Here is a 55478-nt window from a genome sequence, read left to right on the forward strand (position 1 = left end):
AGTCCCCACATCGTCATTGCGAGCGCAGCGAAGCAATCCAGACTGTCTCCGCGGAGGGACTCTGGATTGCTTCGCTGCGCTCGCAATGACGTGTTGAGAGAGCGTTGCTCCTGGGGGACATATGACTCGCGGAGAGTCCCCCTCACCCGGAATTTGCCGCCGCAAATTCCGGCCTCTCCCCGCAGGCGCGGAGAGGCGAAGACCTACACCCGCGGCATGCTCGCAGGCCTTACCTCGCGGGCCTGCGCCGCGAGCCTGATCCCGGCATTGGCTGCCCCAAATCCCTGATAATCCCGTCGCTCCACGATCTCGAAGAAGAAGCGCTCATCGAAGATGTGGGTGTAGACCTGGAAGAACTCGCCGTCGCCTTCGCGGTCGTAGAGGATGTGGTTGGCGCGCAGCTGCGCCATCAGGTCGGGCGCGAGGTCGTATTTGGCTTCGATGTCGTCGTAGTAGTTATCAGGGATATCCAGGAAATCCGCGCCACGCTTGCGCATCGCGGCGACCGTCGCAAAAATATCCCGGCAGGAGAACGCGACGTGCTGCACGCCCGAGCCGAAGAACTCCGAGATGAAGCGCGCCGGCAGGGTACGGTTGGCGGATGAGCCGTTGAGCACGAAGCGCAGGCTCTGGTCGGCGTTGATGACCGCCTGGCTCTGCACGAGGCCACGGGGGTCGGCGATCTCCATCTGCGGCAGCCGCTTCAGGTCGAGGATGCCGGTGTAGAACAGCAGCCAGGACAGCATCTCGTCGTAGGGCATCGACTGCGCGATGTGATCGACGGCGAGCAGGGCGTCGGCGTTCGCGTCACTTGCGACCGGCTCGAAATCGGTATCCCAGTTCTTGCCGGCCTGATCGAGGAAGTAGAGCAGGCTGCCGCCGACGCCATGGATCGCGGGAATCTCCAGCTCGCCCGGCCCGACCGGCTGGTAGAAGGTGCGCGTCTTCAGCGCTTCGGCGCGCTGCATGGCAAGGCCGGCATTGTCGACGTCGAGCGCAATCGCGCAGACGCCGGGGCCGTGCGTGACGTAATGCGAATGCGCAAAGCCGTCGGTCTCGCAATTGATCACGAGCTCGACCTTGCCTTGCGACCAGCGCTCCACGGCCTTGCTGCGATGCTTGCCGGTCTTGCGGAAGCCGAGCTGCGCGAGCAGGCGGGCGAGGTCGACCGCCTTGGTCTCGTTGACGGCAAACTCGATGAAGCCGGTGCCATGGCTCCTGGCCTTCGGCGCCAGTGGCTCGCTGACAAGCTTCGGCCAATCCGGTGCAAGCTGATCCTCCAGCAGGATCAGCGAACGCAGGCCGTCGACCGCGGTCTGCGCGGACGAGCCGGCGCGGAACTGGTCGTTGAAGATTTCGAGCGACAGCGGCCCGGCATAGCCCGTCGCCGCGATGGCCTGCATGAATTCACCGACCGGGAGGTCGCCCTGGCCGGGGAAGGAGCGGAAGTGCCGGCTCCACGAGAGGATGTCAAGCTCGAGCTTCGGCGCGTCGGCGAGCTGCACCAGAAAGATCTTGTCGCCGGGGATCGAGGCCATGGCGCGAACCGGAAAGCCGGGCGCGAGCGCGTGAAAACTGTCGAGAATGACGCCGATCGCGGGATGATCGGCGCGCCGCACGATCTCCCAGGCATCGCGGTAGTCGTTGACATGGCGGCCCCAGGCCAACGCCTCGTAACCGACTCGCAACCCACGCTTGGCCGCGCGTTCGCCCAGTTCGCGAAAATCGTCCGCGGCGCGATCGATGCCGCCGAGCGAGGCGGGCGAGACGTTGGAGCAGATCAGCAGCAGGTCGGTGCCGAGCTCCTGCATCAGGTCGAACTTGCGCTCGGCGCGGGCAAAGTTGCGTGTCCGCTGCGGCTCCGGCATGCCCTCGAAATCGCGGAACGGCTGGAATGCGCAAATCTCGAGATTGAGATCCTTGCACAGCTGCGCTACCTCGCGCGGACTTGCGCCGAACGACAGCAGATCGTTCTCGAAAATCTCGACCGAGTCGAACCCGGCTGATGCGATGGCGCGGAGCTTCTCGTCCAGGCTGCCAGAGAGCGAGACGGTCGCGATCGAACGCTTGTTCATGCTGCGTTGTCCTCCATGGCGCCGCCGAGAAAGAGCTGGCCGATGCGCGGATCGTTCAGAATGCGCTTCGCGCCGTCGACCATGCGGGTCTGGCCGAGCTCGAGCACGATTCCGATGTCGGAAATCTCCAGCGCCGAGCGCGCGTTCTGCTCGATCATCAGGATGGTGACGCCGCGGTCGCGCAACCCTTTCAGGATGTCGAAGGTCTGCTGCACCATCAGCGGCGACAGGCCGATCGAGGGCTCGTCGATCAGCACGAGCTTTGGCTCGAGCAGCAGCGAGCGCGCGATCTCGAGCTGCTTCTGCTCGCCGCCGGAGAGCGTGGAGGCCTGCTGCGCCGACTTGCGGCGCAGCGCGGGAAACAGGTCGAGCGCGGCTTCGATCCGTGTGGGCAGGTCGATGCCCTTGCCGGCGGAGACGCCGCCGAGCTCGATATTGTGGCGCACCGACAGTTCGGGAAAGATGTTGCGGCCCTGTGGCACATAGCAGATGCCGGCATTGAGCAGCGCGCGCTGGCTCAAATTGGTGACGTCGCGGCCGGCAAAGCTGATCTTGCCTTCGCGCAGCTTCAACAGGCCGAAGATCGCCTTGAACACGGTCGACTTGCCGGCACCGTTGGGGCCGATGATGGTGGTGATGGTCGCCTGCGGCACGGTAAACGTCGTGCCGTTCAAAATCGTCATCTTGCCGTAGCCGCCGACGAGATTGTGAACCGAGAGGATCGGGTCGCTCATGATGGCTTCCTAATGTCCGAGATAGGCTTCGATCACGGCGGGATTTTTCCGCACTTCGTCCGGCCGCCCCATCGCCAGCACCTTGCCTTCCGCCATCACCATCACGCGCGAGCACAGCGACATCACGAATTCCATGTTGTGCTCGATCACGACGAAGGTGGCGTTCTTCTCGCGGTTGATCGCGACCAGGCGATCCTTCAGGTCCGACAGCATCGACGGGTTGACGCCGCCGGCGGGCTCGTCGAGCAGGACGAGGCGCGGCCCGCCCATGAAGGCCATGGCGGCATCGAGCAGTTTTTGCTGGCCATAGGAGAGCCCGCCGGCCGGCTCGTCGGCGAGATGGTCGAGCTTGAAGAAGCCGATCATCTGGTTGGCGATCTCGGTCAGCCCGGCATCGGAGCGGCCGACCAGGCGCGAGGCCATATTGCCCTGGTGCTCCTGCCCCGCGAGGATCAGGTTCTCGCGCACCGAGAGCTTTGGGAAGACCTGCAGGAGCTGGAAAGTGCGGCTGACCCCGAGCTTGTTGAGCTCGGCGGGACGCAGGCCCGTGACCACCTTGCCGTCGAGCTTGACCTCGCCGCCTGATGGTGTGAGCTGGCCGAGGATGCAGTTGAACAGGGTCGACTTGCCGCAGCCGTTCGGGCCGATCAGGCCGAGGATCTCGCCCTCGCGGACGTCGAATGAGACGCCATCGACCGCGCTGATGCCGCCGAAATTCTTCTTGATGCCGGTGACTTCCAGGACCGCGCTCATTGCACCGTCTCCAGCCGGGACTTTGCAACGGCCCGCAGCGCAGAGGCCGCCTTGGTGCGGCGCTCGGCGAGATAGCGGTCGAGAATTCCCAGAATGCCGGTCGGCGACCAGATCAACAGCAGCATCACCGCGACCGCGTAGAGCATCAGATAATACCCTTCCGTGAAGCGCAGCCATTCCGGCAACAGCACCGCGATCATCGCGCCGAGGAAGGGGCCGAAATAGAAGCCGGCACCGCCGACGATCACCATCATCAAGAGGTCGAGCGAGAGCGACAGGTTGAACGGCACGGGATCGATATATTGCGTCAGCGGCGCATAGAGCGCGCCGGCGACGCCGCCGAGCGCCGAGCCGATCGCGAACGCCATCAGCGTATAGCGCCTTGTGTCGACGCCGAGCGACTGCGCGCGCAGCGGATTTTCGCGCAATGCCATGAAGGCGCGGCCCCAGGGCGAGCGGATCAGCCACCACACCGCCAGCGACACGATCGCAAGCGAGCCGAGGCAGACATAGTAGAACGGTAGCGGCTTGCTGGTCGCGATGCCGAAGATGTGCGGCCGCGGAATGTTGGAGATGCCGTAGATGCCGCCGGTGAGCCAACTTTCGTTGCGGAACACCAGGAAGGCGAGGGTGGAGAAGGCGAGGGTGACGAAAGCGAGGTAATGGTGCTGCACGCGCAGCGCCGGATAGCCGAGCACCCAGCCGACCGCGAAGCTCAAGGCAATCGCGACCACGATCGCCGCCGGCAGCGGCCAGCCATGGGTGGTCATGATCGCGGCCGCATAGGCGCCGATGCCGACGAAGGCGCCTTGCGCCAGCGAGACCTGGCCGGCATAGCCGAGCGTCAAATTGAGCCCCATCGCGGCGATGCTCATCACCGCCCACTGGCTCAGGATGAACAGGCCGTAGCGGTTGAAATTCATGGGGACGATGATCAGGCCGGCAATGACGATGAGGCCGAGCGCGATCTTCAACGGTTTGGCGAAGCCGCTCATACGGTGCGCTCCTCGGCGCGGCCGAGCAAGCCCTGCGGCCGGAACAGGATGACGGCGATCAGGAAGATCATCGGCACGGCGGCGCGGTACTGCGTCGAGACATAGGCGGCTGCGAGATTGTCGAGCACGCCGATCAGGAGGCCGCCGGCGATGGCGCCGCGCACCTGGTTGAAGCCGCCGACGATCGCCGCGATGAAGGCGGCCTGGCCGAGCACCTCTCCGGAGGAGAATTTTGCGAGGTAGATCGGCGTGATCAAAAGCGACGCCAGTGCGACCAGGAAGGCGTTGATCAGGAACGTCAGCAGGATCATGCGCTCGACCGGGACGCCGATGATGCGCGCCACCGTCGGGTTCTGCGCCGCCGCCTGCATCTGGTGACCGAGCGACGTGCGGTTGAGAAGGCTCGTCAGGCCGAAGACGGCAAGAATGGCGAGGACGAGGACGCCGATGCTTTGCAGCGAGACGGCATGTCCGAGAATGGAGATATCACCGGTCGGCACGATCGAGGGGAAGGGCGAGGCCTCCGCGCTGAAGAACTGCTTCACGGCCTCCTTGATGCCGATCGCGAGCGCCATCGTCGCGATCGCCAGCGGCAGCACGCCATGGCGCATCATCGGATCGACCAGCAGCATCTTGAAGGCGAGGCCCAGCAGGAGCATCGAGAGCAGGATGCCGAGGATGATCGCAAGCCAGAACGGCGCGCCGGCATGCATCGCCGCCAGCATCAGGAACGCCGGCAGCATCACGAACTCGCCTTGCGCGAAGTTGATGGTCTGCGAGGTCTGCCACAGCAGCGTGAAGCCGACCGCGACCAGCGCATAGATCGCGCCGGTAGCTAGTCCCGCGACCAGAAGATCGAACAGATTGGACATTTTCCCCTCTCGCCGCTCCGTCGTCCCCCCGCCTTCTTGCTTCTCCCTCTCCCCGTTCTTACGGGGAGAGGGCGGGGTGAGGGGCTCTATCCGCGAGCCCATCTCTCACCGTCCTTGCAGAATCACCCCTCACCCCAACCCTCTCCCCGCGAAGAGCGGGGCGAGGGAGAAGAGAGGCCCCCGCATCCGCCTTCGCTGAAGCTTCGGCGGGACGGGCGCAGGGAGAGGCGAAAAAGCCTCACTTCACCTTCGGCAGCACCTGCTTCACCACCTGCTTGCCTTCGACCACCTCGACCAGAAAGCTCTGCCGGTCGATGTCGCCGGTCTCGCTGAAGGTGACGTCCATCAGGATGCCCGGCTCGTCCGCGGCCTTGATGGTCAGGCCGTGCAGCGTGTCGGCGAACGCCTTGCTGTCGACCTTGCCCATCTTCTCGGTGGTGGCCTTGACCATGTAGACGGCGAGATAGCCCTTCAGGCCGTTATGGTCGGGCACGTAATTGTACTTCTTGGCGAACTTGTCGCGGAACGCCTTGATCAGGTCGACCGGTGCGTCCGTGGTGAGGCCGACATGGCCGCGCGCGCCGTTGGCGGCGTCGCCGGCGAGCTCGATTACCTTCTGGCCGATCAGCGTGGTCTCGCCCATCAGCGGCGCGGTGACGCCCTGGCGCTTCAGCTCTTTCAGGATGCGCGCGCTCTCTTCTTCGTTCAGGTAGACGAACACGGCGTCGGGATTGGCGGCCTTGATCTTGCCGACGTCGGCGGCGAAGTCGGCTTGTCCCGCTTCAGTCGAGAGATCGGCGACCACCTTGGAGCCAAGCCGGTCGAGTTCCTTCACGACGACGTCGCGGCCGCCGCGGCCAAAGTCGTTGTTGACCCAGACCACCGCGACCGTCTTCGCCTTCATGTCGTCATGGATGTATTTTGCGACCTTCGGCATCGACGATTGCTGGCCGAACGAGGTGCGGAACAGGAACTTGTTGCCGGCTTGCGTCAGCTCGGCGGCTTCGCCACCCATGATCTGCGCGATGCCGGCTTCGGCCGCGAGCGGCGCCGTCACCTTGACCGAGCCGGAATAGCCGGGCCCGAGCAGCACATAGGGCTCGGCGTCGAGCGCCTTCTGCACCTGGGCGCGGGCAACGCCGGGGTTGGACTGCGAATCGGCGTGAGTGACCTCCAACTTGCGGCCGAGCACGCCGCCCTTGGCGTTGATCTCCTCGATCGCAAGGTCGATGCCGTTCTTCCAGTTGGTGCCGACGGTGGCGCCGCCGCCCGAGAGCTCGGCGACGTCGGCGAGCTTGATCGCCTGCGCGTGGACGCTGGTTGCAGTCGCGAAGACAAGCAAGGCGCCTGCCACTAGGGTTGATTTCATGGTCACTCCTCCCATTTTTCGTTGATGTTGTCCGCGGCCTTGTGTCCGGCCGCTTCGGTTACGCTGCGTGGTAGGCCGCGCTTCGTGCCGCCATCACCTCGTCAAATGCCTCTCCCATGACCTCGGTCGATGGGGCAAGGCCGGTGAACAATTCGAAGGCGTCAGCGGCCTGGTAGATCGCGAGCTCCCGCCCGGTCATGATCCGCGCGCCCTTGGCCTGTGCCGCTGCCAGCAGCGGCGTGATCAGCGGCGAATAGACGGCGTCCGCGACCCACATTTTCTCGTGCAGCAAGGCCGCCGGGACCGGCATGCCCCGGTTCGGCAGCATGCCGACCGGCGTGCCGTTGACGAGGCCGGTTGCACCATCGAGCGCGTCCTCGACGCTTTTCGCCACCGTGGCGCCACCGTGCCTGGCAAGCAATGAAGCGAGCTTTTCGGCGCGCGCCGTCTCGCTGTCGAAAATGCGGAGGCCGGAGACCTTCAGGCTCGCCAGCGCAAAGGCGATCGCCTTGCCGACGCCGCCCGTTCCGATCACGGCGACTGCATTTCCGGACGGTGCCAGCAGCGGCGCGACCGCGCGTGCAAACCCGGTCGTGTCAGTGTTGTGGCCGATCAGCCGGCCGTCCTTGGCGACAACGGTGTTGACCGCGCCCATGGCGGCCGCGCCCGGCGCCAGCTCGTCGAGCAGCGGGACCACCGCTTCCTTGTAAGGGTAAGTCACGTTGACGCCGGCAAAGCCGAGCCGCCGCACGCCCTCGAGCATCATGCGGAGCCCGGCCGCATCGGCGCCGGCGACCTCGATCAGCTGGTAGTGACCGCGCAGGCCGAGCGCCTCGGCGGCCCGCTCGTGCATGGCAGGGGAGGCGGAATGCGCGATCGGCGCCCCGATCAGGCCGGTGAGAAGCTTCTTGCTGGCGGCGTATCCGCGCTTGGACATGGTTGGCTATCGTCTCGTTGGGAGCGTTGGGTCCTGGCCATTAGCGGGGAAATCCGCACAATTCCAAGAGGGCTTCCAGTTGCGACGATAGCCTTTCCCGTGCCTAACACAATTACCCATTTATTGGGCAAACCTAACATAATGTTATTTCTTCCGCGCGCGTGCCGGGGAGGCGTTGCCCTCGCTGCGGGACGGCTCCACCGCGCGCATCTCGGCGCGCAGGGACTCGATGAAATACTCGACATGGAGCGACAGCGGCGCGCCGCGCTTCACCGCGATATAGGTCTCGAACCGCGTCGGCTCGGTGATCTTCAGCAGCTCGATTCCCGGATAGCCGCCATGGGCCACCGTGAACTGGTCGATGATGGCGATGCCGAGCCCTGCCTTCACCAGCGCACACACCGTGGTGCCGAAGCGCGCGCGGATCGTGATGTTGTAGTCGAGCCGGTGGCGCGCAAAGATCCCGGCCATGATCCGGCCGTAGGGATCGTTGGGATCGATGCCGATCAGCGGATAGCGGGTGATCTCGGCCGCCGAGACCTGCTTGCGGCCGGCAAGCTCGTGACCCGGCGGCACGATGCAATAGAGCTCACCCGAGGCGAGCGGCATGAAGTCGAGCCCGGAATGCTCGAGCCGATAGCTCATCGCCACACATTCGCCGCGGCCGAGCAGGAGGTAGTCGATGGCCTCCTCGAGCTTGAGGATGTTGATGTCAATGCCGAGATCGGGGTAGCGGCGCCGGACGCGCTCGATCGCGCGCGGCACCATCACCTGGGAGATGCTCGGCACCGAGCCGATGCGCAATTCCGACAAACCGCCGCGGCCGATCTTGGAGATGAGCTCGGAGAGGTCGTCGACCTTCTTGTAGACGCCGTTGATCTGCTCAAAGATGTTCTCGGCTTCCGGCGTCGGGAAATAGCGCCCGTTCTGGCGCTGGAAGAAGCGGATGCCGAGCGTGCGCTCGGTGTATTTGACCAGCCGGCTGATCCCCGGCGCCGACACGTTGAGCAGCTTCGCCGCGCCGCCGATGGTACCCGTCACCATCACGGCACGGATCACTTCAACCTGGCGCAGCGTCATCATGTCGTGGGCATCCCAAAGAGGATCGTGGTGGCGATCATCTCACGAGAGCCGTGATGTCATCCAGCGGCAAGTGTGCGACGGAGCGGGCGGCGCTTCACCCTCCCCCTCCAGGGGAGGGTAAGAGCGCAGCTCGCTCACCGGCAACAATTGCTGATTAACTTCGCAGTCAGAATGTTTCGGCCAAAATCGGCACGTTCGAATGGAAGGGCGCCGCTCGCGCAGAACGTACGCCTCACCTGTAACCGCGTTCTAGCTCGCCGGGCTCTCGGGCGACGCGCTGCCGGGCCGCTCCGCGCGTTCGCGCTGCAGCACTTCGCGCGCGTACTCGATGATCTTCTGCTTGTTTGCCGTTTCGCGGACGGCGAAAAACACGCGGTTGAGTTCCAGGCCGAGCACGCTGTTGAGGGCGATGTCCTCGTCTTCCATCGTGATTTTCCCGCTTCAGACGCCATAGGTGTAACTTGACGTCACTTCCTCCACAAGTAGATTAAATCTCGGGTGCAGACGAGGGCCGGTAAACTACGGAAGCAGCGAATTGAGGCAGCTCCCAAATACGTGCTATACCTACGGCGAGGCTCAGGAAACGTACCGATGTCCGCCGTAGACGCCGTAGATTATGGCCGGGAAGCGCTCGACTTCATCGAAGGCCTGGGGACCTATCGCAAGGTACCGGACGCCATGAATGCGCTTGAGGCGGCGTTCGGTCGCTTCGGCTTCGAGACCATCATCGTGACGGGGTTGCCGAATCCCGATCAGCGGTTCGCGCAGATGGTGCTCGCCAAGCGCTGGCCGGCAGGATGGTTCAATCTCTACACCCAGAATAATTACGACCGCGTCGACCCCGTGGTGCGGCTGTGCCGGCAATCGGTCAATCCGTTCGAGTGGTCGGAAGCGCCCTATGATGCCGAGCTCGAGCCGAGCGCGGCCGAGGTGATGAACCGCGCCGGCGATTTTCGCATGTCGCGCGGCTTCATCGTGCCGATCCACGGGCTCACCGGCTACGAGGCGGCGGTGTCGCTCGGCGGCGTCCATCTCGACCTCAATCCCCGCAGCAAGCCGGCACTGCACCTGATGGCAATGTATGGCTTCGACCATATTCGCCGCCTGCTGGATCCGGCGCCGCATCTGTCGACGCGTCTCACCCCGCGCGAGCGCGAGGTGATCGCCTGGGCCTCGCAGGGCAAGTCGGCCTGGGAGATCGGCGAGATCCTGCACATCACGCAGCGCACCGCAGAAGAGCATCTTGCAACCGCCGCGCGCAAGCTCGGTGCCGTCAACCGTACGCATGCGGTTGCACTGGCGATTCGCCACAAGCTCATCAATCCCTAAGCGACGTACTGGGAAATTTCCCAATATCGAACCTGCCTCTTTTCGCAGAGGCTGCCCCTCATTCCGGCTGAATGGGGGTTTTCATGATTCACGCAATTTCTTCGGTCAATCGCCACCTTTACGAAGACGTACTCGAGCAGCACTTCCGACTACGCCACGACATCTTCGTCGAGGAGCGGCACTGGGAGACGCTGCGCCGGCCTGATTGCCGCGAGGTCGATTCCTACGACGACGAGGACACCGTCTATCTGCTCGCGCTGGAAGGCCGGCGCGTCGTCGGCGGTCACCGGCTCTACCCCACCACCAAACCCTCGATGATGAGCGAGGTCTTCCCGCATCTGGCATCGGTTCGCGGCTGCCCTGCGAATCCGCTGGTCTGGGAATGGTCGCGCTACTTTGTCGTGCGCGATCGCCGCGACGGCACTCTCAACCTGCAACTGATGGCAGCGGTGCAGGAGTTCTGCCTCGATCAGGGAATCGCGCAGGTCAGCGCGATCATGGAGACCTGGTGGCTGCCGCGCTTCCATGAGGCCGGCTTCGTCGTGACGCCGCTTGGTCTGCCCGAACTGGTGGAGAACGCCTGGACCATGGCGGCGACCATCGACATTCGCCGCGAGACCCTCGATGCCCTGCATGATCGCATCGGCATGGATTCGATCGTACAACAGGACGGCCCGCGTCTGGACGCCGTCGCCCGTGCCAACCTCTGCGGCCTTGCTGCCGCGCAACGAAAGAGCGCCTGAAATGTCGAACATGATGCGGGACAGCCAGATCATGGCGGAGACCAAGGACGAAAATCTCGGCTACATGTCCGACATGGCGCTCGAGCTGGCGCAGATGGCGGAAGACACCGGATTGGCAACGCTCGCCTATCTGTTCCGGATGGCGGCGCTGGAAGCCTCGACGGCCAACAGCGTGCTGGCCGAGCCGGATGATCTCCCCCGGCAGATGACGTCGCACTAGACGCCTTCTACTTCCGTCGACCTTCGCGCCCTCTCCCAGGCATGCCTGGGGGAGGGCAATCGTTTGGGTGCGGCAGGTTGACCCATCCTGCGCGGCAGCCTTCTTGCAAGGCCAATTTGCAAGGCCAATTTCGATCGCATGCACCGGCATGCAACAAAGTGCATGTCTGGTGTTGAATCGCTCTTGCCTCGGAACGATACTGCCATTACCCATTTTTCCGCCTTGAAGAGGCAGGGGGAGCTCTTTCACTGATGGCGACCGTGTTCGAACATCGGCGCGACACCGCGTGCGCCTGAAAGAGTTTTGATGCTGCTCGTCGTCGAACAGTTCTTGAACGGATTGCAGTTCGGCCTGCTCCTGTTCCTGCTCGCCGCCGGCCTGACGCTGGTGTTCGGGATCATGGATCTCGTCAACCTCGCGCACGGCTCGCTCTACATGATGGGCGCCTATTTCGCCGCGACCTTTGCGGCCTGGACCGGCAGCTTCCTGCTCGGTGCGCTGATGGCGCTAGGGGCGACTTTGGTGCTCGGCATCGTGCTGGAGATGTCGGCGCTGCGGCATCTCTACGGGCGCGACCATCTCGACCACGTGCTCGCGACCTTCGGCCTGATCCTGTTCTTCAATGAAGCCGTGCGGCTGATCTGGGGTCCGGCCGGGCTTGCGCTGCCGCTGCCGGCCTGGCTCACGGTGCCGGTGCCGATCCTGCCCGGCATCCACTATCCCGCCTATCGTCTCGCCATCATCGTGGTGGCGCTGCTGGTCGCGCTGCTGCTCTATCTCGGCGTGATGCGCACCCGCATCGGCATGCTGATCCGCGCCGGCGCCTCCAACCGCGAGATGATCGGCGCGCTCGGCATCAACATCAAGCTGCTCTATACGCTGGTGTTCGGCCTGGGCGCCGCGCTCGCCGGCCTCGCCGGCCTGATGCAGGCGCCGATCCTCACCGTGCAGATCGGCATGGGCGAGAACATCCTGATCCTCGCCTTCGTCATCATCGTGATCGGCGGCATCGGCTCGATCCGCGGCGCGTTCCTCGCCGCGATCTTCGTCGGCATGATCGACACGCTCGGCCGCGCCTTCCTGCCCAACCTGTTGCGGCAGGTGCTGAGCGGCGCCGCCGCCTCCACCGCCGCGCCCGCGCTGTCGTCCATGCTGATCTATCTGCTGATGGCGATCGTGCTGGTGGTGCGCCCGGAGGGGCTGTTTCCGGCCAACCGTCGATGAAGGCTTTCACTGTGAGCAAGGCCGTCACGGCCCTGATGCTGGCGGGCCTCGTGCTGCTGCCGCTCTATTCGCAGCTGTCCGGCAACATCTTCATCCTGACGCTGTTCACCCGCATCGTCATCCTGGCGCTGGCGGCCGCGAGCCTCAACCTCATCATGGGTTTTGGCGGCATGATGAGCTTCGGCCACGCCGCCTATCTCGGCATCGGCGGCTACGCGGTCGGCATGCTCGCGCAGGAAGGCGTCGGCTCCGGCTTCATCCAGTTCCCGGTCGCGCTCGCAGCTTCCGCGATCTATGCGCTGGTGATCGGCGCGCTCTCGCTGCGTACGCGTGGCGTCTACTTCATCATGATCACGCTGGCGTTTGCGCAGATGGCCTATTACGTCGCCTCCGGCCTCGCGCGTTACGGCGGCGATGACGGTCTCACCGTCTACAAGCGCAGCGACTTCTCCGGCCTGATCAACCTGTCGAACCGCACGCAGTTCTATTATCTCTGCCTCGCCTGCCTGTTCGCCGTGATCGTCCTGATCTGGCGCATCGTCAATTCGCGCTTCGGTCTCGTCTTGCAGGGCCTGCGCTCCAACGAGCAGCGGATGCAGGCGATCGGCTTTCCGGCAAAACGCTACAAGCTCGTCTGCTTCGTCATCTCAGGCACGATGTGCGGCCTTGCCGGCGCGCTGCTTGCCAACAACACCGATTTCGTCAGCCCGGCCGTGATGTACTGGACCCGTTCCGGCGACCTCATGGTGATGGTGATCCTGGGGGGCATGGGCACGCTGTTCGGCCCGGTGATGGGCGCGGTGGTGTTCTTGCTGCTGGAAGAATTCCTGTCGCAGATCACCGAATACTGGGCGCTGATCATGGGCCCGCTCTTGCTGCTGATCGTGCTGTTCGGCCGCGGCGGCATCATGGGCCTGCTCGGGAGGCTCAATCGTGGCTGAACCGCTGCTCCGCGTCGAAAAGCTGGTGCGCCGCTTCGGTGGCATCGTTGCGACGGACAACGTCTCGCTCGACGTAGCTAGCGGCGAGCTGCACGCCATCATCGGCCCGAACGGTGCCGGCAAGACCACGCTGATCAGCCAGCTCACCGGGCACCTCGAACCGCATTCCGGCAGCGTCTCGCTCGGCGGCCGCGACATCACCTATCTGCCGGCCTATCGCCGCTGCGCGCTGGGGCTCGCCCGTTCGTTCCAGATCACGTCGCTGCTGCTCGACTTCACCGCCGCCGACAATGTCGCGCTGGCGGCGCAGGCGCATGCCGGCCACTCGTTCCGCTTCTTCGCCAATGCGCGCAAGGAGAAGGGCCTGCGCGATGCCGCCCATGCCGCGCTCGACCGCGTCGGGCTCGGCCATCGCGCCGATGTCCTGGTGTCCAGGCTCAGCCATGGCGAGCGCCGCCAGATCGAGCTCGCGGTCGCGCTCGCGAGCAAGCCGAAGCTGCTGCTGCTGGACGAGCCGATGGCGGGTCTTGGCGTCACCGAATCCCAGCGCATGGTGCAACTGCTTCAGGAGCTGCGGAAGGAAGTCTCGATCGTGTTGGTCGAGCACGATATGCCGGCGGTGTTCGCGCTGGCCGACCGCATCTCGGTGCTGGTCTATGGCCGCGTCATCGCCTCGGGCGATCCGGCCGCGATCCGCGCCAACGAGGACGTCAAGCGCGCCTATCTCGGCGACCAGCACGTGGTGACGCACCATGTCTGAAAAGGTGATGGCTGACACGCTGCTCGACGTCGACGGCATCGAGACCTGCTACGGCCTCTCCCAGGTGCTGTTCGGCCTGTCGCTGTCGATCAAGCCGGGCGAGATGGTCTCGCTGATGGGCCGTAACGGCATGGGCAAGACCACCACCATCCGCTCCATCATGGGCCTGACACCGGCGCGCGCCGGAACGATCCGCTTCGCCGGCGCCGAGGTGCGACAGTTGCCGTCCTACCGCATCGCCAAGCTTGGCGTCGGCCTCGTTCCCGAGGGGCGCCAGATCTTCCCGAACCTCACCGTGCGCGAGAATCTCGTCGCGGCCGCGGCCGATCGCTTCGGCAGCAGCAATCCGTGGACGCTTGCCGCCATCTACGTGATGTTTCCGCGCCTCGCCGAGCGTGCCTCCAACATGGGCAACCAGCTCTCCGGCGGCGAGCAGCAGATGCTCGCGATCGGCCGCGCGCTGATGACCAACCCAAAGCTGCTGATCCTGGATGAAGCGACCGAAGGCCTTGCGCCGCTGATCCGCGAAGAAATCTGGAACTGCCTGTCGCTGCTGAAGAGCCGGGGACAGTCGATCCTGGTCGTCGACAAAAATGTCGACCACCTCGCCCGCATCTGCGACCGCCATTACATCATCGAGCGCGGCAAGACGGTGTGGAGCGGCACGTCCGTCGAGCTGATGGCGGAGCCGGATCTCCAGCACAAATATCTGGGCATCTGACGCGCTCCTGGATCTGATTGCCGTATCGTCCGTGCAGGATCGCCTCGCGCAGAACCTCGTCGAGGACGTCAGTTTCGAAGCTCTCCAAACTGCACGCAGAGGTCTTGAGTGCGCCGCCGCCAGCCGCCAATGTCGCGGCGTAGCGGATTCGATGCAGGACTTTTACAATCAAATTGCCGGGCGGCCTGACGACGACATCATCGGCTCCGCACAGCGAGGCGCTTCGACAGCGCCTCAATGGCTGGATTTCCCGGGCTGTGTGTTCATCAGAGGTGAGTTTCGCGCCGATCCCGATCGGCCCGCAATCGTAGCGCCGGGCTTGTTCATCTCTGTCGCACTCGATGAAGGCGCAGGCCGCGGCATTCTGACGCGCACAACGGGTGCAGGGCAGATGACGGCGATTGCCGTGCGCGAATCCCTCGCCGTGGGAGGCTCGGTTCGCTGCGGCGAACGTCCTGCGATCGGCCTGGCGCTTCCCCAAGCCTCCATCGACGGGCTTGGACTCGGCGACGAGGTTCGGGCGCTGTTCAAGACCGACGCGTTGGGCACGGCCATCGTCTCTCTCACGGCGTCTCCGCGTGTGCAGGCCCTCGCGGCAGAAATGTTCTCGCCACCGGTGGCCGGAAACGCGACGCAATTGCTGCTGTCGGCGCATGCCGCCGAGATCGTGGTCCACGCCTTGTTCGGCGAGCGCGGGATCGCGCTCGATCCTGCAGCCGACCTCCAGCGGGTGCGGTTGCAATCGGTCAAGGCGCGCATGGATGCCGATCTCGCTTATCCCTGGAGCATCGATGAACTGGCGCGGAATGCGGGGCTGAGCCGCCGGTCCTTCAACCAGAAATTCCAGATGGCGTATGGCGAGAGCGCGATCGATTATTTGCGGGCCCGCCGGCTCGATGCCGCACGTGACCTTCTGATTCATCAACGGTTGTCAGTCACCGAGGCGGCCTTTCGGGTCGGCTATGCCCATCCGGCCAATTTCGCGACGGCATTCCGCAGGCACTTCGGCTATTCGCCGAGCCACTGTCAGTAAACTTGAACGCCTCCACGTGCGATCAAAGGTGATTTGCGCGCGCGCAAAGGCGGTGTGCGCCTCGATCTGGTTACTCCCGGGTTGTTCGAACACGGAACTCGGGGAAGACAATGACGCGCAACGACGGGCGGACGCTCGGCTGGGAACGGATGGCGAGAACTGGTCTGGGAGCGGCCGGCCTAGGAATAGTCCTGCATGCAGCGCCGTCGGTCGCACAGACCTCCGGGACCAATTCGACGTCGACGGCGGCGACATTGCCTCCCGTCACGGTGGAGGCACCGATCCAGGCGCGTCCGCGCACCCAGCCCGCGCAGCGAGCCTCGCAGTCGTCGCGCGGCCGCATCGCGACGCAACGCAATGCCGGGCCCGCGCCGGCCGGAAATCCGGGCGTGCGCGAGGCCGGTGCCGGTCGCGCCAACGCGTCGAGCGAAAGCAGCTATGTTGCAGACAGCAGCTCGGCGGGTACCAAGACCAACACGCCGTTGCTCGAGACGCCGCAGTCGATCTCGGTCGTGACGCGCAAGGAACTCAACGACCGCGCCGTCCAGACGCTGACGGAGGCGGTTGGCTATGAACCTGGCGTCCGTATCGATGCCTCCGGCTACGATCCGCGTTTCGACGCCATCGCGATCCGCGGCTTCGACATCACTTATAACGGCGTTTATCTCGACGGCCTGCGCCTCGTCGGAGCAGGTCTCAGCGTGTTCAAGACCGAGCCTTATGGGGTCGACAGCATCACCGTGGTCCGTGGGCCGAGCTCGGCGCTCTATGGCCTCGGCTCGCCCGGCGGACTCATCGACCTCTCGAGCAAGCTGCCGACCAGCCAGCCGTTTCACGAGGTGCAAACGGTGTTTGGCGACCGCGATCGCGTCCAGGGCAATTTCGATCTTTCGGGTCCGGTCGATGCCAACGGTCAGTTTTCGTATCGGCTGACCGGCGTGATGCGTGACGCGAACGTGTTCGTGCCCGGCGGCAAGGATAACAGGACCTACATCGCGCCCGCCGTCACCTGGAAGCCGGATCAATCGAGGACCCTGACGATTCTCGGGTCCTATCAGAAGTCGAAGACGCCCGGATCCATGTTCACCTACTCCACGGGCACCGGCACCGCCACGGACATCTTCACGGGCAGCCCGTCCTACAATTCGCTCGACCAGGAGCAGGGACGCGTGGGCTATCTGTTCGAGCATGCGTTCAACAACGCCGTGACCGTCCGCCAGAAATTCCGCTACGTCGATGTCGATGCGGTCACCCGCTATGTCGGCTTTCTCGGCGCGCCGGTGGGCAATGTCGTCTCGCGCTACACCGGCTACGTCCACGACACGCTGCAATCGGCCATCATGACAACCAGGTCGAGGCCAGGCTATCGACCGGGCCCGTGCAGCACACACTCCTGGTCGGCACCGACTACACCTCGTCGAAGTTCAACGACAAGCAGGGATTCGGCTTCGGCGTCTCCGATCTCAACCTGGCCGCGCCGGTCTACGCGCCGGAATCCATTCCCGATCCCGCGATCTCGTCCTCGACGGCCCAGCGGCAAACCCAGTCCGGCGTGTATGTTCAGGACCAGGCCAGGCTCGATCACTGGATCCTGACATTGAGCGGCCGCAGCGACTGGGTCAGCACCACGGGTGAGGATCTGTTCGCGCTGATCCGGCAGACGCAGTCCGATCAGGCCTATAGCGGGCGAGCCGGGCTGACCTATGTGTTCGATTCCGGCGTTGCGCCTTACGTCGCCTATTCGACCTCGTTCTTTCCCAATCTCGGCGTCGATCCGTCGGGCGCCTTCTTCAAGCCGACCACCGGCAAGCAGACCGAAGTCGGTGTGAAGTACCAGCCGCAGGGCACGAGGAGCTTCATTACCGCGGCGGTGTTCGATTTGACCCAGGACGGCGGCCTGGTCACGACGGGGACGGGCGTGACGGTCCAGCGTGGCGAGATTCAAAGCCGCGGCTTCGAATTGCAGGCGCTTGCCAGCCTGGGCGGTGGTTTCGACATCACCTCGTCGTACACCTATCTCGACATGGTGACCAAGCAGGCCGCTGACGACTCGCTGATCGGCAAGTTTCCCTCGGGCAATCCTCCGCATACGGCGACGCTGTGGGCGAACTATGCCCTGCCGCTGGCCGGACCGTTTGCAGGATCGAGCGTCGGTGGCGGCGCGCGTTACATGTCCTGGAGCTACGGCGATGATGCGAACACGTTCAAGAACAGCTCGGTAACCCTGATCGACGCGGCGCTGAAATATGATTTTGGCCAGGCGATGAAGGAGCTGAAGGGCCTCCAGTTCCAGGTCAATGCCAAGAACCTGTTCAATCTGCACTACACCACGTGCCAAGTCGGTTATTGCCAAATCGCACACGCCGGCGACTAACGCGCAAGGTGGTGGGTGCCGATTTCAACCAAGGTGGTCCGGCAGGACAGGTGGTAGATCAGGCTGAACAATTGAACCCACATGATCGAACTCCACTGTTGATCACATGCAGGATGTTAGGCCCCCAGTTTTTCCGGCCGTTTTCGAGGGACAGGGAAAATGGCTTCGTCGGCGAGCGCCGTGATGTCGTCGGAACAGACCGGACGAAGTCGCCTCACGCGGGCGTGAGACGGATCTCCGTCAAAACACCTCGAAATATTCGCGGTGCTCCCAGTCGGTCACCTCTGACAGGAAGCGGTCGATCTCGGCATTCTTGATGTGGGTGTAGTAGTCGACGAACTCAGGCCCGAACTTCTCGCGGAAGAACGGATCGTCCTTCAGCGCGGCGACCGCATCGCGCAGCGACTTCGGCAACGGCGGCGCCTTGGTCTCGTAGGGCGTGTCGGCGGACGGGCCGGGGTCGAGCTTGCGATCGACGCCGTCGAGGCCCGACAAAATTTGCGAGGCCATGTAGAGATAGGGATTGGCGGCAGGCTCGCCGATGCGGTTCTCCAGGCGCGTTGCGGCATCATTGGCGCCGCCGAGCACGCGGATCATCACGCCGCGATTGTCGCGGCCCCAGATCGCGCGGTCCGGCGCCAGCGAATAGGAGCGGTAGCGCTTGTAGCCGTTGATGGTCGGGGTGGTGAAGACGGTCGAGGCGCGGGCGTGGTCGAGCAGGCCGGCAAGGTACGCCTTGCCGAACGCACTGAGCGGCTCGCCGCCGTCCTTCGTCATGAACTGGTTCTCGCCGGTCGTGCGCGAGACGATCGACTGATGCAAGTGCCAGCCGCTCGCGAACACATTCGGCAGTTTCGGCCGGCACATGAAGGTGGCGTGATAGCCGTGGCGGTGCGCGATCTGCTTCACGGCAGAGCGGAATAGCACCATGTTGTCGGCGGGCTCCAGCCCCTTCCTCGGCGCGAAGGTGAATTCGCACTGGCTCGGCCCGAACTCGACCTCGACCGAGCGCAAGGGCAGTCCGAGCGCGACGATATCGCGGCGCAAGATCTCCAGCACCGGCTCCATCTGATCGAAGCGCTGCTCGGTGAGGTATTGATAGCCGTGGCTGAGCAGGCTCACCGACGGCGGCGTGCCGGGCTGGCCGGCATCCTCGGGCCGCATATGCGCGTCGTCGAGCTTGAAGATGTGGAATTCAACCTCGAGGCCGGCGACGAAATCGTGGCCGCGGCCGCCGAGATCATCGAGCACCTTGCGGTAGAGACCGCGGGTCGCGAACGGCACGGGACGGCCGTCGCCAAAATAGAGATCGCAGAGCACCCAGCCCGTCGCGGGCGCCCATGGCAGCACGCGGAACGTGGTTGGGTCGGCGACCATCAACACGTCGGCCGCGCCCTCCATCTCCTTCATGCCGAACCCGCCGCCTGACGTGAACACCGGAAACACCGTGCGGTGCGAGGTATCCTTGGCGAGCATGGTCGTGGTGATGGAGCAGCCGCTCTCCAGCGAGGCGATCGCCTCGACGGCGATGATGGTCTTGCCGCGCAAAATGCCGTGCTGGTCCGGGAAGGCGAGGCGGATGACCTCGAGGTTCTTTTCCTCGACGATGCGGCGCAGGCGCGCTGCGGCGTCCCTCTGCTCATCCGACCACAGCGCATGACGCGCGACGAAAGTCACTCGGTTGCTCCTTCAGTCCGTGCTGTCATCGCCCGCGAAGGCGGGCGATCCAGTATTCCAGAGACGGCGACGTGTCCACGAGAGGCCGCGGCGTACTTCATGCCCCGCCTTCGCGGGGCATGACAGTGGAATGTGTGGCGCCCGCCGCTGATTGACGGCATTATCACTCCGCCGCCGTCAACCGGTGCACGTTGTCGGCGATCTCCTTCGGCACCGGCGCGGCCCAAGGTGCGCCGCGGCGGCGCTTGACGTCGACCTCCATCCAGTAGAGCTCCCAACCCTGGGTCGGCCCGATGCCGTCCATGGTGGCCGGTCCCTGGATGCTGCGCGCCCTGCTCTCGTCCAGGAACAGCATCGGCTTCTCGCCGCCGCCGACCTTCTCGATCTCCTGCCGCAGCAGGCGGCGGTACTGCACGATCGCCTTGTCGCTCGAGCCGAGATGCTCCTTGGTGCGGTCCTGGATCGCGCCCATGGATTCCACCGCCCACTGGTCGTGGACGTTGATGTCGGTGCCCATGCCGGTATAGGTCGCGGTCGCCTGCTCGTGCGGATCGAAGCCGTAATCGTTGCTGTGGTTCTTGCGCGATTTGTAGTCGGGCAGCTCATAGAGCTCGAGCCGCTGATCGCGCATCTTCTGCTTGTCGACCGGATTCGAATAGCTGGTGAAGATCGCGTACCAGTAGCAATTCTCATCGTCGACCGGCACGTGCCACTGCGTGATCGTCATTTCCGTGCTCATGGGGATGACGAAGCCGTGCGGGAAGAGCTGGTTGGTGACGCGCACATGGGTGCGCTCCTCGTCGATCTCGCGCAGCGCGATCAGCCGCAGGCCATATTCGGTGTGCTCGACATTGATGATCGGACGGTCGTATTCGCGCAGGATCTTTGTCATCGGCAGATCAGAGCCGGCGGAGGCGCCGCGGAACTGCTTGCCGTAAGCCGTCGACGTATCCTCGTCCTCGAAGAAGCGGTGCAGATAGGAGGCGTGCGCGGGATCGATGCCGACCTCGAGGGCCTGAAGCCAGTTGCAGGCCATGTGGCCCTTGAACGCAAAAGTGTGCGTGCCGGGCGCGACAAAGCAGTCGAGCTCCGGAAAGGCCGGCGGCTCATCCTCGCCGAGATAAGCCCACAGGATGCCGCTCTTCTCGACCACGGGATAGGAGCGCTGGCGAATGTTCTGGCAGAGTTTTGAGTCCTTCGGCTCCGCCGGCGTCTCGATGCACTGGCCGGTGGCGTCGAACAGCCAGCCATGGAAGGCGCAGCGCAGGCCGCCATGTTCGAGACGTCCGAAGGCGAGGTCGGCGCCGCGATGGGCGCAATGACGATCGATCAGGCCGTAGCGTCCGCTCTCGTCGCGGAACAGCACCAGGTTCTCGCCAAGCAGTTTGACGGGACGGATCGGGCGCGTGCCCTCCAGCTCGTCGACCAGCGCCGCCGGCTGCCAATAGCTCCGCATCAGCTTGCCGCAGGGGTCCTTCTGACCGGTACGGGTGATCAGGTCGTTCTGCTCCTGGCTCATCATGGCCGGTGCGTCCTTTGTCGGAGAGGCATTTGTTCGCCTATTGAACGAATGGGCGAATTATGCCATGCCTTGGTCCGGCGGCAAGCAATATTTTGCAGGATGTTCCCGGACCTATGCCCAAGCTGAAGCGCAGCGAAAACGGCGAGCGGGCGACGGATTTCGTCGAGAGCCTCGATCGCGGCCTGCGCCTGCTGCAATGTTTCGGCGCAACCACCGGTCCGATGACGCTGAGCGATCTCGCCCGGGCCGCAGAGCTGCCGCGCGCCACAGCGCGGCGCATGCTGTTCACGCTTCAGCGCGGCGGCTTCGTCGCCGGCGACGGAAAGCTGTTCTCGCTGACGCCGCACGTGCTGACGCTCGCTGCGTCCTACCTGCGCTCCAGCCAGCTCGTCGCCGTGCTTCAGCCGGTGCTCGATCGCGTCGCCACGGCAGCGCAGGAAATCTCCTCGCTCGCGGTGCTCGACGGCGACGACGTCGTGTTTGTCGCGCGCAGCAGCCCGGCGCGGATGTTTTCGGGTGGGCTCGAGATCGGCTACCGGCTGCCGGCGTTCTGCACCTCGGTCGGCCGCGCCATGCTCGGGCAGTTCGATGATGCAGCGCTTGCCGCACGCCTGAAGACAATGAAGCGCGAGATGTTGACGCCGCAGACAGTGACCGATCCCAAGGCGCTGCTGGCCAGCATCACCGCGGATCGCGAGCAAGGGTATTCGCTGGTCGATCGCGAGGCAGAGCCGCATTTCCGCTCGATCTCGGTTCCGGTGCGCCGATACGACGGCGTGATCGTCGCCGCCATCAACATGGGCGCCCATGTCGACCGCGTGCCGGCAGGGGAGCTGGTCGACCGGTTGCTCCCGCTGCTCCGCGAAGGCGCGGAGTCCGTGCGGTCGCAGCTGCTCTAGCAACGATCGTTGGCGCCGCGCGTCCGCGGGCCTATAATCTCGTCACGCAAGACAACAGGGAGGACGCCATGAAACACACCATGGTTCCCAGTGATCGCGTGGAGCACGTCGGCGTCTACGGGCGCGACGGCGCGAAGCTCGGCTCGATCGAGCGGCTGATGCTCGACAAGGTGACCGGCACGGTCGCCTACGCCGTGATCAGGACTGGCGGGCTGCTCGGCACGCACCACCATTATCCGGTGCAGTGGGGCGCGCTGAAATACGATCCCGCGCGGCAGGCTTTTCGTGTCGAGGTGACGCAGGACGAGCTCGCCAGCGGACCGTGCGAGTTCGACGGCGACGAATTCGACTGGGGCGATCGTTCGCAGCCCTACGCGCACCCAAATTATTGGTCGATCTGACGGCGCGATTGCCGCAGGCGTCGCGCGCTGAGCCGCCTCACTTGGTCGCGGTGCGCCGGCGCGCTCGCTGTGTCAAAAGGCAAAAATGCCGCATGACACACCTCTCATCGCCACCATCGTCGTCGGACTTGGACTCGCTTTCGTACTTGGAACTATAGCGCAGCGGTTCCGCATTCCGCCGCTTGTCGGCTACCTGCTTGCCGGCGTTGCCGTCGGCCCGTTCACGCCGGGCTTCGTCGCCGACCAGGCGCTTGCGACCGAGCTCGCCGAGCTCGGCATTATCTTGCTGATGTTCGGCGTCGGCCTGCATTTTTCGCTCCAGGATCTGCTGAGCGTCCGCAACATCGCCGTTCCGGGCGCCGTCGTGCAGATTGCGGTCGCCACACTGATGGGGCTCGGCCTTTCATGGCTGATGGGCTGGAGCGTCGGTGCGGGACTCGTGTTCGGACTGGCGTTGTCGGTCGCGAGCACGGTCGTTCTGCTCCGCGCGCTCCAGGAGCGGCGCCTGATGGAGACCGATCGCGGCCGCATCGCGGTCGGCTGGCTCATCGTCGAGGACCTCGCGATGGTGCTCGTGCTGGTGCTGTTCCCGGCGATCGCAAGCCTTCAGGGCGCCAGCGGCGACAAGCCAGCCTTCGAGCCGCTGGCCGCGCAGGCCGGCTTCGGGCTTGCCGGCATCGTGATGCTGACCTTGGCCAAGATCATCGTGTTCATCGGGCTGATGCTGGTGGTGGGGCGCCGGGTGATTCCCTGGATCCTGCACTACATCGCGCATACCGGCTCGCGCGAATTGTTCCGTCTTGGCGTGCTTGCGATCGCGCTGTGCATCGCGTTCGGGGCGACGAAGCTGTTCGACGTCTCGCTGGCGCTGGGCGCGTTCTTCGCCGGCATGATGCTGCGGGAATCGCCGCTCAGCGCACGCGCCGCGCAGGAATCGCTGCCGCTGCGCGATGCCTTCGCGGTGCTGTTCTTCGTCTCGGTCGGCATGATGTTCGATCCGATGAGCGTGGTCCGCGAACCCTGGCCGCTGCTGGCGACGCTGGCGATCATCATGCTCGGCAAATCACTCGCGGCGTTCCTGATCATAGTCCTGTTCCGGCATCCGGTCGCGACCGCGCTGACGATCTCGGCGAGCCTGTCGCAGATCGGCGAGTTCTCCTTCATCCTGGCCGAGCTCGGCGTCGCCTCGCAGATCCTGCCCAGTGACGGCCGCGACTTGATCATGGCCGGCGCGATCCTTTCCATCATGCTCAACCCGCTGATGTTCGCGGCCGCCACCTGGCTCGCGCCGCGTCTCGACCCGCGCCGGGATTCACCGCAGGCCGCGGCCGCCGTGCCCGAACCGATCCGCACCACGGACCTGACTGACCATACGATCGTGATCGGCTATGGCCGCGTCGGCGCGCTCGTCGGCGATGCCCTGAAACAGCGGCAATTGCCGTTCCTTGTCGCCGAGGTCGGCGAGAGTGCACTGGCGAAGCTGAAGCAGGGCGGCATCGAGACCGTCATGGGCAATGCCGCGCAGCCCGAAATTCTCGGCGCCACCAATCCGTCACGGGCGCGGCATCTCGTGATCGCGATCCCCGAGGCGTTCGAGGCGGGGCAGATCGTGCAGCAGGCGCGCGCGGCCAATCCGGACATCCGCATCATCGCGCGGGCGCATGCGGATGCGGAGGTCGATCATTTGAAGGGGCTGGGGGCGGATGTCGTCATCATGGGCGAGCGGGAGATCGCGCGCGGCATGATCGAGGAGCTGGAGAGGAGATATCCGGATGCTGCCCAGCAAGATCCCCGTGCGCTCGCGGTCGGTTCGGTCGTTTGACCTGATCACGCCGCAGGGCCGGACCTACCGCTTCCCGCCGCCGACATTGTTGCAGCGGTTGTTGCGGTGGGGGTTCGCGCATGCGGAGACAATGGCGATCTCCGCGGCGATCCTGGCGTTGATTTATGTGGCGGGCTTTGTGGCCGAGGCGCTGGATCGCTCGGTGTTTGACGCGTGCAATGACAGGGCTGGGGTGCGCAGGGTGGGTTAGCCTGCAGCTGCGCGAAGCGCAGTCCGCTGGCGTAACCCACCGCGTCCCCGCCTCGCTTTCTGTGTCACTGCCGATTGCGCATCCAGTCGGCAAGGCCCGATATCGCCTTGTCGAGGTCCTGCCGCGCGGCGGCGTCCGTGACCGTCTCGTCCAGCGCGCCGCGCATGCAGAGCAGCCACGCATCGCGCTCGGCGTCGCCGATGGCAAAGCCGATATGCCGCTGCCGTAGCCGCGGATGGCCCTTCTCGACGGAATAGAGTTTTGGGCCGCCGGTCCATTCGGTGAGGTAGCGCTTCAGCACGTCCCTGATCAGTCCGAGGTCATCCGCGTGCATCGCGCGGATCATTTTCGCCTCCGGCAGCGTGTCCATGCGCTCGTAGAAGCGGTCGACCAGAAGGTCGATCGTGCCGCTGCCGCCGATCCGCTCGAACATGGAGATTGCGACGTCGCTATCGGTCATTCATCAAATCCTGGTGTGTGCTGTGTGGCCCTTCATATCGTTTCTGTTTGAGAAACGAAAAGGGACGCAAGGCACATCCGCGCGCTCCGCTCTGCTCCCTCCCCCCTTGCGGGGGAAGGCAGGGGAGAGGGGTAGCCCGGGAAATGGTGTTTGTTGCTGCGAAGACGAGGTTCTTGCGCGATCGATGGAGTGCCCGTGTGGCACCCCTCTCCCTAACCCTCCCCCGCAAGGGGGGAGGGAACGCAGCGAGCGTGCCGTGAGAGATCGCCTTACAGCGCCACGCTGCGCAGGCCGAAACTCCGCGCTTCGTTCTGCAGCACCGGCCGCACCGCATCGACCAGCCTTGCAGCCGCTGCATCGACCGACAGCCCTGCCGTATCCACCACCGCCGTCGCGCGTGAATACAACGGTTCGCGGCTCAGCAGGATGTTGCGCAGCTCGGCCATTGCGGAGCGATCGTCCGCCATCGGCCGCAGGTCGCCCTGGCGGCGCACGCGGGCCATATGCTCCTCGGGCTCGGCCTTCAGCCAGATCGTGTAGAACGACGACAGAATCTGCTCGAAGGTCAACGGCTCCGACACGATGCCGCCGCCGGTCGCCAGCACCATCAACTCGTTGCGCGCGAGCAGCTGTTGCAGCGCTGCCTGCTCCATGCGGCGAAAGCCTTCCTGGCCGTAGAGCGCGATGATCTCGGCGACCGAGAGCCCGTTCTGCTGCTCGACCTCCTTGTTGAGCTCCACAAAACTCCAGCCGACCTTCTTCGCCAGCATCCGCCCCAGCGTCGATTTGCCGGCGCCGCGCAGGCCGATCAGCGCGATGCCGCAGAACGGTGCGCGCCGCGGCGCCGACGCGCTGCCGCCGGCGAGAACGTCCTTGGCCTGAGCGATTTGCGCCGGCGTCGCCTTGCGCAGGAGATCGCGAAACATCTGCCAGTCCGGCGTCGGGTCGGCCGAGGGAAGCAAATCTTCCAGATGCGCGCCCATCGCGTCCGAGACGCGGCGCAGCAGCACGATGGAGACGTTGCCCTTGCCGCTCTCGAGCTGCGCGATGTAGCGCTCCGAAATTCCTGATACCTTGGCGAGCACTTTTCGCGACATGCCGCGTAGCGCGCGCATGGTGCGCACGCGCTGTCCGAGCTGTTCGAGAAATCGGGATTCGGCGTCGGGACTGTCGGTCATGGACTGCAGATCATGGGCCTTCTTGAGAGGGTGTCCTGCGGCGCGTTTTGATGAAACATAATGCCTGCCAGCATTGACAGCAAGCCGCCGCGGTGTCTTTCTATGAATTATAATTCTAAATTCGGGGGAGAAGTCCGTGAGCGAGGGATCCTATAACGCGGTGACCTGGCTGCTCGACCGCAACGTCGAGGACGGCAGGGGAAGCAAGCTCGTCTTCGACGACACCGTCTCGCGGCTCACCTATGGCGAGCTCCAGCGCGAGACCCGGCGTGCCGCCAACATGTTGCGCCGGCTCGGGGTCCGCCGCGAGGAGCGCGTGGCGATGATCATGCTGGACACGGTCGATTTCCCGATCGTGTTCCTGGGCGCGATCCGCGCCGGCATCGTGCCGGTGCCGCTGAACACGCTGCTGACATCAGATCAATACGCCTACATCCTCGCCGATTGCCGCGCGCGGGTGCTGTTCGTCTCCGAAGCGCTCTATCCTGTTATCAAGGACGTCGTCGGCCGCATGCCGGATCTCGAGCACGTCGTGGTCTCCGGCGCCAAGATGAACGGCCACAGGCAGCTCGCGGAAGAGCTCGCCGGCGAGAGCGACCAGTTCACGACCGCCGCGACGCATCCCGACGAGCCGGCGTTCTGGCTCTATTCCTCCGGCTCGACCGGCATGCCCAAGGGCGTGCGCCATCTGCATTCGAACATGCAGGCGACCGCCGACACCTACGCAAAGCAGGTGCTCGGCATCCGCGAGAGCGACGTCTGCCTGTCTGCGGCAAAACTGTTCTTCGCCTATGGCCTCGGCAATGCGCTGACTTTTCCGATGTCGGTCGGCGCCACCGTGGTGCTGAACAGCGAGCGCCCGACGCYGGCGCGCATGTTCGACCTGATGAACAGGTACAATCCCTCGATCTTCTACGGCGTGCCGACGCTGTTCGCGGCGATGCTCAACGACGAGACGATGAAGGCCGAGCGCGGCGGCAAGTCGCTGCGCATCTGCACCTCGGCCGGCGAGGCGCTGCCGGAATCCGTCGGCAACAGCTGGAAATCGCGCTTGGGCGTCGACATCCTCGACGGCGTCGGCTCGACCGAGCTCTTGCACATCTTCCTGTCGAACGCGCCCGGCGACATCAAATACGGCTCGTCCGGCAAGCCGGTGCCGGGCTATGCGGTGCGGCTCGTCAACGAGGCCGGCCAGGATGTCGCCGACGGCGAGGTCGGCGAGCTGCTGGTTGATGCGCCCTCCGCCGGCGAGGGCTACTGGAACCAGCGCCACAAGAGCCGCCGCACCTTTGAAGGTCCGTGGACCCGCACCGGCGACAAATATGTCCGGGATGGCGAAGGCCGCTACACCTTCTGCGGCCGCGCCGACGACATGTTCAAGGTCTCAGGCATCTGGGTCTCGCCGTTCGAGGTCGAGAGCGCGCTGATCACGCATCCCGCCGTGCTGGAAGCCGCCGTCGTGCCGGAAGCCGATCCGGAAGGCCTGCTGAAGCCGAAGGCCTTCGTCGTGTTGCGTCCGGGCGCGGCGACGGCGGACTTGCAGGAGATGCTGAAAGAGCACGTCAAGCAGAAGATCGGCCCGTGGAAATATCCGCGCTGGATCGACGTGGTGGAGTCACTGCCGAAGACGGCGACGGGGAAGATCCAGCGGTTCAAATTGCGCGAGGGCGCAAACTAGCAATCGGTCGTCATGGCCGGGCTTGACCCGGCCATCCACGTGCATCCGCGATTGAGGAAAGGCGTGGATGCCCGGGTCAAGCCCGGGCATGACGACGGAGAAAGAAGAGCGAAGAAATGACCAACCTCACCCCCACCGGCTTCCTGACCATCGGCAGCGCCAGCCTCGAGTACAAATGGCTCGCCCCGCAGGACGCCGATGCACCCACCATCGTCATGCTGCACGAAGGCCTCGGCTCCGTCGGCCCGTGGGGCGACTTTCCGGAAAAACTGCAGCAAGCCAACGGCGCCGGCATCTTCGTCTATTCGCGCGCGGGCTACGGCCAGTCCAGCCCGGTCACGCTGCCGCGGCCGCTCGATTACATGCAGCGCGAGGCGCTGGATGTGCTGCCGAAAATCCTCGATGCGATTTCCTTCAAGCGCGGCCTCCTGCTCGGCCATTCCGATGGCGCCTCGATCGCGACGATCTATGCCGGCGCGCATCAGGATCACCGCTTGAACGGGCTCGTGCTGATGGCTCCGCATTTCATCGTCGAGGACATCTCGGTGAAATCCATCGCTGCGATCAAGACGACCTTCGAGACCACCGACCTCAAGGCGAAGCTGGCGCGCTGGCACAAGGATGTCGACAACGCCTTCTACGGCTGGAACCGCGCCTGGCTCGATCCGAAATTCCGCGACTGGGACATCTCGGAATACCTCGCCTACATCCGCGTTCCCATCCTGGTCGTGCAGGGCAAGGACGACCAATATGGGACACTGCGACAGGTCGAAATTGCGCAGGAAGAGTGTTATTGTCCGGTAGATTTGAAAATTATTTCAGACGCGGGACATTCCCCGCATCGTGAAGCGCCGGGGGCGACGCTTGACGCGATTGAGCAATTTGCAAAAGCGGCCCTGCGCGACGATCAGGGACTTCAGGGACGCGCCGCATGATCCTGCGGAGGCACATCCATGAATGTGCCTTCGGATGCGAGCGGCCCGTTGCCGTGGCCGCGATGGGCCTATGTGCCGGGCGAGACCGACGGGGTCGACGCGGATTACGAGACGCTTGATTTGGCCAAGGCGCTGGTGCCCTCGGCCTTCCGCGGCTACGTGCCGGCGCGCCATCCGGCGCTGCGCTACGGGCTCGCGCTCAACGACCGCGGCTATTTCTGGGAATCGCAGGAGGTGCTGGAGGCGGTCTGGGCCGCAGCCCCGCAAGGCGGCCGCGAGCGAATTCTTCTGCGCGCCTGCATTCACATCGCCAATGCCAATTTGCGACTGCGCATGCAGCGGCTGCATTCGGCCGCGCGCCTGTTCGGCGACGCGCAGGCAGAGTTGCGGGCGTTGAACTCGCGCAAGGCGGCCGCGGGTGGCGACGGCTTTGTCGAGAGCTTCCCCATTCCGGCGCTGACGGCTCTGCTCCAGGCCAAGCTGGGCCGTTCCGAACTCTCGAAGGCGGACTGGATCACCCTCGGCGCCATTGTGCGGTCTCAATAGGCCTCATGAAACAAAGTGCATGCGATGGCCGTTAAGGGCTAGACGCTTTCGAAAAGATGCACTATTGTGCATCTAACGCTACAGCCAAAACGCATAACCAAGCTCAAGGGTGGCCCATGGCCGGGGAAGATCGGCGCCTCGCAGGCGGCGCGACATTCATCGATTTCCAGACCGAACCGTCCCGCTACAAGCACTGGAAGCTCGCGGTCGATGGCGACGTCGCCACCCTGACCATGGACGTCGACGAGAACGGCGGCCTGTTCGAGGGCTATCTGCTCAAGCTCAACTCCTACGATCTCGGCGTCGACATCGAGCTGGCGGACGTCGTCCAGCGCCTGCGCTTCGAACACCCCGAGGTGAAGGTCGTGGTAATGCGCTCGGCCAAGAACCGCGTGTTCTGCGCCGGTGCCAACATCCGCATGCTTGCCGGCTCCACGCATGCCCACAAGGTGAACTTCTGCAAATTCACCAACGAGACCCGCAACGGTATGGAAGACTCTTCGGAGAATTCCGGCCAGCGCTTCATCACGGTGGTGAACGGCTCGGCCGCCGGCGGCGGCTATGAGCTGGCGCTCGCGACCGACCACATCATCCTCGCCGATGACGGCTCGTCGGCCGTTGCGCTGCCGGAAGTGCCGCTGCTCGCGGTGCTGCCGGGCACCGGCGGCCTCACCCGCGTCGTCGACAAGCGCAAGGTACGCCGCGACCACGCCGATTTCTTCTGCACCATCGAGGAAGGCGTGAAGGGCAAGCGTGCCGTGCAGTGGCGCCTCGTCGACGAGATCGCGCCGAACTCGAAGCTCGAGGCCAAGGTCGCCGAGCGCGCCAAGGAGTTTGCAGGCCAGTCGAAGCGCAAGGGCACCGGCAAAGGTATTGCGCTGACACCGCTCAGGCGCGTCATCGACGAGACCAGCATCCGCTACGGTTTTGTCAGCGTCGACATCGATCGCACGGCGCGCATCGCCACCATCTCGATCAAGGCGCCAGAGGCCGCGCCGCCGGCCGACATCGACGGCATGATGGCGCAGGGTCCTTCGTTCTGGCCGCTCCAGGTCGCGCGCGAGCTCGACGACGCCATCCTGCATCTGCGCATCAACGAGCTCGAGATTGCGATGCTCGTCTTCAAGAGCCATGGCGACCGCGCCCATGTGCTGTCATCCGACGCCTTCCTCGAAGCCAACAAGGCGCACTGGCTGGTCAACGAAATCAGGCACTACTGGAAGCGCGTGCTGAAGCGCATCGACGTCACCTCGCGCACGCTGGTGACGCTGGTCGAGCCCGGCTCCTGCTTTGCCGGCACGCTCGCCGAGCTCGTCTTCGCCGCAGACCGCTCCTACATGCTGATCGGCACGCGCCAGGGCGACAACCGTCCGCCGCCGTCGATCGAATTGTCGGCCATGAACTTCGGTCCGTATCCGATGAGCCACGGCCTGACCCGGCTGGAATCGCGCTTCCAGGCCGATCCGTCCGACATCGAGCGTGCGGAAGCCACCATGGGCACCGCGCTCGACGCCGAGCAGGCGGAAGAGCTCGGCCTCGTCACTTTCGCGCTCGACGACATCGACTGGGACGACGAGGTGCGTGTGTTTCTCGAGGAGCGCGCCAGCTTCTCGCCGGACAGCCTCACCGGCATGGAAGCCAGCCTGCGCTTCGTCGGCCCCGAGACGATGGAATCGAAGATCTTTTCGCGTCTGACCGCGTGGCAGAACTGGATCTTCCAGCGCCCGAACGCGGTCGGCGAGGAAGGCGCGCTGCGCCGCTACGGCAGCGGCCAGAAGCCGAAATTCGATATGACGAGAGTTTAGCGAGTAGGGAGTGGTGAATGGCGAATAGGGATTTCCATTCGCTACTCACCATTCGCCATTCGCAAGCTCACGGTTCGATGCCAATCGTTGAATGAATCAGTCCCCCACGGGAGGTCCACCATGAACATCATGAACGTCGACTACTCGACCAAGATTCCGAACAACGTGAATCTCGCCGAAGACCGCCAGGTGCTGAAGGCGCTGGAAGGCTGGCATCCCGGCTATATGGACTGGTGGAGCGACATGGGGCCGGAAGGCTTTCAGGAGTCGCTGGTGTATCTGCGCACCGCCTATTCCGTCGATCCGCGCGGCTGGGCCAAGTTCGATTATGTCCGCATGCCCGACTATCGCTGGGGCATCCTGCTTGCGCCGCAGGAGGAAAATCGCGTCGTTCCGTTCGGCGAGCATTTCGGCGAGCCTGCGTGGCAGGAAGTCCCGGGCGAGTATCGCGCCATGCTGCGCCGCCTGATCGTGATCCAGGGCGACACCGAGCCGGCTTCCGTCGAGCAGCAGCGCCACCTCGGCAAGACCGCGCCCTCGCTCTACGACATGCGCAATTTGTTCCAGGTCAATGTCGAGGAAGGCCGCCATCTCTGGGCGATGGTCTATCTGCTCCAGAAGTACTTTGGCCGCGACGGCCGCGAGGAAGCGGATGACTTGCTGCGCCGTCGCTCGGGCGATGCCGATGCGCCGCGCATGCTCGGTGCGTTCAACGAGGCGACGCCGGACTGGCTGTCCTTCTTCATGTTCACCTATTTCACCGACCGCGACGGCAAGATGCAGCTGCACTCGCTCGCGCAGTCGGGCTTCGATCCCTTGTCGCGCACCTGCCGTTTCATGCTGACGGAAGAAGCGCACCACATGTTCGTCGGCGAGACCGGCATCACCCGCGTCGTGCAGCGCACTTGTGACGCGATGTGTGAAGCCGGCATCACCGATCCCGCCGACATCGCAAAGGTTCGCGCGCTCGGCGTGATCGACCTGCCGACGATCCAGAAGAAGTTGAACCTGCACTACACGCTGTCGCTCGACCTGTTCGGCTCGGAGGTCTCGACCAACGCGGCCAACGCCTTCAACACCGGCATCAAGGGCCGCTATCACGAGACCCAGATCGACGACGATCACCAGCTCAAGAACGCCACCTATCCGGTGCTCAAGTTCATCAACGGCGAGATCAAGCTGGTCGACGAACCGGCGCTGACTGCGCTCAACATGCGCCTGCGCGACGATTACAGCCAGGACTGCGTCAAGGGCATGCTGCGCTGGAACAAGGTGATCTCGACCGCGGGCTATAACTTCCAGCTCAAACTGCCCAACGTCGCTTTCCATCGCCATATCGGCGAGTTCAAGGGCATCCATGCGACGCCGGATGGTCTTTTGATCGACGATGCCACCTGGGCCAGGCGTAAGGACGAATGGCTGCCCTCGACCGCCGATGGCGACTTCATCACCTCGCTGATGCAGCCCGTCACCGAGACCGGCAAGTTCGCATCCTGGATCTCGCCGCCGAAGGTCGGCATCGACAACAAGCCCGGCGATTTCGAGTACGTGAAGATCGAGTCGTAGGCGTTAGCAACCGACGCTCTTGCTATACAAATGGTGTCATCACCCGCGAAAGCGGGTGATCCAGTATTCCAGAGGCGGCTGTGCTTCAGCCGAGAAGCCGCGGCGTACTGGATGCCCCGCCTTCGCGGGGCATGACAGCGGAGTGTGCGGCGCGGCTTCTCCCTAAGCCGCCTACCCCGCGATCTCCAGCCCGGCATTGGCGTACACCACGCCACCATCCACCGCGATGGTGTTGCCGACCACGTAATCACCCGCGCGCGAGGCGAGATAGATCGCAACGCCGGCCATGTCCTCATCGGTTCCGATACGCCGCGCCGGAATGCGCTTTGCGACCTCGTCCGCATGGTCGCGCGCAGCGCGGTTCATGTCGGACTTGAACGCGCCCGGCGCGATCGCGGTGACGTTGATGTTGTCCTTGATCAGCTTCGTCGCCATGCGCCGCGTCAGATGGATCACGGCGGCCTTGCTGGCGGCGTAGGAATAGGTCTCGCTCGGATTGACGAAGATGCCGTCCACCGAGGCGATGTTGATCACCTTGGCCGGCCGCTCGTGCGAGGCCGCCGCGCGCAGCGGTTTTGCCAACGCCTTGGTCAGGAAGAACAGCGACTTGACGTTGAGGTCCATCACCTTGTCCCAGCCGCTCTCCGGGAATTCGTCGAACTCCGCGCCCCAGGCCGCACCCGCATTGTTGACGAGGATGTCGAGCTTCGGCTCCAGCTTGATGATCTCGGAGGCCAGCCTGTCGCAGCCTTCGATGGTCGAGATGTCGATCGGCAGCGCGATGCATTCGCCCTCATATTGGGCGGAGAGCTCTTTCGCCGTCGCCTCGCACGGCCCGGCCTTGCGCGCGGTGATGTAGACCTTCGCCGCGCCTTGCGCGAGGAAGCCCGCCGCGATCATCTTGCCGATGCCGCGCGACCCGCCGGTCACGAGCGCGACACGGCCTTTGAGCGAGAACAGATCGTTGAACATGGTGCCTCCCTTGGTTGACGCCGTTTTGAGCGCGGCGGAGAGGGGAGTCAAGGAAGGCGCGAGTGTGGCGCGGCTGTGGTCCAACTCACTCGGTGTCGTCCCGGCGAACGCCGGGACCCATAACCACAGGGAGTAGTTTGGCGACGACTCGTCGTTCKGTACTTCTACCAAATGTAATCGATGGATTCCGCGGTATGGGTCCCGGCGTTCGCCGGGACGACAGCGTGGCTACGCCGCCGCAATCCGGCGAAAGCCGTTCCACATCGCGGTCGCGGCGCCTGAGGTCAGCACCGGCAAAATTCGCGCGTCCTGGTAATTGCCGTTGAGCGAGACGCGTGGCAGCGCGGTCATGTGGCCGGCATTTTCTGCGAACAGCATGCCGGGCCGGGTCGTCACCGCGGTCTTGAAGCCGGCCGATGCAGCGAGTGCGAATTCGCGCTCGCCCGCCGCTTCGCGGTCGCCATAGGGGTAGGCGAAGTGCAGCACTGTACGGCCGAGCGCCTGCTCGATCCGCGCGCGGCTTACCGCCATCTCCTGTGCGGCGATCCCCTCGCTCTGCCTGGCGAGATTGCAATGGCTGATGGTGTGCGCGCCGATCGTGACCAGCGGATCTGCGGCAAATGCCTTCACCTCGTCCCAGGACAGGCACAGGCTGCGGCACAGTGCGGCCATGTCGACGTCGTATCTGGCGCAGAGCGCCTCGATCTCGCGCTTGAGATCATGTTCCCCCGGCAGCGCGCGCAGCCAATCGTGCAGGCGGTCGAACGCCATTTGTTTTGCGGCGGGGGTCGTTGCATCCAGCCGCAGCGCGGAATTGCCGATCTGGATGTCGATGTGTTCGGCCTTCGCGATCACGGTTTCCAGCGCGGTCCACCACAGGCGTCCGGTGCCCTCGGCAAATTCGCTCGCGACATAGACGGCCAAGGGCGCGTCAAATTCGCGCAGAACCGGCAGCGCGAATTCGAGATTGTCGCGGTAACCGTCGTCGAGGGTGAATGCGGCGAAGGGGCGGGTGAACCGGCCCTGCACCAGCCGCTCATGCAGCTCGTCCATGCTGACGATGTCGATCCCGCGCGAGCGCAAATGGCTCAGCGTGGCGCGCAGGAAATCGGGGGTGACTTCGAGGTGCCGGTTCGGCTGGAACGCCGCCTCGCGGGCCGGCCGCACATGGTGCAGCATGAAAATGGCGCCGACGCCCGACAAGAGCGGGCGCAACAGGTGGTGCGCCCCGCTGAAATAGAGTGCCCCCAGCCCGGCGCGGATGACGTTGTTTCGGAGTTGTTTCATGACCGGCTGGCGAACTCTGGCATTCCACTTTCAACTTACGGAAGAACCCTTGAAGAAAAAGTTATTCCAATTGTCGACGCATGGCCTTCGGAAGGGCATCATTTCCGGTTTGACAGCCCGCCAAGGGTTTGTTTTGTCTCCGGTTCCAGAGTTCGGGTCGTTGAATGCAGAAGCTTTTCAGGTGGGCCAGCAAATGGTGGCCAGGGCTGATCCCCCTGGCCGTCATGTGGGGATTTGCGGCCTGGAATAATACCTTGCCGGTCGAGGCGGACCTGTCCGCCCGCAGCTCGGCCGCGCTCAAGGAGACCGTTCTGGACAAGACCCGGATCGCGGTCGACGGGCGGGACGTCGGCCTGGCCGCGGACGCCTTTTCCGAGGAGGGGCGCCGCGATGCCGTGATGGCGGTCGAGCTCGTCCCGGGCGTGCGCCTGGTCGACGACCGGACCCGCCTTGTTCCCGAAGCAACGCCCTTCGTCTGGAATGCCGAGCGTGACGTGGTGCGGGTGACGCTGTCCGGCTCCGCGCCCCTGCCGTCGATGAAGGCGCGCCTGACCGAGGCCGCGCGCAAGGAGGTCAACGGGACCGAGGTCGCCGATCAGATGGGTCTCGCGCGCGGCGCGCCGCCGCGGTTCGAGGCGGCCGCGATGCTGCTGCTCGACCAGATCGGCAAGCTCAAGGACGGCAAGATCACGATCACCGACACCAAGGTCAATCTGTCGGGCATGGCGCGCGACCTCGGCGGCCGTGAGGCGATCGCGGCCGCGCTCAAGAACCTGCCGGAGGGCTTTTCGGTCGCCGCCAACGATGTCAAGGCGCCGCCCTACATCTTCCAGGCCTACAAGGACCCGGTCGCCGCGACCGTGACGCTGACGGGCTACGTGCCTGACAACAACGTGCACGCGGCCATTGCAACGAGTGCCTCGCGAAAGTTCTTCACCGAAAAGGTCGTCGACAATCTCAAGGCCAGCGTCGGCGCACCCGGCTCCTTCAATACTGCCGTGGTCGCAGCGCTCGGCGGGCTGTCGCGGCTGTCGACCGGTACGCTCGTGGTGTCCGATCGCGAGGTGAAGCTGTCGGGCGACGCGCTCTATGAAGGGGCCGCCAACGACATCCGCGCAGGCCTCGGCAAGGACTTCCCGAAGAACTGGCAGTACAAGCCGGAGATTACGGTGAAGCCTGCCGCGGGCCCGGTCGACGGCACGGTCTGCCAGCAATTGTTCACGGAGCTCCTGAACAAGGGCAAGATCCGCTTCGCAACGAAACGCGCCGACATCGACCCGGATTCCGCCGGCATTCTCGACCACCTGATCGAGACGGCGCTGCGCTGCCCCACGACCAATATCGAGGTGGCCGGGCACACCGATGCCGACGGTGAGGACTCCTTCAATCAGGCTCTCTCGGAGAAGCGCGCGCAGGCCGTGATCGACTATCTGGTCAAGGCCGGGCTGCCGGCCACCCGCTTCACTCCGGTCGGCTATGGCGCCACGCAACCCCTCGCCGGCAATGACACCGACGAGGGCAAGGCGCAGAACCGCCGCATCGAATTTCTGGTGAGGTGATGATGCCCTATCTCGTCTCGTTCCATCTGGGCTGGCTGATCGGCTCGCTGCTGCTGGGCTTTTGCATGGGCTGGATCTCGGTGGTCCAGCGCGGCAACGGTACCTCGAAGGTGACCGCGCGCTGGCTCGCCGTGCTTGCCGCCGCCCTGGTCGCAGCCTCCTTCGCGCATGTGGTGCCCGGCCGCTTCGGCTATTGGCTCGATCTCGGGCTGGTCATGTTCGCCTGCTACCTCGTCGGCTGCACCATCGGCGCCTGGCTGCGCGACAGGGTGGTCTCGCGGAGCCAGCCGGCGGCTTAGGTCTTCAGGTTCGCTCAGGGGCGGGCCTCTATCCAACATTGCGATAACGGCTTGATCGGCAAGCAAATTGCCGAACGATCGCAATGCGCTTGACATTAATACGTACGTACGTATTACTTTCCTTATGCCAAAGCCCTCACTCAAAGACGCCATCCTCGATGCCGGCCTGAAGGTCATGTTCAGGACCGGCTATCACGGCACCAGCGTGCGCGACGTCACCGCTGCGGCAGGCGCGCCGCAGGGGTCCTTCACCAACCATTTTCGTTCCAAAGAGATATTCGCCTCCGAGGTGCTCGGCCGCTACTTCGACACCACGAGGGGGCTGGTCGCGGAGGCGCTCGACGACACCTCGCTGACGCCGCGCGCGCGGCTGCGGCGCTATCTCGACATCATCACCGGCCGGCTCGAGGCCGACGGTTTTGGCCGTGGCTGCCTGATCGGTGACCTCAGCCTGGAGGCATCAGCCAGCAGCGAAATGCTGCGCGCGCGTCTCGCCGAAATCTTCGCGCAATGGCGCGCGCCGTTCGCCGCCTGCATCAGGGACGCCCAGACGTGCCGCGAGATCGCATCCGATTTCGAGCCCGAAGAGCTTGCCGATTTCCTGCTCGCGTCCTGGCAGGGCGCGATCCTGCGCATGAAGGTCGACCGCAATCCCAACGCCCTCGAACGTTTCAAGACCATCGCCTTTCAAACCGTCTTCAGGGAGCTGACATGAGCAAGCCAACTGAAATCGAGATTCTCAAAGCGTCCGTGCTGGGAAGCACGATGGCCTATCGCGAGGCGGGAGATCGCGATGCGCCCGCTGCCCTGTTCCTGCACGGCAACCCGACGTCGTCGCATATCTGGCGCAACATCCTGCCGCTTGTATCGCCGGTCACACATTGCATCGCGCCCGATCTCGTCGGCTTCGGCCAGTCCGGCAAGCCCGACATCGGCTATCGCTTCGTCGACCACGTCCGCTATCTCGATGCATTCATCGAACAGCGCGGCATCAAATCGGCCTATCTTGTCGCGCAGGACTGGGGCACCGCGCTCGCGTTCCATCTCGCCGCGCGCCGGCCGGATTTCGTACGCGGCCTTGCCTTCATGGAGTTCATCCGCCCGATGCCGACCTGGCAGGACTTTCACCACACCGAGGTCGCGGAGGAGCAGGACCACGCCGAGGCGGCGAGGGCGGCGTTCCGCAAATTCAGGACGCCGGGCGAGGGCGAAGCGATGATCCTCGAGGCGAACGCGTTCGTCGAACGCGTGCTGCCCGGTGGCATCGTTCGCAAGCTCGGCGAGGACGAGATGGCGCCTTACCGTGCGCCATTCCCAACGCCGGAGAGCCGCCGGCCCGTTCTCGCCTTCCCCCGCGAACTGCCGATCGCAGGCGAGCCCGCCGACGTCTACGAGACGCTCCAATCCGCGCATGCGGCGCTGGCTGCATCGTCCTATCCGAAGCTGTTGTTCTCGGGCACGCCCGGCGCGCTCGTCGCGCCCGAATTCGCCGAGCGGTTCGCAGCCTCGCTGAATCACTGCGCATTGGTGCGCCTCGGACCTGGGCTGCACTTTCTCCAGGAGGATCACCCCGAGGCGATCGGCCGCTCCGTCGCCGGCTGGATCGCCGGCATCGAAGCCGTGCGCCAGCAGCGCGCTGCCTGAAGGCGGGCGAGATGGCTGATGTGACCATCATCTATTGCCGTCCCTGCGGCTACGAGAAGCGCGCCAAGGACGCCGCTGCTGCGCTGCGGCAGCATCTGGCGCTGGAGGCGGCTCTCGTGCCCGCCAAGGGTGGGATCTTCCAGGTCAAGGTCGGCGACAGCATCGTCGCCAGCCGCAGCAAGGGCCACTTTCCCGGTACCGACGAAATCGTGGCCGCCGTCACTTCCGCGTGGCACTGATCCGGGGCGGATTCCGATCGCTTCCTGAGGCCGCCACCGTCGCCGCGGCCTTTCGGCCCACCTGAAATCCCTGAACAACAGCGCCGGCCACCCCCTCTTTCGCCAGGCGGGGGCGCCCCATAGATTGACGTCGGCTTAAGTCGTGACGGAACATTGTGCGGTCGAAATCATCAAAACTTCATGGCGCCTGCGCAGGATTGCCATGGAGATTCGCGTCAGTCTTGCCGCCGAAAGCGCCAATCCGTGCATCAGGAGCCCGCAACCCTGCCTAAAATATTGAAGGCACGAGTTTTTGTTCGAATTGCTGAATTCCACTCCGCTCCAAAACGCGCTAGTGGAAGGGCATGGGGCATGCGCGATGCCGGAGCCGGCGGCAAGGGTTCGTTGAATGCCTGTGCGTCGTCCGCCTGTCCGCCGGCCACCCCGGCCGCTGAAGCGTTGTTCGAGGTCTAGATGCTGGAAGCCATACGCAGGGCGATGACGTTTCTGCGCCAGAAGCAAGTCCTGCATAAGCTTGGAGTTGTGATCAGCGTCGCGGTCATCGGCATCGCTTGCTATGTGCTCTACCACATGCTGCGGGGCATCGACGTCAACGAGGTCCTCGAAGCGATCAAGAGCACCGAGCCGAGCCAGATCGCGATGGCGGCGCTGTTCGTGGCCGCGGGCTATTTCACCCTGACCTTCTACGATCTGTTCGCCGTGCGCGCGATCGGTCACGCCCATGTGCCCTACCGCATCAATGCGCTCGCCGCCTTCACCAGCTATTCGATCGGCCACAATGTCGGCGCCAGCGTCTTCACCGGCGGCGCGGTGCGCTACCGCATCTATTCGGCCTATGGCCTGAACGCGATCGACGTCGCAAAGATCTGCTTCCTCGCCGGCCTGACCTTCTGGCTCGGCAATGCCGCGGTGCTCGGCCTCGGCATCTCCTACCATCCGGAAGCCGCTGCCGCGATCGACCAGCTTCCGCCCTGGCTGAACCGGATGCTGGCGATGATGATCATCGCGGGGCTGGTCGCCTATGTGGTCTGGGTCTGGACCCAGCCGCGGGTGGTCGGCCGCGGGCCCTGGACCGTGGTGCTGCCGGGCGGCCCGCTGACGCTACTCCAGATCGCCATCGGCATCATCGATCTCGGCTTCTGTGCGCTCGCGATGTACGTGCTGGTCCCGGACGAGCCCAATCTCGGCTTCGTCGTGGTGGCGGTGATCTTCGTCTCGGCGACGCTGCTCGGTTTCGCCAGCCACTCGCCGGGAGGGCTCGGCGTGTTCGATGCCGCCATGCTGGTCGGCCTCTGGCAGATGGACCGCGAGGAACTGCTGGGTGGCATGCTCCTGTTCCGCGTCCTCTATTATCTCTCCCCCTTCGTCATATCTGTAATCTTGCTGACGTTTCGCGAGGTTATAATCGGCGCTCGATCGAAGCGCTTGCAGCAGGCGGCGCTCAAGCTCGACCCCGGCCCGGCGCGTGAAGCCGCCTATGTGAGAGAGCGCAGCGACACCGGCGCCTGACCGGCGCATCCCCTTAGGAGAAGCCCGCCCCGATGGCGATCGACGCCCCATCTTCTCCCTCCGCGCAGCCCTGGTCCGACCGGCTGCGGCACTCGACAGTCATCCTGATCGCCGCGGCGCTGGCGCTGTCGGTGGTGGTTTCGCTCGGCGAATTGTCGGTGATGCGGGCGGCCACGGTGTTCCTCTGCATCGCGGCCGCGGCGCTGATCCCCTGGCGGCTGCACGACAACGCCGCCTCGCGCGACGACACCCGCCGCGTCAACCCGGTCGAGAGCGCGGCGGTGGCCGCGGTCGTCGCCGGCATGCCGGATCCGGCGGTGCTGCTCGACCGCGCCGGGCGCGTCATCCATCTCAATGCCGCCGCCGCCCAGCTGGCGCCGGCACTGCGCAAGAACGAGCTCGCCCAGTTCGCGCTGCGCTCGCCGGAGATCATCACGGCGCTGCGGGAGTCGATCGCGACCACCGAGCCGCGGCGCACGACCTATCTCGACCATGTGCCGGTCGACCGCTGGATGGAGCTGACCATCACGCCGGTGCCGGTGCCGACCTCCTTCGGCGGCGCCGACAAATGCATGCTGATGACCTTCCACGACCAGACGCCGCTGCGCCGGGTCGAGGAGATGCGCGCAGACTTCGTCGCCAATGCCAGCCACGAGCTGCGGACGCCGCTCGCCGCGCTGTCGGGCTTCATCGATACGCTCCAGGGCCAGGCCAAGGACGATCCCAAGGCACGCGAGCGGTTCCTCGGCATCATGCACAACCAGGCGACCCGGATGGCGCGCCTGATCGACGATCTGCTCTCGCTCTCGCGGGTCGAGCTGTCGGCCCATGTGCGGCCCGACACCCTGGTCGACCTGTTGCCGATCATCTTCCAGGTCGCCGACGGGCTCGAGCCGCTGGCGCGGGAGCGCCAGGTCGAGGTCGAAACCCATTTGCCTGAGACCCCGGTGATGATCGCGGGCGACCGCGAGGAATTGCTCCGCCTGTTCGAGAACCTGATCGAGAACGCGCTCAAATACGGGGCGTCGGGCGGACGTGTCATCGTGTCGCTGGCCGCGGCGGCAGCCACTGATGGAACTCAGGAAATCCGGGTCATGGTCCGTGATTTCGGCCCCGGCATCGCGCCCGAGCACCTGCCGCGGCTGACCGAGCGGTTCTACCGGGTCGACGTCGGTGACAGCCGCTCGCAGGGCGGGACGGGGCTCGGATTATCGCTGGTGAAACATATTCTTAACCGCCATCGCGGCCGGCTTTTGATCGAGAGCGTGCCCAAGCAGGGCGCCGTTTTCACGGCCTGTTTTCCCCAGGCGAAGACCGCGGCTTCGACCTGATATTCAAGCGATTTCAATCGCTTGGCCGTGTCATCCAGCTGTCACGAAACCTTCGTAAAAGCACAGCCGACCGCTCCTAAAGGGGCGGCACGGGGAGCGCGATCGGGCGCGGATGGCGCTTCGCTCCCCTGTATGGAGACCACCATGAATTTCATCAAAACTATCGTCGCTGCCGGCTTGGTCGCCGCATCGGCGACGGCGGCGTTTGCTGCCGACATCACGGGTGCCGGTGCGACGTTCCCGTTCCCGATCTATTCCAAGTGGGCTGACGCCTACAAGAAGGAGACCGGCAACGGTCTGAACTACCAGTCGATCGGCTCCGGCGGCGGCATCAAGCAGATCCAGGCCAAGACCGTGACCTTCGGCGCCAGCGACGCGCCGCTCAAGGCCGAGCAGCTCGAGAAGGACGGCCTCGTCCAGTGGCCGATGGTGATGGGCGCCATCGTTCCGGTCGTCAACATCGAGGGCGTGAAGCCCGGCGAGCTGGTGTTCGACGGCGAGACCCTGGCCAGCATCTATCTCGGCAAGATCACCAAGTGGGATGACGCCGCGATCAAGAAGCTCAATCCGAACGTGAAGCTGCCGTCGGACGCGATCACCGTGGTCCGCCGCTCGGATGGTTCGGGCACGACCTTCAACTTCACCAACTATCTCGCCAAGGCCAGCGCGGACTGGAAGAGCAAGGTCGGTGAGGGCACCGCGGTCGAGTGGCCGGTCGGCGTCGGCGCCAAGGGCAACGAAGGCGTGTCGGGCAACATCAGCCAGACCAAGAACTCGATCGGCTACGTCGAGTACGCCTATGCCAAGCAGAACAAGCTGACCTACACCGGTCTCGTCAACAAGGCCGGCAAGCCGGTGCAGCCGACGGTCGAAGCCTTCCAGGCGGCCGCTTCCAATGCCGACTGGGCCAAGGCTCCCGGCTACTACGTCATCCTGACCGACCAGCCCGGCGACAAGTCCTGGCCGATCACGGCGGCGACCTTCATCCTCATGCACAAGGATGCCACCGACAAGGCAGCCTCGCAGGAAGCCATCAAGTTCTTCCGCTGGGCCTTCAAGAGCGGCGGCAAGGCGGCTGAAGAGCTCGACTACATCCCGATGCCGGACCCGGTCGTCCAACTGATCGAGAAGACCTGGGCTGCCGAGATCAAGAGCTAAGCGCTCTCGTCCCGGACTGGGCGCCGGGATCTCACAAGACCTCCGCTCCGGATTGGCCTCGCGCCGCATCCGGAGCGCAAGACCGACAACAAGCGTATATCAAACGGGCACAGGGGATCGGCGTGGCAGAGATGGCCGTTCAGAGCGATGTAATCGACGACGCCGGACCGTATGACCGCGCCAAGGCCTTGGGCGCCTTCAAGCTCGGCGACCTCACCTTCTACTGGATCACGCGGCTGTCCGCGATCTCGGTGCTGCTCATCCTCGGTGGCATCATCATCTCGCTGATCGTCGGCGCGTTCCCGGCGATGAAGGAATACGGCTTCGCCTTCCTGTGGACTCAGCGCTGGGCGCCGTCGGCAGATCCGCCCGTGCTCGGCGCGCTCGGCCCGATCTACGGCACGCTCATCACCTCCTTCATCGCGATGGCGATCGCCATTCCGGTCGGTCTCGGCATTGCGATCTTTCTGACTGAGCTCTGCCCGCAATGGGCGCGCCGCCCGATCGGCATGGCGATCGAGCTGCTCGCCGGCATTCCCTCGATCATCTACGGCATGTGGGGCTTCTTCGTGCTCGGCCCGTTCCTGGCCAACACGTTCCAGCCTTTCATGATCAAGATCTTCGACGGCATCCCCGTGCTGGGCGCGATCTTCGCAGGCCCGCCGTCCTATCTCAGCCTGTTCAACGCGGCGCTGATCCTCGCCATCATGGTGCTGCCCTTCATCACCTCGATCTCGGTCGACGTGTTCAAGACGGTGCCGCCGGTGCTCAAGGAAGCCGCCTACGGCGTCGGCTGCACCACCTGGGAAGTCGTGCGCAGCGTGGTGATCCCCTACACCCGCGTCGGCGTCATCGGCGGTGTCATGCTGGCGCTCGGCCGCGCGCTCGGCGAGACCATGGCGGTGACCTTCATCATCGGCAACTCGTTCCGCATCTCGTCGTCGATCTTCGCCCCGGGCACCACGATCTCGGCGGCGATCGCATCGGAGTTCGCCGAGAGCGACGGCCTGCACCAGTCCGGCCTGATCCTGCTCGGCCTGCTGCTGTTCGTGCTGACATTCTTCGTGCTCGCGGCTGCACGGTTGATGCTGATGCGTCTTGAAAAGAAGGCGGGGAAGTAACATGAACCCGATCTACGCACGCCGCCGCCGCATGGACATCGTCATCCGTGTGCTCTGCCTGGCTGCCGCTGCCTTCGGCGTCACATGGCTCGCGCTGATCCTGATAACGCTGCTCTACAACGGCATTGCCGGCCTGAACCTGGAGCTCTTCGTTGCGGACACGCCGCCTCCGGGCTCGACCGAGGGCGGCCTGCGCAACGCCATCGTGGGTTCGATCATCATGACCGTGCTCGGCGTCGGCATCGGCGCGCCGCTCGGTCTGTTCGCCGGCACCTATCTCGCCGAGTACGGCCGCAACGACCGCCTGACCTCGGTGATCCGCTTCATCAACGACATCCTCCTGTCGGCGCCCTCGATCATCATCGGCCTGTTCATCTATGGTGCGGTGGTGGTGCCGATGCGCGGCTTCTCGGCGATTGCCGGCTGCCTCGCGCTTGCGGTGATCGTCATCCCGGTGGTGCTGCGCACGACCGAGGACATGCTGCTGCTGGTGCCGAACGCACTGCGTGAGGCGGCCTCGGCGCTCGGCCTGCCGCGCTCGCTGGTGATCAAGCGCATCGCCTATCGCGCGGCGCGCTCGGGCCTCATCACCGGCGTGATGCTGGCCACCGCCCGCGTCGCCGGCGAGACCGCGCCGCTGCTCTTCACCGCGCTGTCGAACCAGTTCTTCAGCCTGGGTCTGAACAAGACGATGGCGAACCTGCCGGTCACCATCAACAATTTCGTGCAGAGCCCCTACGCCTACTGGAAGCAGCTCGCCTGGAGCGGCGCGCTGCTCATCACCCTGACCGTTCTTGCCCTGAATATTGGCGCGCGCATTCTGAGCGCCGAGAGGACCGCAAAATGAGTGATCTTTCCGTATCGATGAGCGCGGCCGGTGGTTTGCCCCAGGCGCCGGTGCTGCCCGAAGCTCCGGCCAAGGTGACGGTGCGCAACCTCAATTTCTATTACGGCGAGCACCACGCGCTGAAGAACATCAATCTGGCGCTCGGCACCAACCGCGTCACGGCGTTCATCGGCCCGTCTGGCTGCGGCAAGTCCACCCTGCTGCGCATCTTCAATCGGATGTACGACCTCTATCCGGGCCAGCGCGTCACCGGTCAGCTCATGCTCGACCAGACCAACGTCCTCGACCCCAAGCTGGACCTCAATTTGTTGCGCGCCCGCGTCGGCATGGTGTTCCAGAAGCCGACGCCGTTCCCGATGACGATCTACGAGAACATCGCCTTCGGCATCCGCCTTTACGAGAAGATCTCGAAGTCCGAGATGGACGACCGCGTCGAGAAGGCGCTGCGCGGCGGCGCGCTGTGGAACGAGGTCAAGGACAAGCTCAACGCCTCCGGCCTGTCGCTCTCCGGCGGCCAGCAGCAGCGCCTCTGCATCGCCCGCACGGTCGCGGTGCGGCCCGAGGTGATCTTGTTCGACGAACCCTGTTCGGCGCTCGACCCGATCTCGACCGCCAAGGTCGAGGAGCTGATCCAGGAGCTATCCGAGAACTACACGATCGCGATCGTCACCCACAACATGCAGCAGGCGGCGCGCGTCTCCGACAAGACCGCCTTCATGTATCTCGGCGAGCTGATCGAGTTCGACGACACCAGCAAGATCTTCACGTCGCCGACCGACCGGCGCACGCAGGATTACATCACCGGCCGGTTCGGCTGAGGAGACGGAACATGGGTTCTGAACATACCGCAAAGGCCTTCGACACCGACCTCCAGGAGCTCACGCGCCTGGTCGCTGAGATGGGCGGCATCGCCGAGCGCATGATCGTCGATTCCGTCGACGCGCTGATCCGCCGCGACGTCGCGCTCGGCCAGCGCGTCGTCACCATCGACGCCGAGCTCGACGCGCTTCAGAAGAAGATCGAGGAGCGCGCCGTTCTCACCATCGCGCGCCGCCAGCCGATGGCGGTGGATCTGCGCGAGATCGTCGGCGCCATGCGCGTCGCGACCGATCTCGAGCGGATCGGCGACCTCGCCAAGAACATGGGCAAGCGCGTCGCGGCGCTGGAGACGGATTTCCATCCGCTCAAGCTGTTCCGCGGTCTGGAGCACATGACCGACCTCGTGCAGCAACAGGTCAAGTCGGTGCTGGATGCCTATGCCGCGCACGATCTGCCGGCGGCGATGGCGGTGTGGAAGGGCGACGAGGAAGTCGACGCCATCTGCACCTCGCTGTTCCGCGAGCTCCTCACCTACATGATGGAGGATCCGCGCAACATCTCGTTCTGCATCCATCTGATGTTCTGCGCCAAGAACATCGAGCGCATCGGTGACCACGCCACCAACATCGCCGAGACCGTGTTCTACATGATCGAGGGCCAGGCGATCACCGACAAGCGGCCGAAGGGCGACATGACGACCTTCGCCACGACGGTCCCGAACACTTAAGGAGCGACGAACACCATGGGCGCACGCATTATGGTGGTTGAGGACGAGGAAGCTCTCACCGAGCTTCTCCGCTACAACCTCGAAGGCGACGGCTATGACGTCGAGACGGTGATGCGCGGCGACGATGCCGACACCCGCCTCAAGGAGCACATCCCCGATTTGATCGTGCTCGACTGGATGCTGCCGGGCCTCTCCGGCATCGAGCTGTGCCGGCGGCTGCGCACCCGGCCCGAGACCAAGCAGCTCCCGATCATCATGCTCACCGCGCGCGGCGAGGAGAGCGAGCGGGTGCGGGGCCTTGCGACCGGCGCCGACGACTACATCGTCAAGCCGTTCTCGGTGCCGGAGCTGCTGGCACGCGTGAAGGGCCTGCTCAGGCGCGCCAGCCCCGAGCGGCTCGCCACCGTGCTCGCCTATGGCGACATCGAGCTCGACCGCGACAAGCGTCGCGTGGCGCGTTCGGGTCGGCCGATCGATCTCGGCCCGACCGAATATCGCCTGCTGGAGTTCTTCCTGGAGCATCCCGGCCGCGTGTTCTCGCGCGAGCAGCTGCTCGACAGCGTCTGGGGCCGTGACATCTACATCGACGAGCGCACCGTCGACGTCCATATCGGCCGCCTGCGCAAGCTGCTCAATCTCGGCCGCGAGCAGGACCCGATCCGCACCGTCCGCGGCGCGGGCTACGCACTGGATGATCGCTTTGCGAAGGCGGAGCAGGCGTAAGCTCGGTGAGCTGCGGCCACACTCTCGGTGTCGTCCCGGACAAGCGTAAGCGCGGGTCCGGGACACCCACCGCGAGTGATTATTGTGCCAAAAGGTAACTCCGAGTCCCCGTAGCCACATCTTGCGGTGGTTAAGGGTCCCGGATCTGCGCGCGCTTGAGGCGCGCTTGTCCGGAACGACATCGGATTTGTTGAGCCGCCATCGTGTGACGGCTCCTTTCTGAGCTCAGAACGACTTCAGCGCGGACCCGGCTTCGCCGGTGCGCGCCGGCGATCGGCCGCGGGCTGATACGCCACGCGCGAGTGCTGGGCGCAGTAGGGCAGGCCGGAGAGCGCCTTGCCGCCGCAGAAGAAGAAATCCGGGCTCGAGGGATCGCCGACCGGCCAGTGGCAGGTGGCCTCGTTCAGCTCCAGCAGCGACAGCCGCTGGCTCATCGGCACGACGTTGTCGTAGGTGACCGGTTCGGCCTCGACCTCGACTTCGAAGGCCTGCGCCAGCGCGGTGTTGCCGCGCGCGATCGGGCGTGTCACCCGCATCATGTGCTGGGCGGGGCGCGCCTTGCGCGGCCGCGGCGCTGCCGACGAAGGGCTCTTGGCGCGGCCCGACAGGCCGAGCCGGTGCACTTTGCCAATCACGGCATTGCGGGTCACATTGCCGAGTTCAGCGGCGATCTGGCTGGCCGAAAGTCCGGCCTCCCAGAGCTTTTTCAGCTGCTCGACGCGATCATCCGACCAGGTCAAAACGGTCATTGCACCCTTTCCTTCGTCGGCGCCTGCCATCCTGGCGGCCGCACGGCGAATGCCTAAGCTTCGAAAAACCCGTGCCGCCAGAATCCCTTAAGGCTCGCCGGGCGCACCAGATGCGCCCGAACGCTTACGCCGGTACATGAGGACTTAGAGGATCAGAACTGCTGCACGAGATGTCGTATCTGACAAGCCAAACGCTACAATATGGCGTGACTCACGCGCAAGAGTCCGCCGACTCGCTTCCACATGTTCCGTGGCGGAAATACGCAAAATCGCCACCGCAAGACTACGGATTCTGCGTTTCGCGAGGCTTTCCGGGCGGCATTGACACCGGTTTCACCAGGCATAAGATAGTCAGGCGTGCCGCCCTTAAAAGGCGGCACGTTTCGTTTTCCGGGCCGGTCAATGGTGCGTTGCGCAATGCACGCTCACACCGTCCGCAACATTCAAGTGATCGTCATGACTAACAGCGCAGCGCCGCATTTGCTCCCCGTTTTCGCCAGGTCCGACCTCGGTTTCGAGCGCGGTGAAGGCTGCTGGCTGATTGCGACCAATGGCGATCGCTATCTCGATTTCACCTCGGGTGTGGCGGTGAATGCGCTCGGCCATGCTCATCCTGCGTTGGTCAAGGCGTTGCAAGAGCAGGCCACCAAACTCTGGCACATGTCGAACCTGTTCCAGAGCCCGGACGGCGAGAAGCTCGCCGCGCGTCTGTGCAACGAAAGCTTCGCGGACTTCGTGTTCTTCTGCAATTCCGGCGCCGAAGCGCTGGAAGGTGTGATCAAGCTGGTCCGCCATCATCACTTCTCCAAGGGTCATCCGGAACGTTACCGCATCATCACCTTCGAAGGCGCCTTCCACGGCCGCACGCTGGCAACGCTCGCCGCGACCGGTTCGGCAAAATATCTCGAAGGGTTCGGACCGCCGATGGACGGCTTCGACCAGGTCCCGCATGGCGATATCGAAGCCGTCAAGAAGGCGATCGGTCCGCAGACCGCCGGCATCCTGATCGAGCCGATCCAGGGCGAGGGCGGCGTGCGTTCGGCAACGCCCGCCTTCCTGAGGGCGTTGCGCCAGCTCTGCGACGAGAAGGGACTGCTGCTCGCGTTCGACGAGGTGCAGACCGGCATGGGCCGCACCGGCGATCTCTTCGCGCATCGCCGCACCGGCGTCACGCCTGACGTGATGTCGCTGGCCAAAGCGCTCGGTGGCGGCTTCCCGATCGGCGCGGTGCTGGCGACCGCGGACGCGGCTGCCGGCATGGGGCCCGGCTCGCACGGCTCGACCTTCGGCGGCAATCCGCTCGCGATCTCGGCTGCCAACGCCGTGCTCGACGTCATGCTCAAGCCCGGCTTCTTCGATCACGTGCAGAAGATGTCGCTGCTGCTCAAGCAGAAGCTCGCCTCCGTGATCGATCGTTATCCTGACATCGTCAGCGAAGTGCGCGGCGAAGGCCTTCTGATCGGCATCAAGGCCGTGGTGCCGTCAGGCGATCTCGGCGCGGCATTGCGCAACGAAAAATTGCTCACGGTCGGCGCCGGCGACAATGTCGTGCGCTTCCTGCCGCCCTTGATCGTCACCGAAGCCGAGATCGAGGACAGCGTCGGGCGGCTCGAGCGCGCCTGCGCCGCGATCTCGTCCAGTCAGACCAAGCGGGCGGCAAGCTGATGAGCAAGTCCCCGAAGCACTTTCTGGATATCAACGAGCTCCCGTTGTCGGAGCTCAAGAGCATGCTCGCGGCCTCCTCCGCCATGAAGGCGAAGCAGAAAGCGCACCAGCCGGTGAAGCCGCTGGAAGGCAAGACGCTGGCGATGATCTTCGAGCGTCCGTCCACCCGCACCCGCGTCTCGTTCGACGTCGCCATGCGCCAGCTCGGTGGCGAGCCGATCATGCTGACCGGCGCCGAGATGCAGCTCGGCCGCGGCGAGACCATCGCCGACACGGCGCGCGTGCTGTCGCGCTATGTCGACGCCATCATGATCCGCATCCTCAATCACGAGGCCCTGCTGGAGCTGGCGGAATATGCGACGGTGCCCGTCATCAACGGCCTGACACGGCGCTCGCACCCTTGCCAGGTGATGGCCGACCTCATGACCTACGAAGAGCATCGCGGCCCGATCGAGGGCAGGACGGTGGCCTGGACCGGCGACGACAACAACGTGCTGGCGTCCTGGGCGCATGCCGCCGAGCGTTTCAAGTTCAAGCTCAATGTCGCGACGCCGCCGGAGCTTGCGCCCAAAAAGGTGATGCGCGACTTCATCAAGGCCACCGGCGCGCCGATCGTGCTCGGCACCGATCCCGAAGCCGCCGTGAAGGGGGCCGACTGCGTCGTCACCGACACCTGGGTGTCGATGGGCGACAAGGAAGGCGAGCACCGTCACAACGTGCTCAAGCCCTATCAGGTCAATTCGAAGCTGATGTCGCTGGCCAAGCCCGATGCGCTGTTCATGCATTGCCTGCCCGCCCATCGCGGCGAGGAGGTCACCGACGAAGTGATCGACGGCCCGCAATCGGTCGTGTTCGACGAGGCCGAAAACCGCCTGCATGCGCAGAAGGGCATTCTGGCCTGGTGCTTTGACGCGGTGAAGTAATCTCACTTGTAGCCCGGATGGAGCGCAGCGAAATCCGGGTTTGTGTCCGCAGTTGAAGTGGTCCCGGATTGCGCTACGCTCCATCCGGGCTACGCGGGCTATCGCGTAATCCTGTGGCTATGGGTCCCGTATCAGCGCTTTGCGCGCGCCGGGACGACATCGAATTTGCAGGATCCTGAGCGATCATAAGTGCATCCGGAACACACCACCCTTGAGCCCTCTTCCATTTTCCTCCATCGACCCCAGATAAAGCGCCATGGTTTCCCAATCCCCTGACATGAATACCGGGCCTGAAGGCCCGGTTCGCGCACCATCAGCGGTTCCCATCGATGACGCCGTGCTGCCTTACGAGGTCGACGCACTCGACGTGCGCGGTCGCCTCGTGCGGCTTGGTCCCGCGCTCGACGAGATCCTGACCAAGCACGATTATCCCGCTGCCGTGGGCAAGCTGCTCGGCGAGGCCATCGTGCTGACGACGCTGCTCGGCTCGGCGCTGAAGTTCGAGGGCCGCTTCATCCTCCAGGCCCAGACCGACGGTCCGGTGTCGTTCCTGGTCGTCGACTACATGGCGCCGGATCGCCTGCGCGCCTATGCGCGCTACGATGCCGAGCGCCTCGGCGAGACAAAAGATTCCGGCACGCTCCTCGGTAACGGTCATCTCGCCATGACCATCGACCAGGGTCCCGACATGAGCCGCTACCAGGGTCTGGTCGCGCTCGACGGCGGCAGCCTGGAAGATGCCGCCCACGAATATTTCCTGCGCTCCGAGCAGATCCCGACGCGCGTGCGTCTCGCGGTCGGCGAGGAGTGGCGCTCGAACGACGGCGGCAAGCATCGCTGGCGCGCCGGCGGCATGCTGATGCAGTTCCTGCCGAAGGCGCCCGAGCGCGCGCGTCAGGCCGATCTGCATCCCGGCGATGCGCCCGCAGGCGCCGAGGTGCATGCTGTCGCCGAAGACGACGCCTGGGTCGAGGCGCGTTCACTGGTCGAGACCGTCGAGGACGTCGAGCTGATCGACCCCGAACTCTCCGGCGAGCGGCTGCTGTTCCGCCTGTTCCACGAGCGCGGGGTGCGCGTGTTCAATCCGCTGGTCCTGAAGGCGCAATGCTCCTGCTCGCGCGACGCGGTTGGTGCGATGCTGAAGAGCTTCTCGCCCGACGATCGCGCCGCGATGGTCAAGGACGACAAGGTCGTCGTGACCTGCGAGTTCTGCTCGTCGGTGTACCAGTTCACGCCGCACGAGGCGGGCGTGGAAGACGCGTAGGCACGATCCCTGGTCATTGCGCACGCAGCGAAGTAATCCAGTCGTAGGGTGGGCAAAGCGCAGCGTGCCCACCATCTTATGCGCCACGTTTGGAATGGTGGGCACGGCGCTTTGCGCCTTTGCCCACCCTACGGCACCGCGCTAGTTCAACACCCGCTTGTTGTCCGGGCTGTCCAGCGAGAACGTCGGCACGTCGATCTCGAAGCGTTCGCCGCTTTCGCTGACCATCTGGTAGCGGCCGGTCATGAAACCCGAGGCGGTCGCGAGCGGCACGCCGGAGGTGTATTCGAAGCGCTCGCCGGGAGCCAGGGTCGGCTGCTCGCCGACGACGCCCTCGCCCCTGACCTCCTGCTGGCGGCCGGTGGCGTCGGTGATGATCCAGTGCCGCGTCTTCAGCTGCACGGTTTCGTCGCCGGAATTGGTGATGACGATGGTGTAGGACCAGAAATAGCGGGAGCGGTCAGCCGACGACTGCTCCGGAACAAAGTTCGGCTCGACGGTCACTTCGATCTGGCGGGTCACGGCGCGATACATGGCTGCCATCATAACGAAAACCCGGCCGGGAACCAACGCCCGCAGGCGGTTTTGGTGACATCGTGCCGCCAGAATTGCCGAGGAAGTAGACCCAATGTGATCCGGCCGCTTTGCGAGACGACGGCCGGACCTGTACACTCCATGACACGTCGCGATTTGCGGAAGGGTTTCGAACCCCCGATGACCATTGCCGACCAAGTGACGGGATCGACGATCGCGGGAACCGGCAAGCCTGCGGAGGCCAGACCTGCGGAGGCGAAGCTGCGCTCCGCCGCGCCGGCCATCACGCTGCCCGCCATCGGCGAGCGCGAGCTCCGGCTCGACCTGTTCCGCGGGCTCGCGCTGTGGCTGATCTTCGTCGACCATCTGCCGCCGAGCCTTTTGACCTGGTTCACGATCCGCAATTACGGCTTCAGCGACGCCACCGAGATCTTCATCTTCATCTCCGGCTATACCGCGGCGTTCGTCTACGGTCGTGCCATGCTCGAAAGCGGCTTCGTCGTCGCCACCGCGCGCATCCTGCGGCGCGTCTGGCAGATCTATGTCGCCCACGTCTTTCTGTTCACGATCTTCCTCGCCGAAATCTCCTACGTTGCGACCAGGTTCGAGAACCCGCTCTACACCGAAGAGATGGGCATCATGGATTTCCTCAAGCAGCCCGACGTCACGATCGTGCAGGCGCTGCTGCTGCGCTTTCGTCCGGTCAACATGGACGTGCTGCCGCTCTATATCGTGCTGATGCTGGCGCTGCCCTTGATCTTGTGGCTGATGAAATGGCGGCCCGACGTGACGCTCGGCCTCTCGGTTCTGCTCTACGCGGTGACCTGGGAATACGACCTCTATCTGTCGGCCTATCCGAACGGCTTCTGGGCGTTCAATCCCTTCGCCTGGCAATTGCTTTTCGTATTCGGTGCATGGTGTGCGCTCGGAGGTGCGCGACGCATGTCGCGCATCCTGGCGTCCCGCGTCACGATGTGGATATCGATCGCCTATCTGGTCGCGGCGTTCTACGTGACGCTGACCTGGTATGTGCCGCAGCTCTCCCACTTCATGCCGAGGCGGCTCGAGCAGTGGATGTATCCGATCGACAAGGCCGATCTCGACGTGCTGCGCTTCACGCATTTCCTGGCGTTCGCCGCACTCACCGTTCGCTTCCTGCCCCGGGAATGGCCGGGCCTGAAATCGCCCTGGCTGCGGCCGCTGATCCTCTGCGGCCAGCATTCCCTGGAGATCTTTTGTCTCGGCGTCTTCCTCGCCTTCGCCGGCCATTTCATCCTGGCCGAAGTCTCCGGCGGCGCAGCCATGCATGCGCTGATTAGTCTCTCCGGAATCCTGATCATGTGGGGCGTTGCCTGGGTGATTTCGTGGTACAAGCGCGTGGCTGACAAGAGCGGTGCGAAAACCAAAAACGCCGTCGGCAACGCCGATCTGGCGGGAGGGGGCTGATGAAGGCGAAGGTTCTCCTGAGCCTGGTCCTGCTGTGCGGTAACCTCGCCGCGCCCCTGGCGCGCGCGGGCGATGCCGTGCCGGCTGCTCCGGCCGCGCCCCCGGCCTGCGAATTGCCATCCTATCTGCTCACCACTGAAAGCCAGCTTCCGAGGGTCGCCGATGCCATCAAGGCCGGCAAACCGCTCGAAATCCTGGTCATCGGCAGCCGTTCGACCACGATTCCGGCCTCGGAGGACAGCTCCTATCCGGCGCGCATGCAGGCCATCCTGCAGGACAGGCTGCTGCCGTCGGAGACCGTGCACGTCTCCGTAGAAATACAGAGCAAGAAGACGGCCGAGGAGGCGGCCGCGACCTTCGTTAAGCTGATGGAAGCAAAAAGGCCTACTTTGGTCATCTGGCAGACCGGGACTGTGGATGCTATCCGAGCGATTGATCCCGATGATTTTCGCGGGGCGGTGACCGAAGGGGTTTCCGCGCTGCAAAAAGCAGGGGCTGACGTCGTGTTGATGAACTTGCAGTACAGCCCGCGTACCGAAACCATGATCTCGGTGCCGCCCTATCTCGACAATATGCGGGTGGTGGCGCAGGAGCATGACATCCCGCTGTTCGACCGTTTCGCGATCATGCGGCAGTGGAATGATCAGGGTCAGTTCGACCTGTTCAGCCCGTCCCGCGGGCCAGAGCTGGCGAAACAGGTCCATGACTGCCTTGGCCGGGCGTTGGCACAGTTTGTGATCGACGCAGCCCATCTGGGGCCGGCCCAGCAGCAAAATTGAGGTCTAGCGTTAATGAGTTCTCTCCGCCCTTTTTGGTTGACAGCATGGCTGGCTGCGCCCGCGGCGGCTCTGCTGCTCCTGACGCCGGTGTCGCTGGCACCAGTGCAGGCGCAGGCCACGCAGGCAACGCCCGCGCCGCAGCAGGCCGCTAGTCCGGCTTCCGCTTCGCCCTCCCAGACCACCGTCGCCGCGACGTCCCACGAGCAGCGCGGCGTGACCGCCCGCGCCATCGACAAGGTGAAGCAGGTCGCGAAATCCGCCGGGGACATTTTCAGCCGCGTGCCCTGCCTCACGCCGAAGGGTGGCTCGAAGGCGATGGGCTCGCTGCCGCATGTTGCGGGCAAGCTCGTCGCCGGCAAACCCGTCGTGATCGTTGCGTTCGGCTCGTCGTCGACGGCAGGCTATGGCGCAAGCTCGCCCGATTTCAACTATCCGAACCGTCTCGCCGCGCAGCTCCGCCGGCAATATCCGACCGCCGACATCACCGTCATCAACGCCGGCGTCGGCGGCGAGGACGCGCCCGAGATGATGAAGCGCCTCCAGAAGGAGGTGATCGACGTGCATCCGGATCTCGTGATCTGGCAGGTCGGCACCAATGCGGTGCTGCGCAATCTCGATCCCGGTGACACCGCCAAGATGGTCGAGGACGGCATCTCCCGCATCCAGGCCGCTGGCGGCGCCGACATCGTGCTGGTCGATCCGCAATATTCGCCAGCCGTCAACCAGCGCAAGGAGAGCGCCGGAAAGATGGTGCACCTGCTCGGCAAGGTCGCCGAGCTCCGTCACGTCGGCATCTTCCCCCGCTTCGAGGTGATGCGCGACTGGCACGAGAATCAATCGATCCCGGTCGAGAGTTTCGTGATCGCCGACGGCCTGCACATGAACGATTGGGGCTATGCCTGCTTCGCGCAGATCCTCGGCGACGACATCATCCGCTCCGTCGGTCAGATCAAGCTCGGCGTCAACGTGCCCGCGGACGTGCGAACGTATCGGCCGATGTAGGCTCGGTGCCGTAGGGTG

General features: G+C 64.6%; 54 protein-coding genes and 1 pseudogene. 38 read left to right on the forward strand and 17 right to left on the reverse strand.

Going from position 1 to position 55478, the window contains the following annotated elements; all coding sequences use genetic code 11:
• Positions 1 to 203: 203 nt before the first annotated feature.
• The 9 genes from AC1DW2_RS31185 to AC1DW2_RS31225 form a co-directional block, all read right to left on the reverse strand.
• Positions 204 to 2075 (reverse strand): bifunctional sugar phosphate isomerase/epimerase/4-hydroxyphenylpyruvate dioxygenase family protein, encoded by a 1872-nt coding sequence (locus tag AC1DW2_RS31185; RefSeq protein WP_477007871.1) that lies wholly within the window; start codon positions 2073 to 2075, stop codon positions 204 to 206.
• On the reverse strand, positions 2072 to 2809 hold the full coding sequence (locus AC1DW2_RS31190; RefSeq protein WP_477007872.1) for an ABC transporter ATP-binding protein: 738 nt from the start codon (positions 2807 to 2809) through the stop codon (positions 2072 to 2074). Before AC1DW2_RS31190 ends, AC1DW2_RS31185 begins: the two co-directional genes overlap by 4 nt.
• Before the next feature lie 9 nt (positions 2810 to 2818).
• Entirely contained in the window at positions 2819 to 3562 is a 744-nt protein-coding gene (locus tag AC1DW2_RS31195) for an ABC transporter ATP-binding protein (protein ID WP_071909112.1), read from the reverse strand.
• Positions 3559 to 4557 carry a branched-chain amino acid ABC transporter permease gene (locus AC1DW2_RS31200; protein ID WP_247312827.1) on the reverse strand — a complete coding sequence of 333 codons (999 nt, stop codon included), beginning with the start codon at positions 4555 to 4557 and terminating at the stop codon, positions 3559 to 3561. Before AC1DW2_RS31200 ends, AC1DW2_RS31195 begins: the two co-directional genes overlap by 4 nt.
• Entirely contained in the window at positions 4554 to 5429 is an 876-nt protein-coding gene (locus tag AC1DW2_RS31205) for a branched-chain amino acid ABC transporter permease (protein WP_063979909.1), read from the reverse strand. Before AC1DW2_RS31205 ends, AC1DW2_RS31200 begins: the two co-directional genes overlap by 4 nt.
• Positions 5430 to 5667: 238 nt before the next feature.
• On the reverse strand, positions 5668 to 6798 hold the full coding sequence (locus AC1DW2_RS31210; protein WP_477007873.1) for an ABC transporter substrate-binding protein: 1131 nt from the start codon (positions 6796 to 6798) through the stop codon (positions 5668 to 5670).
• Between the two features lie 58 nt (positions 6799 to 6856).
• Complete coding sequence (locus AC1DW2_RS31215) at positions 6857 to 7735, reverse strand: shikimate dehydrogenase (RefSeq protein ID WP_071909114.1); 879 nt, start codon at positions 7733 to 7735, stop codon at positions 6857 to 6859.
• Positions 7736 to 7879: 144 nt separating this feature from the next.
• Positions 7880 to 8818 carry a LysR family transcriptional regulator gene (locus AC1DW2_RS31220; protein WP_477007874.1) on the reverse strand — a complete coding sequence of 313 codons (939 nt, stop codon included), beginning with the start codon at positions 8816 to 8818 and terminating at the stop codon, positions 7880 to 7882.
• A gap of 249 nt (positions 8819 to 9067) precedes the next feature.
• A complete protein-coding gene (locus AC1DW2_RS31225) occupies positions 9068 to 9244 on the reverse strand; it encodes a hypothetical protein (protein WP_014491261.1) in 177 nt (58 codons plus the stop codon).
• A 165-nt stretch (positions 9245 to 9409) separates the two neighbouring features.
• Here AC1DW2_RS31225 and AC1DW2_RS31230 point away from each other — a divergent pair, with 165 nt between their 5' ends.
• The 10 genes and pseudogenes from AC1DW2_RS31230 to AC1DW2_RS31275 all read left to right on the forward strand — a co-directional run bounded on the left by AC1DW2_RS31230 (position 9410) and on the right by AC1DW2_RS31275 (position 18163).
• A complete protein-coding gene (locus AC1DW2_RS31230) occupies positions 9410 to 10147 on the forward strand; it encodes a helix-turn-helix transcriptional regulator (RefSeq protein WP_477007875.1) in 738 nt (245 codons plus the stop codon).
• Positions 10148 to 10230: 83 nt separating this feature from the next.
• Positions 10231 to 10890, forward strand: coding sequence for an acyl-homoserine-lactone synthase (locus AC1DW2_RS31235; RefSeq protein ID WP_071909116.1), 660 nt, complete (start codon positions 10231 to 10233; stop codon positions 10888 to 10890).
• A 1-nt stretch (position 10891) separates the two neighbouring features.
• Positions 10892 to 11110 (forward strand): hypothetical protein, encoded by a 219-nt coding sequence (locus tag AC1DW2_RS31240; RefSeq protein WP_208084027.1) that lies wholly within the window; start codon positions 10892 to 10894, stop codon positions 11108 to 11110.
• A gap of 306 nt (positions 11111 to 11416) precedes the next feature.
• On the forward strand, positions 11417 to 12334 hold the full coding sequence (locus AC1DW2_RS31245; protein ID WP_028139755.1) for a branched-chain amino acid ABC transporter permease: 918 nt from the start codon (positions 11417 to 11419) through the stop codon (positions 12332 to 12334).
• Positions 12331 to 13275, forward strand: coding sequence for a branched-chain amino acid ABC transporter permease (locus tag AC1DW2_RS31250; protein ID WP_477007876.1), 945 nt, complete (start codon positions 12331 to 12333; stop codon positions 13273 to 13275). Before AC1DW2_RS31245 ends, AC1DW2_RS31250 begins: the two co-directional genes overlap by 4 nt.
• Positions 13268 to 14035, forward strand: a complete 768-nt coding sequence (locus AC1DW2_RS31255) for an ABC transporter ATP-binding protein (protein WP_063979902.1) — start codon at positions 13268 to 13270, stop codon at positions 14033 to 14035. The genes AC1DW2_RS31250 and AC1DW2_RS31255 overlap by 8 nt, the downstream gene beginning before the upstream one ends.
• Positions 14028 to 14756, forward strand: coding sequence for an ABC transporter ATP-binding protein (locus tag AC1DW2_RS31260; protein WP_477007877.1), 729 nt, complete (start codon positions 14028 to 14030; stop codon positions 14754 to 14756). Before AC1DW2_RS31255 ends, AC1DW2_RS31260 begins: the two co-directional genes overlap by 8 nt.
• A gap of 31 nt (positions 14757 to 14787) precedes the next feature.
• Complete coding sequence (locus AC1DW2_RS31265) at positions 14788 to 15789, forward strand: AraC family transcriptional regulator (protein ID WP_477007878.1); 1002 nt, start codon at positions 14788 to 14790, stop codon at positions 15787 to 15789.
• Positions 15790 to 15938: 149 nt separating this feature from the next.
• Positions 15939 to 16520, forward strand: a pseudogene (locus AC1DW2_RS31270) (TonB-dependent receptor plug domain-containing protein); the annotation flags it as partial.
• Positions 16521 to 17167: 647 nt separating this feature from the next.
• Positions 17168 to 18163, forward strand: a complete 996-nt coding sequence (locus AC1DW2_RS31275) for a TonB-dependent receptor domain-containing protein (RefSeq protein WP_477007879.1) — start codon at positions 17168 to 17170, stop codon at positions 18161 to 18163.
• A 240-nt stretch (positions 18164 to 18403) separates the two neighbouring features.
• Here the strand turns inward: AC1DW2_RS31275 and AC1DW2_RS31280 are convergent, their stop codons facing one another.
• Positions 18404 to 19840, reverse strand: a complete 1437-nt coding sequence (locus tag AC1DW2_RS31280; protein ID WP_477007880.1) for a glutamine synthetase family protein — start codon at positions 19838 to 19840, stop codon at positions 18404 to 18406.
• A gap of 163 nt (positions 19841 to 20003) precedes the next feature.
• The gene (locus AC1DW2_RS31285; RefSeq protein WP_477007881.1) at positions 20004 to 21362 is read right to left on the reverse strand and encodes an aromatic ring-hydroxylating dioxygenase subunit alpha; all 1359 of its coding nucleotides are present in this window, start codon (positions 21360 to 21362) and stop codon (positions 20004 to 20006) included.
• Positions 21363 to 21475: 113 nt separating this feature from the next.
• Between AC1DW2_RS31285 and AC1DW2_RS31290 the strand changes: the two genes are divergently transcribed.
• From AC1DW2_RS31290 to AC1DW2_RS31305, 4 genes are all read left to right on the forward strand, one after another.
• The gene (locus tag AC1DW2_RS31290) at positions 21476 to 22261 is read left to right on the forward strand and encodes an IclR family transcriptional regulator domain-containing protein (protein WP_477007882.1); all 786 of its coding nucleotides are present in this window, start codon (positions 21476 to 21478) and stop codon (positions 22259 to 22261) included.
• 68 nt (positions 22262 to 22329) lie between these two features.
• The gene (locus AC1DW2_RS31295; protein WP_085399250.1) at positions 22330 to 22662 is read left to right on the forward strand and encodes a PRC-barrel domain-containing protein; all 333 of its coding nucleotides are present in this window, start codon (positions 22330 to 22332) and stop codon (positions 22660 to 22662) included.
• An 85-nt stretch (positions 22663 to 22747) separates the two neighbouring features.
• Positions 22748 to 24484: a YbaL family putative K(+) efflux transporter gene (gene ybaL / locus AC1DW2_RS31300; protein WP_477007883.1), complete on the forward strand. Its 1737-nt coding sequence runs from the start codon at positions 22748 to 22750 to the stop codon at positions 24482 to 24484.
• Positions 24435 to 24695 carry a hypothetical protein gene (locus AC1DW2_RS31305; protein ID WP_477007884.1) on the forward strand — a complete coding sequence of 87 codons (261 nt, stop codon included), beginning with the start codon at positions 24435 to 24437 and terminating at the stop codon, positions 24693 to 24695. The genes ybaL and AC1DW2_RS31305 overlap by 50 nt, the downstream gene beginning before the upstream one ends.
• A gap of 64 nt (positions 24696 to 24759) precedes the next feature.
• Here AC1DW2_RS31305 and AC1DW2_RS31310 read toward each other — a convergent pair whose 3' ends face one another.
• On the reverse strand, positions 24760 to 25155 hold the full coding sequence (locus tag AC1DW2_RS31310) for a group II truncated hemoglobin (protein ID WP_477007885.1): 396 nt from the start codon (positions 25153 to 25155) through the stop codon (positions 24760 to 24762).
• A gap of 269 nt (positions 25156 to 25424) precedes the next feature.
• Positions 25425 to 26447, reverse strand: coding sequence for a helix-turn-helix transcriptional regulator (locus tag AC1DW2_RS31315; RefSeq protein ID WP_477007921.1), 1023 nt, complete (start codon positions 26445 to 26447; stop codon positions 25425 to 25427).
• 22 nt (positions 26448 to 26469) lie between these two features.
• Between AC1DW2_RS31315 and AC1DW2_RS31320 the strand changes: the two genes are divergently transcribed.
• The 5 genes from AC1DW2_RS31320 (at position 26470) to boxB (ending at position 32863) form a co-directional block, all read left to right on the forward strand.
• Positions 26470 to 28011: a benzoate-CoA ligase family protein gene (locus AC1DW2_RS31320; RefSeq protein WP_477007886.1), complete on the forward strand. Its 1542-nt coding sequence runs from the start codon at positions 26470 to 26472 to the stop codon at positions 28009 to 28011.
• A gap of 116 nt (positions 28012 to 28127) precedes the next feature.
• Complete coding sequence (locus AC1DW2_RS31325) at positions 28128 to 28946, forward strand: alpha/beta fold hydrolase (protein ID WP_477007887.1); 819 nt, start codon at positions 28128 to 28130, stop codon at positions 28944 to 28946.
• Between the two features lie 18 nt (positions 28947 to 28964).
• Positions 28965 to 29492, forward strand: a complete 528-nt coding sequence (locus tag AC1DW2_RS31330; protein WP_477007888.1) for a DUF309 domain-containing protein — start codon at positions 28965 to 28967, stop codon at positions 29490 to 29492.
• A gap of 116 nt (positions 29493 to 29608) precedes the next feature.
• Entirely contained in the window at positions 29609 to 31297 is a 1689-nt protein-coding gene (boxC, locus tag AC1DW2_RS31335) for a 2,3-epoxybenzoyl-CoA dihydrolase (protein WP_477007889.1), read from the forward strand.
• Positions 31298 to 31426: 129 nt separating this feature from the next.
• Positions 31427 to 32863: a benzoyl-CoA 2,3-epoxidase subunit BoxB gene (gene boxB / locus AC1DW2_RS31340; RefSeq protein ID WP_477007922.1), complete on the forward strand. Its 1437-nt coding sequence runs from the start codon at positions 31427 to 31429 to the stop codon at positions 32861 to 32863.
• Between the two features lie 171 nt (positions 32864 to 33034).
• Here boxB and AC1DW2_RS31345 read toward each other — a convergent pair whose 3' ends face one another.
• Complete coding sequence (locus tag AC1DW2_RS31345; protein ID WP_085399610.1) at positions 33035 to 33835, reverse strand: SDR family oxidoreductase; 801 nt, start codon at positions 33833 to 33835, stop codon at positions 33035 to 33037.
• Positions 33836 to 34063: 228 nt separating this feature from the next.
• Positions 34064 to 35122, reverse strand: a complete 1059-nt coding sequence (locus tag AC1DW2_RS31350; RefSeq protein WP_085399611.1) for a polysaccharide deacetylase family protein — start codon at positions 35120 to 35122, stop codon at positions 34064 to 34066.
• Positions 35123 to 35286: 164 nt separating this feature from the next.
• Here AC1DW2_RS31350 and AC1DW2_RS31355 point away from each other — a divergent pair, with 164 nt between their 5' ends.
• The 13 genes from AC1DW2_RS31355 (at position 35287) to phoB (ending at position 47098) form a co-directional block, all read left to right on the forward strand.
• On the forward strand, positions 35287 to 36681 hold the full coding sequence (locus AC1DW2_RS31355) for an OmpA family protein (protein WP_063979887.1): 1395 nt from the start codon (positions 35287 to 35289) through the stop codon (positions 36679 to 36681).
• A 2-nt stretch (positions 36682 to 36683) separates the two neighbouring features.
• Complete coding sequence (locus AC1DW2_RS31360) at positions 36684 to 36980, forward strand: hypothetical protein (protein ID WP_063979886.1); 297 nt, start codon at positions 36684 to 36686, stop codon at positions 36978 to 36980.
• A gap of 124 nt (positions 36981 to 37104) precedes the next feature.
• Positions 37105 to 37695: a TetR/AcrR family transcriptional regulator gene (locus AC1DW2_RS31365; protein ID WP_477007890.1), complete on the forward strand. Its 591-nt coding sequence runs from the start codon at positions 37105 to 37107 to the stop codon at positions 37693 to 37695.
• On the forward strand, positions 37692 to 38624 hold the full coding sequence (locus AC1DW2_RS31370; protein ID WP_477007891.1) for a haloalkane dehalogenase: 933 nt from the start codon (positions 37692 to 37694) through the stop codon (positions 38622 to 38624). Before AC1DW2_RS31365 ends, AC1DW2_RS31370 begins: the two co-directional genes overlap by 4 nt.
• An 11-nt stretch (positions 38625 to 38635) precedes the next feature.
• Positions 38636 to 38863 carry an Rdx family protein gene (locus tag AC1DW2_RS31375; RefSeq protein ID WP_354118930.1) on the forward strand — a complete coding sequence of 76 codons (228 nt, stop codon included), beginning with the start codon at positions 38636 to 38638 and terminating at the stop codon, positions 38861 to 38863.
• Positions 38864 to 39316: 453 nt separating this feature from the next.
• Positions 39317 to 40372, forward strand: coding sequence for a putative bifunctional lysylphosphatidylglycerol flippase/synthetase (locus AC1DW2_RS31380; RefSeq protein WP_063979882.1), 1056 nt, complete (start codon positions 39317 to 39319; stop codon positions 40370 to 40372).
• 32 nt (positions 40373 to 40404) lie between these two features.
• Positions 40405 to 41703 carry an ATP-binding protein gene (locus AC1DW2_RS31385; protein ID WP_085399616.1) on the forward strand — a complete coding sequence of 433 codons (1299 nt, stop codon included), beginning with the start codon at positions 40405 to 40407 and terminating at the stop codon, positions 41701 to 41703.
• Positions 41704 to 41847: 144 nt separating this feature from the next.
• Positions 41848 to 42861: a phosphate ABC transporter substrate-binding protein PstS gene (pstS, locus tag AC1DW2_RS31390; protein ID WP_063985930.1), complete on the forward strand. Its 1014-nt coding sequence runs from the start codon at positions 41848 to 41850 to the stop codon at positions 42859 to 42861.
• A gap of 131 nt (positions 42862 to 42992) precedes the next feature.
• Positions 42993 to 43982: a phosphate ABC transporter permease subunit PstC gene (pstC, locus tag AC1DW2_RS31395; RefSeq protein ID WP_085399617.1), complete on the forward strand. Its 990-nt coding sequence runs from the start codon at positions 42993 to 42995 to the stop codon at positions 43980 to 43982.
• Position 43983: 1 nt separating this feature from the next.
• Complete coding sequence (gene pstA / locus AC1DW2_RS31400) at positions 43984 to 44829, forward strand: phosphate ABC transporter permease PstA (RefSeq protein ID WP_477007892.1); 846 nt, start codon at positions 43984 to 43986, stop codon at positions 44827 to 44829.
• Positions 44826 to 45647, forward strand: coding sequence for a phosphate ABC transporter ATP-binding protein PstB (gene pstB, locus AC1DW2_RS31405; RefSeq protein WP_063979878.1), 822 nt, complete (start codon positions 44826 to 44828; stop codon positions 45645 to 45647). The genes pstA and pstB overlap by 4 nt, the downstream gene beginning before the upstream one ends.
• 11 nt (positions 45648 to 45658) lie before the next feature.
• Complete coding sequence (gene phoU, locus AC1DW2_RS31410; protein ID WP_028155152.1) at positions 45659 to 46375, forward strand: phosphate signaling complex protein PhoU; 717 nt, start codon at positions 45659 to 45661, stop codon at positions 46373 to 46375.
• 15 nt (positions 46376 to 46390) lie between these two features.
• Entirely contained in the window at positions 46391 to 47098 is a 708-nt protein-coding gene (phoB, locus tag AC1DW2_RS31415) for a phosphate regulon transcriptional regulator PhoB (RefSeq protein WP_014491300.1), read from the forward strand.
• Between the two features lie 236 nt (positions 47099 to 47334).
• Here phoB and AC1DW2_RS31420 read toward each other — a convergent pair whose 3' ends face one another.
• Complete coding sequence (locus AC1DW2_RS31420) at positions 47335 to 47847, reverse strand: GcrA family cell cycle regulator (protein WP_014491301.1); 513 nt, start codon at positions 47845 to 47847, stop codon at positions 47335 to 47337.
• A 456-nt stretch (positions 47848 to 48303) separates the two neighbouring features.
• On the opposite strand from AC1DW2_RS31420, the gene AC1DW2_RS31425 reads away from it, so the two are divergent.
• The 3 genes from AC1DW2_RS31425 to AC1DW2_RS31435 all read left to right on the forward strand — a co-directional run bounded on the left by AC1DW2_RS31425 (position 48304) and on the right by AC1DW2_RS31435 (position 51699).
• Positions 48304 to 49512, forward strand: coding sequence for an aspartate aminotransferase family protein (locus tag AC1DW2_RS31425; protein WP_212095151.1), 1209 nt, complete (start codon positions 48304 to 48306; stop codon positions 49510 to 49512).
• The gene (gene argF, locus AC1DW2_RS31430) at positions 49512 to 50435 is read left to right on the forward strand and encodes an ornithine carbamoyltransferase (RefSeq protein WP_014491303.1); all 924 of its coding nucleotides are present in this window, start codon (positions 49512 to 49514) and stop codon (positions 50433 to 50435) included. The genes AC1DW2_RS31425 and argF overlap by 1 nt, the downstream gene beginning before the upstream one ends.
• Positions 50436 to 50691: 256 nt before the next feature.
• Positions 50692 to 51699 (forward strand): Hsp33 family molecular chaperone, encoded by a 1008-nt coding sequence (locus AC1DW2_RS31435; protein ID WP_477007893.1) that lies wholly within the window; start codon positions 50692 to 50694, stop codon positions 51697 to 51699.
• A 141-nt stretch (positions 51700 to 51840) separates the two neighbouring features.
• On the opposite strand, the gene apaG is transcribed toward AC1DW2_RS31435, so the two are convergent.
• On the reverse strand, positions 51841 to 52233 hold the full coding sequence (gene apaG / locus AC1DW2_RS31440) for a Co2+/Mg2+ efflux protein ApaG (protein ID WP_014491305.1): 393 nt from the start codon (positions 52231 to 52233) through the stop codon (positions 51841 to 51843).
• Positions 52234 to 52413: 180 nt separating this feature from the next.
• Between apaG and AC1DW2_RS31445 the strand changes: the two genes are divergently transcribed.
• From AC1DW2_RS31445 to AC1DW2_RS31455, 3 genes are read left to right on the forward strand one after another with little or no spacing between them, the layout of a single operon-like run.
• Entirely contained in the window at positions 52414 to 53679 is a 1266-nt protein-coding gene (locus tag AC1DW2_RS31445; RefSeq protein ID WP_063979876.1) for an OpgC domain-containing protein, read from the forward strand.
• The gene (locus AC1DW2_RS31450; RefSeq protein ID WP_063979875.1) at positions 53679 to 54458 is read left to right on the forward strand and encodes an SGNH/GDSL hydrolase family protein; all 780 of its coding nucleotides are present in this window, start codon (positions 53679 to 53681) and stop codon (positions 54456 to 54458) included. Before AC1DW2_RS31445 ends, AC1DW2_RS31450 begins: the two co-directional genes overlap by 1 nt.
• A gap of 12 nt (positions 54459 to 54470) precedes the next feature.
• Positions 54471 to 55460 (forward strand): SGNH/GDSL hydrolase family protein, encoded by a 990-nt coding sequence (locus tag AC1DW2_RS31455; protein WP_071909137.1) that lies wholly within the window; start codon positions 54471 to 54473, stop codon positions 55458 to 55460.
• Positions 55461 to 55478 lie beyond the last annotated feature (18 nt).

It is taken from the genome of Bradyrhizobium sp. P3_C3 (assembly GCF_056402655.1).

What these genes read in the sequence shown, in the direction of transcription:
- AC1DW2_RS31185 (WP_477007871.1), bottom strand. Translation starts at nt 2,075, where the DNA reads ATGAACAAGCGTTCGATCGCGACCGTCTCGCTCTCTGGCAGCCTGGAC.
- AC1DW2_RS31325 (WP_477007887.1), top strand. Translation starts at nt 28,128, where the DNA reads ATGACCAACCTCACCCCCACCGGCTTCCTGACCATCGGCAGCGCCAGC.
- AC1DW2_RS31245 (WP_028139755.1), top strand. Translation starts at nt 11,417, where the DNA reads ATGCTGCTCGTCGTCGAACAGTTCTTGAACGGATTGCAGTTCGGCCTG.
- AC1DW2_RS31435 (WP_477007893.1), top strand. Translation starts at nt 50,692, where the DNA reads ATGGTTTCCCAATCCCCTGACATGAATACCGGGCCTGAAGGCCCGGTT.
- AC1DW2_RS31450 (WP_063979875.1), top strand. Translation starts at nt 53,679, where the DNA reads ATGAAGGCGAAGGTTCTCCTGAGCCTGGTCCTGCTGTGCGGTAACCTC.
- AC1DW2_RS31345 (WP_085399610.1), bottom strand. Translation starts at nt 33,835, where the DNA reads ATGTTCAACGATCTGTTCTCGCTCAAAGGCCGTGTCGCGCTCGTGACC.
- AC1DW2_RS31220 (WP_477007874.1), bottom strand. Translation starts at nt 8,818, where the DNA reads ATGATGACGCTGCGCCAGGTTGAAGTGATCCGTGCCGTGATGGTGACG.
- phoU (WP_028155152.1), top strand. Translation starts at nt 45,659, where the DNA reads ATGGGTTCTGAACATACCGCAAAGGCCTTCGACACCGACCTCCAGGAG.
- argF (WP_014491303.1), top strand. Translation starts at nt 49,512, where the DNA reads ATGAGCAAGTCCCCGAAGCACTTTCTGGATATCAACGAGCTCCCGTTG.
- AC1DW2_RS31225 (WP_014491261.1), bottom strand. Translation starts at nt 9,244, where the DNA reads ATGGAAGACGAGGACATCGCCCTCAACAGCGTGCTCGGCCTGGAACTC.
- AC1DW2_RS31230 (WP_477007875.1), top strand. Translation starts at nt 9,410, where the DNA reads ATGTCCGCCGTAGACGCCGTAGATTATGGCCGGGAAGCGCTCGACTTC.
- AC1DW2_RS31355 (WP_063979887.1), top strand. Translation starts at nt 35,287, where the DNA reads ATGCAGAAGCTTTTCAGGTGGGCCAGCAAATGGTGGCCAGGGCTGATC.
- AC1DW2_RS31190 (WP_477007872.1), bottom strand. Translation starts at nt 2,809, where the DNA reads ATGAGCGACCCGATCCTCTCGGTTCACAATCTCGTCGGCGGCTACGGC.
- AC1DW2_RS31350 (WP_085399611.1), bottom strand. Translation starts at nt 35,122, where the DNA reads ATGAAACAACTCCGAAACAACGTCATCCGCGCCGGGCTGGGGGCACTC.
- AC1DW2_RS31425 (WP_212095151.1), top strand. Translation starts at nt 48,304, where the DNA reads ATGACTAACAGCGCAGCGCCGCATTTGCTCCCCGTTTTCGCCAGGTCC.
- AC1DW2_RS31420 (WP_014491301.1), bottom strand. Translation starts at nt 47,847, where the DNA reads ATGACCGTTTTGACCTGGTCGGATGATCGCGTCGAGCAGCTGAAAAAG.
- pstC (WP_085399617.1), top strand. Translation starts at nt 42,993, where the DNA reads ATGGCCGTTCAGAGCGATGTAATCGACGACGCCGGACCGTATGACCGC.
- AC1DW2_RS31250 (WP_477007876.1), top strand. Translation starts at nt 12,331, where the DNA reads ATGAAGGCTTTCACTGTGAGCAAGGCCGTCACGGCCCTGATGCTGGCG.
- AC1DW2_RS31285 (WP_477007881.1), bottom strand. Translation starts at nt 21,362, where the DNA reads ATGATGAGCCAGGAGCAGAACGACCTGATCACCCGTACCGGTCAGAAG.
- AC1DW2_RS31330 (WP_477007888.1), top strand. Translation starts at nt 28,965, where the DNA reads ATGAATGTGCCTTCGGATGCGAGCGGCCCGTTGCCGTGGCCGCGATGG.
- AC1DW2_RS31385 (WP_085399616.1), top strand. Translation starts at nt 40,405, where the DNA reads ATGGCGATCGACGCCCCATCTTCTCCCTCCGCGCAGCCCTGGTCCGAC.
- AC1DW2_RS31200 (WP_247312827.1), bottom strand. Translation starts at nt 4,557, where the DNA reads ATGAGCGGCTTCGCCAAACCGTTGAAGATCGCGCTCGGCCTCATCGTC.
- AC1DW2_RS31205 (WP_063979909.1), bottom strand. Translation starts at nt 5,429, where the DNA reads ATGTCCAATCTGTTCGATCTTCTGGTCGCGGGACTAGCTACCGGCGCG.
- AC1DW2_RS31310 (WP_477007885.1), bottom strand. Translation starts at nt 25,155, where the DNA reads ATGACCGATAGCGACGTCGCAATCTCCATGTTCGAGCGGATCGGCGGC.
- AC1DW2_RS31305 (WP_477007884.1), top strand. Translation starts at nt 24,435, where the DNA reads ATGCTGCCCAGCAAGATCCCCGTGCGCTCGCGGTCGGTTCGGTCGTTT.
- AC1DW2_RS31360 (WP_063979886.1), top strand. Translation starts at nt 36,684, where the DNA reads ATGCCCTATCTCGTCTCGTTCCATCTGGGCTGGCTGATCGGCTCGCTG.
- AC1DW2_RS31195 (WP_071909112.1), bottom strand. Translation starts at nt 3,562, where the DNA reads ATGAGCGCGGTCCTGGAAGTCACCGGCATCAAGAAGAATTTCGGCGGC.
- boxB (WP_477007922.1), top strand. Translation starts at nt 31,427, where the DNA reads ATGAACGTCGACTACTCGACCAAGATTCCGAACAACGTGAATCTCGCC.
- AC1DW2_RS31235 (WP_071909116.1), top strand. Translation starts at nt 10,231, where the DNA reads ATGATTCACGCAATTTCTTCGGTCAATCGCCACCTTTACGAAGACGTA.
- phoB (WP_014491300.1), top strand. Translation starts at nt 46,391, where the DNA reads ATGGGCGCACGCATTATGGTGGTTGAGGACGAGGAAGCTCTCACCGAG.
- AC1DW2_RS31240 (WP_208084027.1), top strand. Translation starts at nt 10,892, where the DNA reads ATGTCGAACATGATGCGGGACAGCCAGATCATGGCGGAGACCAAGGAC.
- AC1DW2_RS31295 (WP_085399250.1), top strand. Translation starts at nt 22,330, where the DNA reads ATGAAACACACCATGGTTCCCAGTGATCGCGTGGAGCACGTCGGCGTC.
- AC1DW2_RS31370 (WP_477007891.1), top strand. Translation starts at nt 37,692, where the DNA reads ATGAGCAAGCCAACTGAAATCGAGATTCTCAAAGCGTCCGTGCTGGGA.
- AC1DW2_RS31445 (WP_063979876.1), top strand. Translation starts at nt 52,414, where the DNA reads ATGACCATTGCCGACCAAGTGACGGGATCGACGATCGCGGGAACCGGC.
- apaG (WP_014491305.1), bottom strand. Translation starts at nt 52,233, where the DNA reads ATGTATCGCGCCGTGACCCGCCAGATCGAAGTGACCGTCGAGCCGAAC.
- AC1DW2_RS31215 (WP_071909114.1), bottom strand. Translation starts at nt 7,735, where the DNA reads ATGTCCAAGCGCGGATACGCCGCCAGCAAGAAGCTTCTCACCGGCCTG.
- pstA (WP_477007892.1), top strand. Translation starts at nt 43,984, where the DNA reads ATGAACCCGATCTACGCACGCCGCCGCCGCATGGACATCGTCATCCGT.
- boxC (WP_477007889.1), top strand. Translation starts at nt 29,609, where the DNA reads ATGGCCGGGGAAGATCGGCGCCTCGCAGGCGGCGCGACATTCATCGAT.
- AC1DW2_RS31290 (WP_477007882.1), top strand. Translation starts at nt 21,476, where the DNA reads ATGCCCAAGCTGAAGCGCAGCGAAAACGGCGAGCGGGCGACGGATTTC.
- AC1DW2_RS31380 (WP_063979882.1), top strand. Translation starts at nt 39,317, where the DNA reads ATGCTGGAAGCCATACGCAGGGCGATGACGTTTCTGCGCCAGAAGCAA.
- AC1DW2_RS31455 (WP_071909137.1), top strand. Translation starts at nt 54,471, where the DNA reads ATGAGTTCTCTCCGCCCTTTTTGGTTGACAGCATGGCTGGCTGCGCCC.
- AC1DW2_RS31365 (WP_477007890.1), top strand. Translation starts at nt 37,105, where the DNA reads ATGCCAAAGCCCTCACTCAAAGACGCCATCCTCGATGCCGGCCTGAAG.
- AC1DW2_RS31260 (WP_477007877.1), top strand. Translation starts at nt 14,028, where the DNA reads ATGTCTGAAAAGGTGATGGCTGACACGCTGCTCGACGTCGACGGCATC.
- AC1DW2_RS31375 (WP_354118930.1), top strand. Translation starts at nt 38,636, where the DNA reads ATGGCTGATGTGACCATCATCTATTGCCGTCCCTGCGGCTACGAGAAG.
- pstB (WP_063979878.1), top strand. Translation starts at nt 44,826, where the DNA reads ATGAGTGATCTTTCCGTATCGATGAGCGCGGCCGGTGGTTTGCCCCAG.
- pstS (WP_063985930.1), top strand. Translation starts at nt 41,848, where the DNA reads ATGAATTTCATCAAAACTATCGTCGCTGCCGGCTTGGTCGCCGCATCG.
- AC1DW2_RS31210 (WP_477007873.1), bottom strand. Translation starts at nt 6,798, where the DNA reads ATGAAATCAACCCTAGTGGCAGGCGCCTTGCTTGTCTTCGCGACTGCA.
- ybaL (WP_477007883.1), top strand. Translation starts at nt 22,748, where the DNA reads ATGCCGCATGACACACCTCTCATCGCCACCATCGTCGTCGGACTTGGA.